The sequence below is a fragment of the Nonomuraea sp. NPDC050383 genome, from assembly GCF_044459125.1.
Lineage (GTDB): Bacteria > Actinomycetota > Actinomycetes > Streptosporangiales > Streptosporangiaceae > Nonomuraea.
In genome coordinates this window covers 170,074-227,744 of sequence record NZ_JBITIP010000015.1, presented here as the reverse complement: position 1 = coordinate 227,744, position 57,671 = coordinate 170,074, and the positions used below count along the sequence as shown (strand labels likewise).

The following is a 57,671-nucleotide window of genomic DNA, read 5'->3' as shown; positions in this document are numbered from 1 at the left end:
CGGCACGGAGGAGAACACCGGCGGCGGGACCACCGGGATTCCGCGCTCCGAGACCGGGGAGGACCGTGACCCCGACAAGGAGGCGCAGAAGGTCCTTCAGGACCTGAACAAGCGCATCGTCGATCTGTGGGCGATGTACATCCCCCAGCACGTGTTCTACGAGGTGCCCGAGGTGGACATCCCCTCGGACACCGGGGGGCCGAAGCAGGGCCCTGATCTGACCATCACGCCGTTCGGCGCGGGCCTCGGCGGATCGTCAGGGGGCGGCGGCTCGTACAGCGGAGGCGGATTCGACGGCGGCGGGACCTCGGCCGGGCACGACGGCTCCGGCGGCCCCGGCGCCACGGTCGGCGGTTCGCCGGACGCCCGCGACCCGGGCGGCTCCGCCGACGCCCGCGACCCGCAGAACCCCGGAACCGGGCAGGACGGGCAGAACCCCGGGAACGGCCAGGACAGCCCGAACGGGCAGGACGGCTCGCAGCCGGGCGACCGCGGCGACGGCACGGACGGCACGCCCGGAACGGACACGCCGGGCACCGGCCAGGACCAGCAGTCCTCCGGCCGGGACGGGCAGGGTGACGCGCGAGGGGACAGGGAGACCACTCCCGCCGTGATCGGCAAGGATCCGGACCCGCGCAGCACGGACTCCGCCTCGTACTTCCCGCAGCACCAGCCGCTCACGGCCATCAGCACCCCCATCACCACCCCGATCACCACGCCCACCACCCAGTACTCGCCCAACCTCCTCGTGGGCGGGCAGCCGCAGGCGCTGCAGCCCGGATACGGCGTGCCGTCCGTGCTCGGCGGTCCCCAGTACGGCGCGGCGGCGTCCGCCTCCTCGGCCGTCCCGCGCGGGACGGGCAGCGGCATGGGCATGATCCCGCCGGTGCTGGGCGGAGGGGGCGCCGACGGCGGCGGTGAGGAGTACACCACGGACCTGCGCGAGGACCGCAACCCGTTCGCGGTCCAGCTCGACGTGACCACGCCGACGGTGGGGGAGAGGGCCTAGATGGCGACCGACCCGTCGCAGCAGCTCAGCCAGCAGCTCAGCCAGCAGCTCCTGCGGCAGGGCATGCCGCAGCCGTCCTCCATGGTGTCGTTCACCGAGGACGAGATCGCCAAGAGCGGGGGCAGGATCGAAGGCGACCGCGAGCACATGTCCGGTCTCCTGCATCGCACCGGCACCATCACGCTCGGGTTCACCGGCGCCAGCGGCTACGGCCTCAACAATTCGCACGACACGATGCGCGACCAGAAGACCGACACCTACAACGTCGCCCGCCAGGTGCTGAAGTCCTGGTACGACGCGTTCCAGGTCGCCGATGCCCGGTACGTGGCGGCCGAGGACGAGAGCAAGAAGGCCGCCGGCGGGCTGGACAGCGACATTTCGCAGATGGGCGCTCCTGATCTGGGCGGGCTCGGCGCGGGCGGGCTCGGTGCGGGCGGGCTCGGCGCGGGCGGTATGCCGGGGATCGACACGGCGGGTCTGAAGACGCCGGACCTGAACACCTCCGGCCTCAACCAGCCGGATCTGAAGACCCCGAATCTGCAGCAGTCCGATCTCAACCGGCCGGACCTGAACAACCCCGACCTCAAGCAGCCGGATCTGAAGACCCCGGATCTGCAGCAGCCCGATCTCAACCAGCCGGACCTGAACAACCCCGGCCTCAACCAGCCGGATCTGAAGACCCCGGATCTCCAGCAGCCGGACCTCGACCAGCCGGACCTGAAGAATCCTGAGCTCACCACCCCGGGCCTCGACCAGAACGGGCTGGACCCGAGCAAGACCTCGCTCGCGGACTACCAGCCGTCCGTACCGTCGATCCCCTCGACACAGACGCCCGGTGGCGGGGTGACCGACCCCGGCAGGGCCACCGTCGGATACGGCACACCGGGCGGCGGATACACCGGCACCGGGTCCGCCGGCGTCGGAGCGGGCGCCGCCGGGGTGAACAACGTCGCCCGGGCCCTCGCGGGGTCCGGTGCCGGCGGCATGCCGATGATGCCCATGATGCCGGGCGGCATGGCGGGCGGCCGGGCGGACGAGAAGGAGAAGTCCGACTCCACGGCGCTGCGCGCGGACGAGGCCGTGTGGGAGGGCGACGAGGACATCGCGCCCGCCGTGCTGAGCCACGAGGACGTGTGACATGGCGGAAGAGGAGAGCACCGGAGCCAAGGAGCGGTACATCACCGCCGCGACCGTCGCGGCTGGCGCCTCGTTGATCATTCGCCGCCCGCTGGCCTTCTCGATCGCCGCGATGCTCGCCGCGATGATCTGCGACCCGGACGACTTCGCGAAGGCCGTCAACGCGTGGAAGACGAGGGTGGCCGGTGGCGTCACGGACGAGCTGGACAAGGTCAAGGAGGACATCCCCAAGCTGCTCGACTACCTCAAGAAAGAGGTCAAGTGGGAGGGCGAAACCTTCCAGATGGTCGAGAAGGTCATGGCCGACTTCGTGACGGAGTGCGAGAACGACGCCAAGCAGCGTGACGGCGTCGGCGACGGATGCCGTTCCGCCAAGGACCTCTACAACGCGCTGTCCTACGTCGCCGCGGCCGTGGGTGGTCTCATGGTGGCCTGGGCGGCCTTCATGGCGGTGGCCACCGTGTCGTTGTGGGGCCGAGCCGCCGCCGAGGTGGCGGTGACACCGGCGCTGGGCCAGACGGCCAACACCACCCGCGGCGCCATGACCAAGGCGCTGATGTTCGCGGGCGCGCTCAGCATGCTGTTCATGGGCGTCACGCAGCTCAGCGCCAAACAGCAGGCCAAGCTCCAGCAGCTTCAGGCGTCGGCGGACTTCTCGCAGCTGGGCCTGGGCAACGACAAGGCGACCGGCATGCTGACGCCCAAGGTCATCATGGGTGACCAGATGAAGAAGATGATGGGCGGCAGCGGGACCGGGACCGGCGCAGGCGCCGGCATGGCCACCTGAGCCCGGTCCTCACACGGCGCGCAGCTCCTCGACCGCGTGACGGGCGGTGGCGGCGTCCACCTCGGGACAGCTGTAGCCCTGGGCGATGACATGCGCGCACAGCTCCTCGTCGGGGCGGATCTGGTGCTCCTCGAGGTAGTAGGTGACGGTGTCGGTCCAGATCCAGGTGCCGTCGGTGCGGAAGCTGAGCGGCACCACCTGGCCTCGCGAGGGGTCGATCCGGTCGATGTCCGTGCCGGTGGTCGACAGGACCGGGGTGCCCGCCCGTAGGTAGGCGGCCAGGCGCGGATCGACCACCCGCGGGTGGTCGGGCAGGAAGTACGGCACCCCGTCACGTGCGCCGTCGAACACCCTGGCCACCGACATCGCGGGCATGATCTGCAGGTAGCCGTTGCTCCACCCGCGCACCCCGTCGAACGCTTCCTCCAACGTCCAGCCGCGGGCGGAGGCCCTCCTCTCCAGCATCGACCGGATCTCTGCCGAGCTGAACTCCAGCTCCCCGTCAGGATGCCGGCTGATCGTGCCGAGCACCTCGCCCGACCTGACTTCCCGTACCTTCAGCGTGCTCATCTTCCCGTGCGCTCCCGTCACCCGACGACCGATCCCGCGCCGAAGTGATGACGGACGCCCGCCACCGGGCCGGACTCCGTGGCGATCAGGGATGTCTCGCCCTTCGCGTGCAGCCCCACGTGGTACAGCCGTTCCATCATGAACGAGAACTCCCTCTGCAAACCGTGACGATCGAACTCGGGCTGCAAGGCGTGCAGGCGTTCGGTGATCAGCTCGACGTCCTGCCTGGTGAGCGGGTTCGCGGCGAGCCAGCCGAACGAGCCGTCAGGCAGGCGCCCGACGAAGGCGGACGTGAACGGCTGCATCCGATGGACCTTGAGCCGGTCGTGGTTGAACACACGGGCGTGGTCGATGCCGAAGAGCCTGCCGTCCTCGGTCTTCAGGAGGTTGCCGAAGTGCCGGTCGACGTTCCCGGTCAGTAGGTCGAGCAACCCGATGAGGATCGCATCCCGCCTGCCGCGGTGGCCGCGCAGCACGGAATCGTCGTCCGGCATGGCGGAGCCCTCGATGTACTCCATGATCACGGTGCCGGGGTCGTCCGGGTCCAGGACCGCCCGGGGCACGTTGGCCTCGATCGCCTGCCCCACCAGGGAGGCCACGACCTCCAGCGGCGCGGCGCGCCGCGCGAACCGGTGCATCGTCTTCCTGACGCCCCGCGGCCGGCCGTCCACCCTGATGAGGTCCACCACACCGTCCTCGCCGCCGCCGAGCTCGACGAAGGTGACGTTCTCCGCGCCGAACAGCGACCGCAGCGTCTCGGGAACGGGCGCCGGTTCATGCCGGGGCGCGCTGACCTCGGCGGCGACCGTCGGTGGTGTCACCCTGGCCTCGGGGACGGCGATGCGCCAGGCGCTGTCGCCGCGGCCGGGGAACATGGGCCGGCCGTCGTCCGAGTAGCGCTGTGACGTGGTCGCGTGCACCTGCAGGTAGTCGCCGACGAAGACGTGCCCCTCACTGCCGATGATCTCACGGCCGGTCGTGTCGGCGAGCTCCTGCAGCAGTGCCGGGTTCGCGCCGATCCCGCCACTCAGCACCCTGAGGGCCGCGTCCGGGGCCGCGATGAGCCGGGGGTCGTGCACGAGCATGACGCCCAGGTCCCTGGCGGTGAGCCGGTGGGTTCCGATGAGGAAGTGGGCGCCGTCGCTCGCGATCGCCACGTCGAGGATGCCGGTCGTGGGCCGCAGCAGCCGCGCGTCGGCGGTGGGCATCACCGCGGAGTCCGCGTCGCGATACCACACGCCGGCCGCGACCTCCTGCCTGAACTGCCGGATGAGCTCCTGGTGCCGGGGTTCGAGGGCGGGTGCCTGCCGTACCGCCAGGGGCTCGGCGGGGAGCTCCACCGTGTAGAGCCTGTCCCCTCCTACGCCGTTCGGGGCGGTGTAGGCGCCCTGGTGGACGCCCAGGATCTTGAACCTGGTGCCGGGCGCGTGACTGACCCGGCCGTCGCCGAGGTCGGTGCCCGTCCTCGAGTACATGACGACTTCCATGGGCGCGACATGGAAGGGGAAGTACTCGTGCATGCTGAGCATCGTGTCGGGCGCCTCGGACTCGCTGCCCGGCCGGGTCCGCTTCGCCGGGGCGTCCAGCTCCCGGTAGACGGTGCCCGTGACCGGGGTTCCGGGGCCGAAGTGGTGCTGGGCGGCGACGGCCGGATCCGGGGCCGAGGCGATGAGCGGGGTGTCGCCCTTCGCGTGCAGGCCCACGTGGTAGAGCCGGTCCATCATCACGTCGTACTCGGCCAGCATGCCACGCCGTGCGAACTCGGGGCGAAGGGCGTACAGGCGCTCCGTGAGAAGGTCGACGTCAGTCCTGGTCAGAGGGTTGTCGACCCAGCCGAACCGGCCGTCCGATCCATAGTCCAGGAAGTTACCGCCGAGAGGTTCACCCTGGTAGGCGAGGTCGAGGCGCGTCATGTCGAACGCGCGCGCTTGGTCGATCGCGTAGAGGTCGTCGCCGTCCTCCAGCAGGTTCTCCAGCCTGTCGTGGTTGATGACGAGGATGTCGAGCAGCTCGATCAGCAGCGCTCCGCGCTTGGACTGGGCGTCCGCCCCTAGGATCAGCCGCCCCGGCAGGTGCTCCATCAGAACGGCGTCGGGCATGGTCGGGTGGGGCCGGGCGTGCGCGACGTTCGCCCCGAGCCGCTCGCCCACCAGCGCCGCGAGCAGCTCGGCGTGGAGGGGGCGGGCGTGTCCCGCCCACATGACCTTCCTGACCACGCTGGTCTCCTCGTCCAGCACGAGCAGGTCGACCCTGCCGTCCTCGCCTTCGCCGATGGTGGTCCAGCTGCTCTCGGCCGCGGCCGTGGCCGCGGCGATGACCTCGGCCGTCAGCCCGCGTCTCGGCTCCGGCCAGGCGACGGGAACCTGGGCCGGGCCTTCGGGCGGTGCGACGCGTGCCCTCGGCACGGCACGGTGCCAGCCGCCGTCGTCACTCGCCGGGAAGACCGGCCGGCCGTCGGCGGTGTACTCCTGGACGGACGCGGTGTGCGCCTGGCGGTCCGCGCCGATGTAGATCAGCCGGTCACCGGCGACCACCTCGTGCCCCGTCATGTCGGCGAGTGCCTGCAGCAGGGCACGGTTCTGGGCGAAAGCGCACCCCAGCACGCGCAGGACGGCATCCGGGGCGGCGATCACGAGGGGGTCGTGGGCGAGCATGGTGGCCAGGTCGGCGACGGTGAGCCGATGATCGCCGATGCGGAAGTGGGTGCCGTCGGCCGTGATGCCGATGTCGATGACGCCGGCGGTGGGCCGCAGGAGCCGCGGGTCGGCCGTCGGCAGGACGGGCACGGACGGGTCCCGGTACCACACGCCCGCCGGCACCTGGTGCCTGAACTTCAGGATCAGCTCCCGATGCCTGGCTGTCAGCTCGGGCGCCAGCTGCGCCAGAGGAGTGGCCGCCAGATCGGCGTGGCCCGCCGCGGAGTCGACGATCGACCCGGCGCCCCCGGTGGCGTGCGCGGCGATGCCCGCCCAGCGCTCCATCAGCGCCGCGTACCAGTCCTGCCTGCCTCTGGCCGCGAAGTTCTGCTCCAGGTCCTGCAGCCTGGAGGTGATCCGCGCCACGTCGGCGGCGGTCAGCGGGTTGCCGTCCGTCCAGTGGTGGGCGAACGACGAGGTGTCGCCCTCGCCGAGCACCTCCGTCCGGTCGATGAAGGGCGACGCCCACAGGGAAGCGCCTCTCGGTACGAGCTTGTCGTGCGGCTCGGCGAAGCAGAACTCGTGGTCGATTCCCGCGACCCGGCCGTCCTGCGCCGCCATGAAGTTGGGCCCCCACCTGTCGGTGTTCAGCACCAGAGCGTCACCGAGGCCGATCAGCAGCACGTCCCGCTGGTTGTTCAGCCTTTTCGGCTGCGCGAACCCGTCGAGGTGCTCGATGAGCAGACGAGTGGGGCCCATCCGGTAGACGCGGGGGACCCGCGCGCCGACGACCTCGTAGACCAGTGAGGCGAGTTCCTCCGAGTCGGCGCGCCGCCGAGCGAGCCACGCCTCGCCACTGAAGGACCTGATCTCCGCCAGATCCTTGAGGACCGCGGCCGTGCCGTCGTGGAAGGCGAGCTTCCACACGTTCCCCTCGTTCATCCGGCCGCCGCTGAGTCGCGCGCTCTCCTTCACGCCGGACAGCAGGCCGAGGACCAGTTCGCCGGGGAAGGTCCAGTGGCCGATCCGCGTCGGCTCACGGAAGCCGTCCTGCGCGTGCCAGGGCCGCGGGGCCGGCGCCGACCGGCCGGTGGCGCCGGGGTCGGACCGCTCCTGGCTCGGCCGGCCACGATCCTCCGCTGCTTGCTCGGCCTCGAGGTTCGGGGCAGCGGGCCTGTTGATCAGGTCATCCACGCTGCGGCCGGGACGGGACGCGTTCTTGACCAGCTCGGCCTGCTCCAGAGCGGTGGCGAGTTGGCCGGGGGTGGCCGCCGCGACGACCGGCTGGAAGCCGTCACGGACGGCATCGACGTACAGGTCGAGCAGCGCTGCCGGCCCCCGCGCGGCGACCAGCGCCGTCAGGGCGGTCTGCCCGGTGGGAGCCAGCCGGCCGCCGAACATCTCGGGCCCGGCGAGTTCCACCAGCCGGCCGAGATCCGCCCAGGTCTCCTGCGGGTGGCGGCCGATGTGGCTGACCGCCTCGCCCAGCCACTGGAGGCGCTCGTCCCCGGTCAGGCTCACATACTGCCGGAGGTGCCGTCCCGGGGCGTCGGCCAGGTCGACGGAGGTGTAGGCGCCCTTGCGTTCCAGATCGAGGAACGCTCTGAGCGTCGCGTCGAGTCCGCGCTCCCGGACCAGGTCGCGCATGTGCGCGTCGGCCGTCGCCCCCTCCGGCTGGAAATCGACCCACAGGTGCAGGCGGCCGATGGCGCGCAGCTCCTGCCCGGTCAGCCCGTCCATGCCGGCCGTCGCCGCGACGGCGCGGCCTTCGTGAAGGTGCAGGTCGGTCGTGGTGGCGAAGTCCACCAGCGCGGCGGTCAACGCGTCGGCGTCGCGCTGGGACAGGGCCTCCGCGACCCCGGCGTGTCCGGCCTCCAGCGCGCGCAGCGCCGTGCCGTACACGCCTCTGCGGCCACCGAGCTCATGGGCGGCCCGTTCCGCGGCGGGGGCTGCGGTCTCCGAGCCGCCGAAGACCTCCGCGATCGTGGCCAGCTGCCGTAGCCTGCCGTCCGTCAGGCCGCGCAGGCCAACGTCGCCCGCGATCTCGGAGCCCCGCTGCACCTCCGGGTGCCAGGACTGCATGCTTCGGGGGTCGGACTGATCAGGGTGGTGGAAGCTCACCGCTCCGTCCGGCAGCCCGCTGAACCCGGGCTGCCCCGCGGCGGCGCGGACGGGTGTCCCGGTGAGCGGGTCGATCGGGTTCTCCGGGGCGAACGCGGTGGTGCCCGGACGCCACCACCGGCGGGGCTTACCGGTGTCGGCCGCGGCTGCCGTCCGCGTGGTGTCGCCGGTCTCGGCGGGCTGGGTGGCAGGCACGTCCTGCTCGGTCTCGTCGGATTCGGCGGCCTGGAGGGCCGGGACGTCCTGCTCGGTCTCGTCGTTCTCCTCGCGGCTGAAGAAACCGTCGAGCTCGTCGCCCACGAAGACGGCCAGCATCTCACCGCCGGACCAGGCGTACCGCAGAACGCGCACGTCACCGTCGTCGTGGACCGGGTGGAAGCCCGACTCCTCCAGCTGCTCCCGCAGCGGTTGCTCCCAGCGCCCGTACGGGTAACGGCGACGTTCCCCCACCGACCTGCCGGGCATCCGCACGTCGCCCATGGGCAAGGCGTGCATGTCGTCCTCGCTGAAGCCGACCAGCAGCGCGGGGCCGCCTTCAGCGGTGGCGTCCACGTCGACGATGCGCACGCCGCGGTAGTGCCGGGGCTCCCTCTTCAGGTACAGGACGGGGTCGCCGGTGCCGGTGCGCTGGACGAGCCGCGAGACGCCTCTCCAGTACGGGCTGGTGCCGAGCCAGCCGCCTCCGCCGGGGTGGCGCGGCGCGGCAGCCGTGGTCGTGCCGGGCAGCAGCCCGGAGATCCCCGCGTCCGCCGACAGCACCGACGAGAAGAAGACCTTGATGTCCTGCGGGTCTACGCGCGGCATGTGGATGTTGTCACCGTAGAAGCCGTGCGCGGCGATCAGCTCGCCCGCCCGGCCCGGGAAGCGCAGCTCCTTCCGGGACGCCTTGTGCACGACCACGTAGTCGGGGCTGTAGCCGAGCATGTCGCCGAAGGGTGAGCGGACGGGGAACAGCGGCATCTCCCGCCGGACCTCGAACTCCTGGCCGCCGATGGTGATCCGGTCGAAGCCGGGCAACTGGTCGTCCAGCATCCTGATGAGGCGCAGCGGCATGGCGAGATCCGTGTGCCCCGTCCCCTCGATCTGCGCGAGGTGGTCGTCGTGCCTGACCACCCCGGCGACGTCACCCTGCCAGCCCTCCGTGACCTGGTGCGGGAGCTGCTTCTCCAGAGCCCGCACGTCGTCGAGCCGGCCGGGCGACGCGGCGTCCAGCATGGCGTGGATCGTGGCGGTGTCGGCGTGGACGAGCACGTGGCGGACGTGGGCGTCGTCCGGCCGGACCGTCCACTCCAGCCACGTGTCGCTCACCCGCACGCCCTCGGCGGAACCGCCGAGCAGGTGCGCGCCCCGCGGGGCGGCGATCCGGTACAGGGTCTCGGCCTGCCCGTCCGTCGTGATCGCCAGGGTGGTGGCCTGGTCGTCCGACCTGATCCGCATGCCGGCGCCGTCGTCGTGGACCACGTGGAGTTCTTCCGGCTGGGCGGTGGCGTCGGTGACCTGCCGGTACAGGACGACACTCGAGTCGGCCGACTGGTGGAGCACGAACGGCCCGCCCCGCCAGAACGGCGTGGCGCCAAGCTGCCCGAACCCCGACAGGTCGGCGGGCGAGGCGGTCAACCGGCGGAGCGACTGCGCGATCTGCGCCGCTTCATGGGGCACCTGGCTGCGGGTTGCCTCGGACGAGGCCGGCGGCAGCTCGACGAACACCGCGCCGCCGTACGACGACGACCAGTCGGTGTTGCAGAGCTCGGTCGTGAACGGCACGCCGGGCCCGGAGTAGTGGTCTTGCTTCAGTCTGACCGCGAAGCTCAGCCCGTTGACCTCCAGCACGGATTCGTTGTTCCTGGTGTCGGCCCGGAGCGTCGCCACGTCGACCAGCCGCTGCTGGGCAGGGCTGAAGGGGACGCTCCAGTACAGGCTGGTGAGCCGCCGCTTGCCGTCCAGCACGGCGATGACGGTCGTGGCGCCGTGCGTGAACCGCATGATCCGCTGCCGGCCGTCCTCGGCCACCAGCGTGAAACCGAACTGGAGCAGCTGCTTCTCGGTCGGCCGGGCGGCCACGTGCTTCGCGTAGGGGTCCGTGGGCAGGCTCGCCGTTCCGCGCGTGCCGACGGACCACCGCGCCACGTGCCGCGTGTAGTCCTCCACGGTGATGTGGACCTCGTCCGCGGCCCGAACGTCGACACCGACGCGGGCGATGCCGCCGTTGTCCAGCCGGGCGTAGTAGCGGATCCCGCTGTCGCCGGACTCGACCAGTACGTCGTCGTTACCGGCGAACCTGCCGGCCATGGGGGTCAGTCCCGCGGGCGGGGCGGCGACCGCCTCGGGCAGGGCCGGGAGCTCCGGCGCGCGGGTGCCCGGCACCGTGTGCACCGCGACGACGGCGACCTCGCCGGCGGGACGCTCCAGGTCCCTGTCGGCGTAGCCGGTGAGCTCCTCCAGCCGGCCGTCGGGCATGCGTTCGTTCAGGTGCGTGAAAACGCCGACGATCTGTTCCGGCGAGACGCGGGCCGGGGACCTCCTGCCGCCGTAGAAGCCGTGCGAGGCGGCCGTCTCGGCGATCGCCGCGTCGAAGATCATCCGCTCGCCGGTCGCCACGTTGACCACCTCGATCGAGGTGGCCGGCGCGGCGCCGCCGAACGGGTTGCCCGCCAGGCCGGACCGGCTCAACACCCGTACGTCGTACTCGTGGCCGCCGAGCCTGATCCGGGCCTGGTCGACGTGGCGCAGCACATGGGAGACGAGGCGGAGCGGCTGGGCCACGTCGTGGTGCGTCAGCCCCCCGGCCTGCACCCAGGTGTTGTCCCTGACCAGCGCGTCCCGCACGTCCTCGGTGCGGCCGAGCAGCCCGGCCTCACGCAGCCGCTGCTCGATCTCGGTCCTCGGCACGCCGCCGAACTCCTGGAGCCGTGCGATGGTCACCTCGTCGTTGGTCCCCCCGACGGTGAACCCGGTCGTCTCGCTGATGACCCGCGTGCGCTCCAGCCCCACGAGTTCCGGCGTCATGTCCACGGCCCGGACCTCGGCGTCCACGACGGACCCGTCCCCCAGAACCGTGAACTCCATCCAGCCGTTGTCGACCCTGACGCCGCCGCGTCCGGTAGCCGCATGGGTGCTGGTGCCCATGGCGGTGGCCGACGTCAGCAGCCTCGCCAGAGGCTCTCCGCTCACCGGGATGTGCACGTCGAGGATGCGTCCCACGTACATGGTGACGATGATGTCGGCGGCGCCATGGCGCAGGCTGACCTGCCCCGGCTCCTCGCGTATCGTCTGGTTGAAGTTGTCCAGGATTGCGAGATACCTGGACGGGTTGGCCCGCAGTCGCGCCGCCTTGTCGGCCATCTCCGTGGTGAGGTCCGCCTGTTCGAGTCGGCGCAGCCGGGGGCCGTGCTCGACCCGATACCATCCATCGCCCTGGAGCACGTGCAGGACGCCGTCGACGATGTGCAGGTCGTGGACGGTTCTGGTGGCCAACCGGTGGTAGAGCTCGAGCGTGTCGCCGTACGGCTCCCTGTACGCCACCCAGTTCTCGCCTGCCTCCCACCTCCCATCCCCGATCCGCGAAGAAGTGGAGAAGGGGGTGACGGCGGGCGCGGCGGGGAGACCGTCCGCAGAAGGGGCGGAGGCCGGCGGCGGTGCGGCGGGCGTCAGACCGGAGGGGGGCGCGGCGGGGCCGTCGGACAGGACGACTCGCCGTTCCTCGGCGACGTAGGTGACGCGCAGCCTCGTGCCCGGCGCCGCCAGCACCTGGCGGGTGCCCGCCTGGTGGGTGATGGGCCCGAGTTCGCGTGCCCCCGCCACGTCGAAGTCGAACCGGACGCGCACCTTGCCCTCGGGCACGGCGCTCGCGGGAGGCGCCGTCTCCGGGGTCACGAGGGTGAACTCCGACAGCACGAGCTCCGCCGTCGCGACTTGCGCGCGGAGCTCCTGCGGGGTCAGGTCCGCCCAGTACGAGACCGGGGCGGCGAGGGCCGGCAGGTCCTGCCACGCGGCCCACATCTCCGCGACCGCGCCGCCCAGCGGCTCGGAGCGGAGCCCCTGCCGGATCGCCTCGTTGATCTCCGCGTCGTGTCCGGCGGTGAAGGCGCGCAGCATGACGACGCCCTCGGGCCGGGTGTCGAAGCCGGCCGCGTGCCGCCGGATCAGCTCGGGGTCCGCGGCCTGGATGTCCTGCAGTTCGCGCCGGAGCTTGTCGTACTCGGTGATGGACAGCCACTCGTGCACGTCCTGTCGCGTGCTCGCGCTGGCGGCCGGCAGCTCCCCGTCCACCCAGGCGTGGCCGGTCTCGAACGGGGAACGCTCGCTCACGACGACGTCGGCGCTCTCGGCGGTCTGGGCGGTCTCGGCGGTCTGTGCCGTCCGGGCGGTGTCCGTGCTCTCCGGCTGCTCCACGTTCTCCGCGAGGAGACCCAGGCCCCCTTCGAGCTCGTCCCGTGACGGGCGGGACGGGATGAGCCCCAGCCGGTGCCCGTCGGCGATCACGTCGAGAATCTGGCGCGAGACGTTCGGCGGATAGTACAGACCGGCGGTGTCGGCGAGGTCGAACAGCTGCCGGGACAGTTCCTCCATGGTCTGGAATCCGCCGCCGTACGCCTGCTGCACCCATGCCAGGGCGCGGGCCTGGGCGGGTTCGAGGCCGTGGAGGTCGAGCCCGAGTGCGAGGGCTTCGCCCAGCCAGCGGTCCGGGTCCTGCGCTATGACACCCTTCAGCAGGTCACGCGCGACTTCCTTGGTGAACCTGTCGGACTGCCCCGGCTCGGGCTCCCAGACGAGCTGCCCCTGTTCGTGCGCCTCCCAGAGCAACGGCTCGATGAGGTCGTGGGCCAGTGACAGCTCGCTGACCAGCCAGCCGGTCACGCGGTAGCCCTCGGTCAGGAGCGTCTCGATGTCGTACGCGCTCGCGCTCCGGGGCGCCGTCGCGACCTGCGCCACCGGCTCGCCGGTCCTCTCCTCGGGGCGGGCGACATCGGCCGTCTTCTCGGAGCGGGCGACGGCGGGTGCCTCGTGGCGCCTTTCGGCCTGCTCCAGCGCGGCGGCGAGCTGGTCGGGAGTGGTCGCGTCGACGACCGGCCGGAAGCCGTCCTGGACCGCCTCCAGGTACAGCTCGATCAGCTGCAGACGTCCCTTGGCGGCGGCCAGGGCGGAGAGCGGGGTGGTCTCCTCGGGGGCGAGCCGGCCGCCGAGCAGTTCGGCCCCGGCGACCTCGGTCAGGCGGCCGAGCTCCGCCCAGCTGCGGTCGTGGAGGAAAACGGCGCGGCTCACCGTTTCGCCCAGCCAGAGACGGCGATCCTCTCCGGTCCGGTCCATGTACCCCTTGAGCCGCGATCCCGGCTCGTAGGTCCGGTCGACGGAGGTGTACGAGCCCTTGCGCTCCAGGTCCAGGTACGCCTCAAGCGTCGACCGGAGGCCGTGCTCCCGGACCAGCCCGTCCATGGCGGGCTCGGTGGCGCCCTCCTGACCGAACTCGACCCACATGTGCAGCCGGCCGACGGCCCGCAGCTCCTGGTCGGTCAGGCCGTACATCCCCGCGCGGGCGGTGAGGCTCCGCCCGGCGTCCAGGTGGAGGTCGACGTCTTCCACGTACTGCACCAGCTCGGCGGTCAGCGTGTCGGGGTCGCCTCCGTCCAGCGCCTCCTGGACCGCCTCATCGCCCTGGCCCAACGCGCGCAGCGCGGTCGCGTAGACGCCCCGTTCACTGCCGAGGCTGTATCCGGCCCGCTCCCAGGCCAACCGCGCACGATGGCCCTCCGCGGTCATGGCCGTGCCGGTCGTGTGGTAGATCTCCGCCATCTCGGCCAGGCGGCGCGCCGAGCTCTCCGCCAGCCCTCGCCATCCCAGCCGGTCCGCGATCTCCCTGCCTCGTGCGGTCGTCGCGTCCCCCCGCTCGTCCGCCTGCTGCAGCGCGATGGCGAGCTCGTCAGGGGTGGCCGCGTCGATGACCGGACGGAAGCCGTCGCGGACCGCGGCGAGGTACAGGTCGACCAACGGCTTGAGCCCTCTGTCGGTGACCAGGCGGGCGAGCGGGGTGGCCCCTTCGGGAGCGAGCCGGCCGCCGAACAGCTCCGGCCCGCCGACCTCAGCCAGCCGGCCCAGGTCCGGCCAGACCCCGCTCGGGTACTCGGCGAGGCGGCTCACGGCCTGCCCCACCCACCGGAGCCGATCGTCTCCGGTCAGGTCCATGTACTGCCTGAGCCGGTCCGCGGACTGGTGGACCATGTCCATGGCGGCGTACGCGCCCTTGCGTTCCAGATCGAGGAACGCTTCGAGCGTGGCCCGCAGCCCTCGCTGCTGGACCAGCTGATGAACGATCGGGTCGGCCGCCGAGCGCCACGTCCGCAGTCCGGACCGCATGGCGAGAAGCCCGACCGAGCGCAGCTCCTGCACGGACAGCTCGGCCATCCCCGCCTGGGAGGCCAGCGCCGACCCCTCCCTGGCGTGGAGCTCCGCAGCGGTGGCGTAGTTCACCAGCGCGGCGGTCACCACGTCGACGTCGCCCGTGGCCAAGGCCGCTCTGAGCGACGGGTCACCCGTGTTCAGCGCCTCCAGCGCGATCTCCCACACGCCGCGACTGCCGCCGAGCCGGGACTGGGCGCTCTGCTCGGCCCGGAAACCCTCGCGGGAGGCTTCGAACAGGCCGTCGATCTGGCCCACCTGCCGCAGCCGCAGATCCGGCAGCCCGCTCCAGCCCATGTCGGCGGCGACCCGACGGCCCCGCCGCAACCCCTCGTCGCCGGCCTCCCACCCGCGCGGGTTGGGCGCGTCCGGGGCGTTGTGGAACGTCACCCCTCCGTCCGGCAGCCCGGCGATTCCGGCCCGACCCGCGGCGCCGCGCACGCGCGTCCCGGTGAGCGGGTCGATCGGGGTCTCAGGCGCGAACGCGGTGGTGTCCGGGCCCGGCCGGGCCCGGCCGGCCGGCCGGGTGGTGGCATCCTCCGAGCCGGTACGGCCCGCGGCCGGCTCCTGTCCACGCGTGTCACCGTCGGTGTCGGCGGCCGCGAGCGCCTTCTCCACCGCCTGTGCGAGGTCGTAGCCCGAGACGAACTCCCCGGGCGCCCGTCCGGCGAGCACCTCCGCGATCTTCTCCGCCACCTCGGCGAACCGGTCGCCCACGTGCCCCAGCGCGATGTTCTCCGAGTTCTCGGCCGCGGCCGAGAACAGCGCCGCCACCTCGACCACGACCCTGGTGGTCCGCACGTCGCCGAACAGCTCCGCTGCGGCGCGCCGCAGCACGTGCACGCCCTGCTCGCCGGGGAAGCGCTGGCCGCCGGTGAAGCGGTACCACTCCACGAACCGCGCGAGCCCGTCCACGTCTCCGACGGTGAGACGGTCACGGCCCATGGCCTGCGCCAACTGGCGGAGGAAGGCGTGCGGACGGGGAACGGCACCGTCCTGGTCGGCGACGAGCTCGACCAGGGCACGGACTCGTCTGAGGTCGGCCCCCCTGAACGGGAACTCGGGCGAGGTCCTGTACATGGCGGCCGCGGTGGAGATCAGAGCGTCGGTGTAGTCCAGGTGACGCCGGGTCAGGTCCGGGATCGGGACCTCCCGGTGCGTGGCCGCCATGCGATCGAGTCGCAGCACGTGGTCGAAGAACTCCCGGCCATGAACAGGGAACTTCGCCAGGAGTTCGCGGACGTGCTCGGGCAGCCGGGTGTTGTCCGCCGTGGGCATGGTCAGGCGCATCGTCTCGAACGGCACAGCGGGCTCCGCCGGGCCCACGGCGATCGGCAGGTGACGCGGTCGCCTCTCCGTCCGCGTGGGGAAGACATCCAGGGCACCCGGCCGCATCCCGCCGGGACGCCGGCGGGCGGTGACCTCCATGGTCTCGGCCAGGTCGGACAGCTTCATGAGGTGACGGTGGCGCAGGCCGACACGCGCCGGGAACGGGCTCCCGCGCAGATCTGAGACGCCGTCTTCAGCCCACCAGAGCCTCTCCGTGCCCATGAAGGTCGGGTCCCGCATCACCAGGATCCCGGCGAGCGTGCGCCGGCCCGGCTTCGCCGCTTCCATGTAGTCGTCGTTGTAGCCCAGATGGTGACCCATCTCATGGGCGACGAGGGCGACTCCCCAGCCCGCGTAGAGGCTCTCGGCGTTAGGACGGGAGTTCGGGGTCCTGGGGTGGAAGGTGACCCTGGGCTCGTCTTTCTCCGCCTCCACGAAGCGGAGCCGGACATGCAGTTGGGAGCCGTCGCGCAGCCGGTGCTGGTGGTTGTAGTAGGCGTCCACCGCGTCCAGCAGGTTCGACTGCTCCGTGAGCAGTTCCGCCTCGCTCATTCCGGGATGCGCCGCGAATCGCAGTATGAGGGTGAACTCGGTGACAGGGTGCGTCACGCCGGCCTCGTCGACGACGCGCAGCGAGCGCACCTCCAAGCGGGACCTGCTTCTTTCCCACGGGTGCCGCTCCTTGACCTCCTCGCCCGGGAACTGACGCAGTCGCGCCCACTGCGACGCCTTGATCGCCTCGCGGGGGTCCAGGGAGTAGGCGTTGCGGTCCCGGAGTACGGCCAGGGTCCGGTCGTCATGCACCAGCCGCAGCGGTGGTCGCGTGTCGGGATTGAGATCGGTGCTGCGCGGCCGTGCCGGTTCCTCCACGACCGGTGCGGGGGTGGCCGGAGAAGGAGTGGTGGGCTGCTCGGCCAGTGCACGGAGCCTGTCCAGCCGGTGCCCGCCGGCTTCCGGGGAGACGCCCTCGGCGAAGCCGGCGAGGATGCCGTCGAGCTGGGCGCGGAGGGTGGCCCGGGCTTCGGAGGTCTCCGCGGAGCGGAACTCGCGCGACAGCAGGCGGAAGATGTTCTGACGGGCGTTGTGGGAGGCGTCCCGTCCGTCGGGGTGCCCGGTCAGCGCGGCGAGCGTGGTGCTGGGGGCCGTCGACGCCTGGAGGGCGTCGGAGGCGACGGCCAGGACGGCGATGGCGGCCTGGCCGGGGGCGATCCCGGGGGCCAGGCGTGCCATGTGGGGGTCTTGGGCGGTGCCGGAGCCCAGCCGGGTGAGGGCGGCCGCGTCGCCGTCGACGGGGCCTACCTCGAAGCCGATGTGCTGACCGCCGATGAGCAGGGTGGAGTCGTCGACCCAGCGCCAGTCGGTGGAGCGGCTGCCGAAGTCGCTCGGCCTGACCCGGGCGTCGAAGTCGGCGCGCGCCTCGGCGACCGTGAGGTCGTCCATCCCGGCCCGCCGCCCGTCGGGGGTCAACACGTCGCCGACCGGCCGCACGGCGAGCTCCCGCGCAGGCCGCGCCGACACGTCCTGAGCCTGCCACCCGCCCTGATCCGTCGAACGATCGGGGGCGCTCTGATGCAGGCCACTGGGGCGCGAGATCTCGAACGCGTGCTCCACCTCGCGGGCGAGATCGTGACTCAGCATCGAGCTCCCGCGGGACCGCCAGACGAGCACCTCTGCGATCTTTCTCGCCACGAAGTCCCACTTGGTGCCTCCGTGCCCGAGGGCGATCTGCTCCGAACCCCGAGCCGCCTCGGCGAACAGCTGTGCTGCCTGCACCACGGCTCTGGTGCCCTCCACGTCGCCGAACAGCTCGGCGGCGGCCCGCCGGAGGGCAGGCACCCCCTGCTCGCCGGGGAAGCGCTGGCTTTGCGTGGCGCGTCGCCACTCCACGAACCGTGCCAGCCCGTCCACATCGCGCACGGAGAAGTCGTGATCGCCCATCGCCTCCGCCACCTGACGGAGGAAGACATGCGGGCTGGGCACTCCGCCGTCCAGACCGGCGACCGACTCGACCAGGTCACGGACCCGCCTGAGGTCGACGTCGGAGAACGGGTACTCGGGCGACGTCGCGTACATGGCGGCTGCGGTGGAGACCAGCGCGTCGGTGTAGTCCAGGTGGTGACGGGTCAGGTCCGAGATCGGCATGGGCCGGTGCAGCCCGGCCATGCGGTCGAGGCGGAGCGCGTGCTGGAAGAACTCCGGCCCGCTGACGGGGAACGTCTTCAGCAGCTCCCGCACGTGGTCGGGCAGTCGCGTGTTGTCCGCCGTGGGCACGGCCCGGCGGTAAACCTCGAACTGCACGGCGGGCCCCGCCGGGCCACTGGTGATCGGGAGGTGCGGCGCCCGGCTCTCCACCAGGTCGGACAGCTCCATGAGATGGCGGTCACGCAGGCCCGTCGGGGCGAGGAAAGGCAGTCCCTGCAGGTCCCGTACGTCACCGGCCGTGGCCCAGATGAGCCTTTCCAGCGCCATGAGGCTGTACGGGTCCCGCACGACCAGCATGTCGGCGAGCGTGCGCCGAAGCTCCCGCGCCGCCTCGACGTACTCGTCGGCGAAGCTTTGGTGATGGCCGAACTCGTGGGCATAGAGGGAGACCCCCCAGCCCGCGTAGATGTTCTCGGCATCGGGCCGTCCCGGCATCCGCGGGTGGAACGTGACCGCGAGCTCGTTCTTCTTGGCTTCCACGAATTCCAGGCGGACGTGCAGCTGGGAGCCGTCGCGGAGGCGGTGCTGGTGGTTGAAGTAGATGTCCGCTGCGTCGAGGGCGTTCGACAACTCAACGAGCATGCCCGCCTTGGTCAGGGCAGGGTGGCGGCGGTACCGCACCTGGACCGTGAGCTCGGTGATCCGGTGCGTCGTGCCCGCCTCGTCGACCACGTGCAGCGACCGCACCTCGATCGTGGATCCGTTGCGCTTCCGGATCTCCACTCCCGCGTCCGGCGTGCGCAGGTGAGCCCACTGCGATGCTCTGATCGCCTCCCGGGAGGCTTCTATGGAGTGGGCGTTCCTGCCGCGCAGCGCGGTCAGGGTCTTGTCGTCGTGCACGGGCCGAAGCGGTGGCCGGGTGTCGGGATTGAGGTCGGTGCTGCGTGCCCGTTCCGGCTCGCCCGGGACCGGCGCCTGAGACTTGGACTTCTTGCCGCGGATGCCGAGCTGTTGTGTCGCTTGTTCGCCTGCCTGGTGGGGGGTGCCGTAGCCGAGGGCGTTCAGGATGGTGTCGAGCTGGGTGCGTAGGGCGGGGTCCTGGGTGGAGCGGAACTCGCGGGACAGCAGGCGGAAGACGGTCTCGTCTGAGACGTTGGGGTGTCCGGTGGGTGGTTGGACGGCGTCGGAGGCGGCGGCCAGGACGGCGAGGGCGGCCTGGTCGGGGGCGATGCGGGGGGCCAGCGTCACGTGGTGGGGGTTCTGGGCGGTGCCTGCGCCGAGGCGGGTCAGTGCGGGCGCGCCGCCGTCGACGGGCCCGACTGTGTAGCGGACGTGCTGGCCGTCGATGAGCAGGGTGGTGTCGTCGGTCCAGCTCCAGGTGACGGGGCGGTTGCCGAAGTCGCTCGGCCTGACCCGGGCGTTGAAGGCGTCGCGGGCCTCGGTGACGGTGAGGTCGTCCAGGGCGGCCTGCCGGCCGCCGGCGGGCAGCGCGTCCCCGAGCAGCCTGACCGGGATCTCCCGTCCGCCCGGCGCAGGCGTGTGCTGAGATCGCGGGCCGGCGGGGCGGGCGGGCGCGGACCCGGCGGCGCGCTCGCTGCTCTTCCCCGTGTCGACGGCGCTCGCGGCCGTCAACGCGTCCTCCACGGCCTTGACCAGATCCCGGCTCCCGCGCGTTCCCGACGCGAGCGCCTCTGCGATCTTCTCCGCCACGAAGGTCCACCGCTCACCCGCGGGCCCGAGCGCGATGTGCTCGGAATTGTGCGCCGCGCTCGCGAACAGCAGGGCGACCCTGGCCACGGCCTCGGTGCTCTCCACGTCGCCGAACAGGGTGGCGGCCGCGCGCTGGAGCGCGGGCACGCCCTGCTCGCCGGGGAAGCGCCGGCCTTGTGTCGCCTGGTACCACTCCACGAACCGGGCCAGCCCCTCCACATCGGTCAGCTCGGGGTGCTGGTCCATGGCTTCCGCCACCTGGCGGAGGAAGGCATGCGGGGTGGGGAGACGGCCGTCCTGGCCGGCGAGCAGGTCGACCAGGGACTTGATCCGTCTGAGATCGGCTCCGGTGAAGGGGTAGTCGGGCGACGCGCTGTAGACGGTGGCCACGGTGGAGACCAGCGCGTCGGTGTAATCCAGATGACGCCGGGTCAGACGCGAGACCGGGGTGCCCTTGTACACGGCGGTCATGCGGTCGAGGCGCAGCGCGTGCTGGAAGAACTCCGGCCCGCTGACGGGGAACCTCTTCAGCAGCTTGCGCACGTGCTCGGGCAGTCGCGTGTTGTCCGCCGTGGGCATGACCGGGCGGTAGATGTCGGACGGAACGGCGGGTGCCGCCGAACCTATGGCGGTCGAGAGGAGACGTGGCCGCCACTGCTCCTGGTCCACCCGTGCCTGGGGGTTCGGGTCGTCGGGCCGCCCGGGGATGACGACGAGCTTTCTCTCCGCCAGGTCGGACAGCTGCATGAGGTGACGGTCGCGCGTGCCGACCCGGGCGGGGAAAGGACGTCCCTGAAGGTCCCGGACGGTCCCATCGGTCCACAGGAGATCATCCATCGCCATGATGCTGTCGTCCCGTTGCACCAGGGCGTCGGCGAGAGTGCGCCGACCATCCCTCGCCTCTTCGACGTACTCGTCAGCGATGCCCAGATGGTGGCCCAGCTCGTGGGCCCAGACGGAGAATCCCTCGCTCGCGTATTTGTTCGTGGCGGAGGACCGCCCCGGCATGAGCGGGCTGAGCATGACCGCGGGCTCGTTCTTCTTGGCTTCCACGACCTCCAGGCGGACGTGCAGCTGGGAGCCGTCGCGGAGGCGGTGCTGGTGGTTGTAGAAAATGTCCACCGCGTCGAAGGCGTCCGACAACTCAGCGAGCAGGCGCGACTCGCTGAGATCGGGATGGCGGCGGTACCGCACCCGCAACGTGAACTCGGTGATGCGGTGGTTCGTGCCGTTCTCGTCGACCCACAGCGAGCGCACCTCGAGCGTGGAGTGGTTCTTGTTCCAGAGGGTTCGCGTGTCGACCATGTCCTCTGGAAGCCCGTTGCGCAGTTTTGCCCACTGTGATGCCTTGGCTGCCTTTTGCGGGTCGATGTCGTAGGCGTTGCCGTCGCGCAGTGCGGCCAGGATGTGGCTGTCGTACTTCGGCAGCAGCGGCGGCCGGGTGTCGGGGTTGAAGTCGATGCTGCGTGGCCGCCGCTCGGCGTCGGGGGAGGCGTCGGCGAGCGCGGTCCACATGGCGTCGAGTTGGGTGCGCAGGACGGGGTCCCGCGTGGCGAGGTACTCCCGGGCCAGCAGGCGGAAGACGTCCTGGTGGGCGGTGGTGGGGCGGCCGCCGGAGGGCCAGAGGGTGTCGGAGACGGCGGCCAGCATGACAAGGGCGGCCTGGTCCGGGGCGAGGTGGGGGGACAGGCGTACCACGTGCGGATCATGCGGTTTGCCCGTGCCGAACAGGGTCACGCCGGGTGCGTCGCCGTCGATCGGGCCCACCTCGAAGCGGACCCATTGGCGCTGGATGAGCAGGGTGTCGTCGCCGCTCCAGTGCCGCGCCGCGGACCACCTGCCGACGTCGGTCCAGCGCGTGTGCCAGCTGCCGAAGTCGCTCGGCTTGACCCGCGACTGGAAGGCGGCGCGTGCCGCGGCGACCGTGAGGTCGTCCTGCCCGGTCCGCCGCCCCTCGGTGGCCAGCACGTCGCCGAGCGCCCTGACCGGGACCTGATCGCCGGGCAGAGGGCGGCCGTGGGGGCGGAGTTCGGCTACCACCAGGTCGATCTCGCCCTGGAGGTCGGCGCGGCGCGCGTCTGTGTCGGCCTTGGCGAGCTGGCGCCTGAGGAGGCTCAGCTCGGCGTGGCGGGACTGCGCGCAGTAATCGTGACCGTCTTCCTGGTGGGAGAGCAGGCGGCGCCGGGTCTGAACGCCGTTCTTGCGGGCCTCCTGGACCTGGAGCGTGTCGGTGACGTCGTGGACGACGACGCGGGCGAGCTGGTCGTGCGCGACGTTCTTGTTGGGGCGCAGCAGGTGGGGGTCTTCGGCGGTGCCGGCGCGCACCTTGGTGCGGGCCAGCGGGCGGAACAGGCGCAGACCGTGGCGGCGCACCATCAGCCGGCCCGGCTTCTCCACGCGGAAGTGGACGTCGCCGTGCGCGAGGGTGAACAGCACGATGGTGTCACCCGGCGTCTGTCTCCACCCCGTCAGGCCGGGCATGTCGAGGGTGTCCGCGTTGTCGAAGAACGCCTTGGTGACCTCGTTCGGGGTCATCTTGGGCGTGCCCGGAGGGCGCCGCTTGACCACGAACTGCGACCGCTGACCCCGCGACCCGCGCACGGGCCGGGCGGTCACCGTGACGGGCTGCACGCTGTGCACCGATTCGTCGCCCGCGTCGGGGATGCTCTTGACCGGCCAGGCGGGGGCGGGCGGCGTGAGCTCGGGGATGCCGCGCCTGCGCAGCTCCGACCGGATGTGGTCGGCCAGCGTGCCGTCCCGGCCGGCCGTCCGATCGTGCAGCGCGTGCAGGTCGAGCCCCTGCTGGTCGGCGACCAGGATCAGCTCGGACGGCAGGGCGGCGAACCGGGGGGCGAACGTGTCGCCGTGCAGCGCGCCGCCCGGCTCGGCGACGTAGGTGTGCCTGGTCCCGTCCGGTGCCGTGACGTCGATCGTGACGTCGGCGCCGATCTCCCGGGCGAGCAGCCGAGCCTGCTGGAGCTGCCCGTACGGCCGCGTCGGGTCGGCGTCGGCGACCAGGCGAACCGGACGCCCGGCGTCGAGCGTCCGCGCTGCCGCCACGTACGGCCGGGCCGGGTCGAAGCCGGCTTGCCGGGCGGCCTGGTCGAGCAGCCGCTCCAGCGACATCGGGGCGGGAGAGTTGAGCAGCCGCTCCAGCGACATCGGGGCGGCGGCGGGAGCCGGTGCCGGCCGCGCCGCCGCCTGCTCGCGTTCCGCCTCGGCCCGGTTGTCGGCCAGCGACTGGCTGAACAGCATGATGCGGGCGCTGCCCGTCGCGGCGTACGGCATCTCCACCGTGCGCTCGGTCTCGCCATGCCTGACGTTCCGGACCTCCAGCCGCACACCGGCGTCGAGCCGGAAGTCGACCAACGAGGCGACGCCCTTCTCGAAGACGCTGTTCTCCTTGCGGCGTCCGCCGCTGACGGAGGCGTTGTCGACGGACTGCTGGTGCAGCGCCACGTTGACGGCGGCCCCGGATGCCTTGTGATCCTCGCTGAGGGAGACGCCCACCGGCACGAGATGTCCCCGGGTGGCCGAGACCTCCCACTTCTCCCGCCGCCGGTCCACGGTCCTGATCTCGGTGTCGTCCAGGTCGCCGACCACGACGTCCTGGTCCGTCAGAGTGGCCTGCACCCAGACGTCCACCACCCGGTCCGCCCGGTTCGGGTCGAGTTGGAGGCTGAAGGCGAAATGCCCCCGCGAGCCGGCCATCGCCTCCAGGCTGTCCCTGACGGCTACGCGACCGAGCATCTTGCGCACCTTGGCCTTCTCGGCGAAGGTCAGCTCTCTGCCGAAGACGTCCTTCTGCTGCGCCCGCGCGATGACGGCCTCGGCCAGCCCGTCGACCCGCGCCCACTCGACGTGCATGCCGCCGGACAGGGACGGCAGGGACACCGGCCGTGGGTCGGGCAGCGCCGGCGCCCGGGAAGGCGCGTTCTCCTCGCGGGTGGCCAGACCGGACAGCAGGACACGCTCCATCGTGCCCTGCAACGCCACCTTCGCCACCGGGCCGGGCTTGCCGTCGATGATGGGCTGGACCTCGATGACGAACGTCGGGTGCTCCAGGACGCTGGGCTCCGCGCCCTTGAAGCGGGCCGCGCCGTTGATGCGGGTGGTCTGGTTGTTCCGGCTGGCGGAGCCGGAATGGTCCCGGTCGGTCGACAGCGCCATGCTGCCGTCGTCGGCGCCCTTGACGTTCCCGCCGGCGCTCCAGCTCACGGACGTGGACTCGTTGAGCTCCCCGTAGAGGTATCTCTGCTTGATGGAGCCCTTGTCGTAGACCTCCCCGTGGTCGGCGGTCTCACCGAAGCTCGCGCGTATGGTGACGGCGAGCTGCTGGGCGCGGCCCCCGACGCTGACCGCAATGATCTCGGGCGGCGGCTCCGGGGCGAGCATGTCGTCCAGGCCGCCCTTCCAGCGCTCGCCGGCGTACCTGGCGAACAGCTCCCGGTACAGGCCGATGTCCCCCTCCACAACGCCGGGGAGGACCTTGTCGATGGCCGTCGTGACGCCTTCGAGCAGCTCGATCTCCTGCTCGGGTGCTCCGGGGGCGTGCAGCCGCGTGCGGCCGAGGAGGCTCATGCCGATGGCGTCGTCGTAGCCGTCGGGCTTCACCACGCGCTCCGCCCGCCGCTCCAGCAGACGCGCGTCCGACAGCATCTCGCGCAGCCTGCGGTGCGGCTTCGCCTTGCGCGAGCCGCTCGGCTGCTCGCCGGGCGGGGTCAGCTCCGCGGTGGCCTTCTTGTCGATCAGCTCCTCGATGCGCTCGGCGAAGCGCCGCTTGGTGTGCTCACTGGTCAGCGGGACGTGCGGCACGCCGACAGAGCTCATGAGCCGCTCGCGGACGCTCAGCTCGCCGCGGGCCTGCTTCAGGTCCTTGAGGTAGCGGCGCACGAACGGGAGCGCGACGCGGCGGTTCAGCTCGAGGGTGCCGTTCAGCAGCCGCTCGGCCGCGTCGGCCGCATGGTGCAGGGAGAGCGGCATCTCGCCCTGGCTGTAGAGCTCCAGGGCGTCGCGCTCGGCGTTGCGGCGGACGGCCGTGCCGCCGCCGGTCAGCTCGCGTGCCGCACTGAGGGAGGACGCGCCGATGCGGATGTGGGCGACGACGTCCGTCTCCGACAGGTACTGCACGCCGGTGTCGATGTCCAGGTCCTCGCCCGCGAGGATGACCGTCTGCTCCCGTCCCTGCGAGACGGTGCGCGACCCCGACAGGCCGGCTTCGCCGCTCGGCGTGCCCGGGAGCTGCAGACCGGTCGAGCCGTCGACGTTGGACGTGGTCGACGCGGAGGACGACGTACCCGAGACGATCATCGACATGAGGATGTTGCCGCCGACCCACTTGCCGGCCGAGAAGACCCGGGACTTGCCGGCCTCCAGCCGGAGCGACACCGGGACGCGCACGTTCCCGTGCCCGGGCAGGTCGACGATCACCTCGACCCGCAGGTCGCTGAAGAACGCCTCCGGATGGGCCAGCATGCCCGGCTCGCTGAACAGCTCGTCCACCTGGTCCAGGGACACGGCCTCCCTGGGCACCTTCAGCTCCGCTGCCACGATGCCCGCTATGTCGCCCAGGTCCAGGGCGACGGTCCTGCCGCGCTTGATCGCCTCCACCGACGTCCGGTGCTCCGGCCCGTCCGGGCGGTCGTCGGCGTAGGGCAGCTCGGCGACGGGTATGAGCACGCGGGCGCTGACCTCGTCCTCAGCGAGCCGCTCACCGTCGAGGGTGGTGCGCAGCCTGCCCCCGATCAGGAACGCCGCGGAGTCGGTCTCGTCCAGGCCCACCTCGTTGATCTGGACGCCCTGCTTCACGCTCAGGTCGTGGCTGGAGGCGCGCTTGAACCCCGCCCCGCCACCGCTGGTGTCGACGCCATCGTCGTCCGGAGCCGCGAGACCCGCCCCGACGGAGCCGTCCCAGGACTTGCCCGTGCTCTCCGTCCGCGAGGCGCCGAGCGAGCCGATGGGCAGTTTCACCCCCGGCTGGGCCCGGACCACGCCCTCGGGCGTCACGTCGTTCATGTCCTGGTCCACATGGACGCGCAGCCGGAAGTGCTCGGTGGCCATGCCGGTCCGCTGCAGCGTGAGGCGGATGCCGTAGCCCTGCTGGGAGGCCCGGTTGTAGCCCTCCTTCAGCCGGTGAGTGGTGAGCTGCTGCTCGATGAGGGTCTCGTTGCGGCGCTGGCTGGCCTCCGTACGCGCGTCGCGGGAGTACACGCGGACGCCGTTCACGAGTCTGGGCAGCAGCCCCTTGTCGCGGAGCTCCTCGATGGTCTGCTGCCACACCCGGTCGGCGCCCGCGACGCCGTCGATCCGGGCATGGCCGGCGCCGCGGACCCTGCCGGTCTTCATATGGTCGGGCAGTTCGAGCTTGCGGCCGGGCGGCGGCTCGGGCGAGGGGTCGTCGCGCAGGATGGGGGTGCCGTCGGGCCGCCGCCCCACGATCGCCGCCGCGTCCACCGGCAGGTTGTAGTGGTACGCCTGCGACTCCGGGAGCAGGAACAGTGCCCTGCTCTCACCGGAGAAGCCCTTCCGGGGCGCGTCCTGCAGCTCCAGGACGGCCGTGTACACCACCCGCAAGCGGTACGACTGCACCTGGCCCGCCCAGCGCGGAACGTTGGGCATGACGGCGGTGCCGCCCACGTTCGTCGATTCGGAGTGCGACCGGGCCCGCGAGAACCCGAGCGTCAGCCTGGGGACCCACTTCCACAGCGGGAGCTTCCCCCCGACTGTGACGTTGAAGTGCCCGGACGTGCCCGCCGAGCGGCCCTGCCAGGCCGAGCTGAAACCGATCGGCAGGTCCTGCTCAAGGTGCAGCTTGTTGCTGGGCGGGCCCACCACCTCTTCCAGGACCACCCGGCCGTGGACCCGGAGGGTGCCCTCCCGGCGGCCGTCGGAGAAGTGACGTGCGAAGCCGTTCGCGCCGGTGACCTCCGACCAGTGCACCGGGACCTGCCCGGTCATGATGGTGCGCACGTGGTCCTGGGCCGCCCGCCCGTAGCCGGCGTCCACCAGGTGGGCGACCATGTCGTCCGCCGTTTCGGCGAGGCCGGTCGAGCCGATCGCGACGTGCCCCGGCAAGGCGCCGTCCAGACCCGCGTTCTCGTCCAGCCGTACGAGGTTGTCCGGAGCGGGCTCCGTCAGGGGGGCGGGTACCCAGAAGTCCTGCAGCTCGTCGCCCGTCACCCGGGTGGGAGGCGCCCAGTCGCCTGTGGCCGTCCGGTGGCTCACCTCCAGGACCAAGGCGCCCTGGTACCTGGTCGACGGGCCCCGGTTGTCCATCACGGAGCCCCGCTGGGCGTAGTTGCCGGCCGAGGCCCGCTGGCTGTCGCTGGTGCCCCGCCCGTAGGAGCCTTCGGCCACGACGAATTCGGCCACCGCCTGGGCGCGCTCCCACGGCGACTGCTTGGCCGCGGCCGCGGCGTCCCATTTCGGCGTGACGTCTTCGGAGCCGCGCGCCGTGGCCGAGACCGACGCGCCGTCCTCCGCGAAGTTGCCGACCATGAGCTCCGAGGCCTCCGTGTGGCCCCCGGGGATCTCCGCCAGCCGGCCCACACGTCCCCGGACCAGGATCTCCCGGCCGTTGTCCAGCTTCAGTACGACCCCGTCCGGGGAGAGCACGTCGCCGAAGTCGCGGCGCAGCAACTGTGCGGCGTCCTCCGGGCTGAAGTCGGCATCCCCTTCGCGGTTGAGGGCGGCGGCCAGCCTGTCCTGATTGGCGATCGGGCCGTTCACCGGCAGCCAGGCGGACATCCCCGCCCGCGGCGGAAGCGCGGTCTCCTCCGCCTTCAGATAGTCCTCGTAGGCCTTGTTGGCGTCCGCGACGCCACGGGAGAGCTCCGGCGACAGCGGCCCCGCGGAGGTCGCCTCGTTCAGCAGGGTCAGCAGCGTCGTCTGGGCCAGCGCGGCGGCCCGCGCCGCCTCGGCGGCCGCCTGGTAGCGCTGGGCGATCCGGAACTGCCGGCGGGCGACCTCGGCCTGAGCCTCGGCCTCGGCCTCGGCGTCGGCACGCCGTCCGGCGGCCCCGTCGTCGCGCTGCTCGACCGCCTTCTCGGCCTCCGCGTAGGCCTTCTGCATGTCCTGGGTGGCCTGCGCGCCCCGCTGCACGTACAGGGTGCCGAGCCGGCCGAGCCGCTCGGCCTCCTGGGTGAGCGTGGCGATCTGCTCCCGCACCGCGGCCCGGCGCTCGGCCAGCTCGCCGAACTCCCTGACGGCCGGCTGCTCCGGTGCTGCGGCGAGAGTCTGCGGCGACGGAAGCGCGTCGACCGCGTCCTGGTAACGCCGGTGCTCCTCCTCCGCCTCCCGCATGCGCTCGGCGAGCACGCCGACGTCGAGCGTGCCCTCGTCCCTGACGTACGGCAGGACGTCGGCGGCGGCCTGATAGGCCCTGCGCGCCCGGTCAGCCAGCCGGCGGGCCTCGTCATGGGCCTCGGCGGCCTGCTGCAGCTCGGTGCCGGCCGTCTGCCACGGCAGGGCTTCGGAGAGCTCCTGCCGGGCGATCGCGTCGCGGGCCCGGCCGAAGGCCGCCAGCGACTCGTCCGTCCAGCGGCCGGACTCCTCCTGCATGTCGGCGGCGGCCAGGTCGAGCGCGGTGACGTGCCGCCCGAGTGTCTGCCGCAGCTCCGCGATCGCCCTGGTCCGGCTCTCCAGCGCGGCGCGCAGGTCGGCCAGCGATGCCGCGGGGTCCGGCGTGGTGGCGGTCAGGTCGACCGTCATCAGGGCGAACCGCTCAAGGGTCTGACCGAGCTGGAGCGCCTGGGCGATCTCGGAGTTGGAGACCCCCAACCGGTTGAGCAGCGACTGGTACACCGCGCGGGCCCGGTAAGCCGAGGCCGCGGCGTCGCCGTATGCCGTCGCCGCCTGACGGAACCGCATCCCGGACGCGTGCGCTGCCTCCGCGGCGGCGGTGTCGCCGGCGGTGCGGGCGGTCCGCTCCTGCTCGAAGGCGCGGTCCGCCGCGTCGGAGTTCTCCCTGGCGGCCGTGTACAGGTCGATCGCGGGCACGGTCAGCGTGGCGGCTCGCGTGGCCACGGCCGACCGCAGGTTCCCGGAGGCGACGTCCAGCAACGGTGCCGAGAACGGCAACGAGTCCTGCAGTGCCTGCCGGTAGCCGGCGTACGCCTGCTGGGCCTTGCTGACGGCGTCGGCGAGGTCCACGCTGCGGAGCGGGCGGGTGGTCATCAGGTCTGCCGCCGCCCGGTGCGCGGCCCGGGCAGTCGCCGCGGCGGCCCGCGCCGCCTGGTAGGCGTCGGCGGTCCCGTGTCGCTGCCGCGCGGCGGCGATCAGGGCGTTGGCCGTGCTGAGGTCGCCGTTCCTGAAGGCTGCCGTGGCCTGCTCGGACAGCTGGATGGACGCCTCGTAATGGCGGATGCCGATCCTGTTCAGGTCGATGTCGGCTTGGTCCAGAGCGGACGCCCGGTCCGTCATCGACTGCATGAGCTCGGACAAGGCCGTGGTGACGGCCGCCTGCTGCCCCTCCAGATGGGACCGCAGCTCTGCGAGCGCGGCCCCGGGCTCCGGCTGTGATGCGCGCGGGGACGTGATGGCGCCCCGGTCCTGCCCGTCATCGGGCAGGGGGTGGCCGTGGTCGCGGAGCTCGGCCACTAGAAGGTCGATCTCCCGCTGGATCTCGGCGCGGCGGGCGTCGCCGGTGGCCTCGGCGAGCTGCCGGCTGAGGAGCCTGTACTCGCTGTGGCGGGTGTCGAGGCAGAAGTCGTGGCCCCCGGTACGCGGGGCGAGCAGGCGGCGCTGGGTGAGGGCGCCGGCCTGGCGGGCCTGCTGGGCCTGGAGGCTGTCGGAGATCTCGTGGACGACCAGCCGGGCGAGCTGGTCGGAGGCGACGTTCCGGTTGGGGCGCAGCGCGTGGGGCTGCTCGGCGGTGCCGGCGAGGACCCTGGTGCGGGCCAGCGGCCGGAACAGGCGCATGCCGTGGCGGCGGACCATGAGCCGGCCGGGCCGCTCGACGCGGAAGTGGATGTCGCCGAGGGTGGTGTGGTGGACGACGAGGTGGCTGTCGTCGGAGCTCCACGTCCATCCGCGCACGCCGGTGATGTCGGAGGGGTCCGCGTTGGTGAGGAACTGGGCGCGGACCTCGCCCGTGGTCATCCTCGGCGTGCCGGCGGGCCGCCGCCTGACCACGAACCGCGACCGCTCCTCCTGCGACCGGCGCACGGGCCTGGCCGTCACCAGGGTGTAGTCGGTACGCCGTCCGGACTCGGCCCGGATCGGCGCGATCGGGCCCGTCGCGGTGAGCCCGCCGGGGGCGGCCTGGGCGGGCGCGCCGTTGGGCGTCGCGGAGTCCGCGGGAGCCGTGGCGGCGGTGACGGCGGCGGTGGCCGCGGCACGGGCGTCCGGCGTGACCTGCCCGTTCTGCACGGCTTGGATGTGCGCGGCGGGAGTGGTGACGGTGTCCGCCTGCGCGGCGGCCTGGCCCTGAACGTGCCCGTTCGGCGTCTGGGCGGCCTGAACCTGCGGCTGCGTCTGGGCGTTCTGCGGCTGGGCGGTCTGGGCCTGCGGCTGCGTCTGCGGCTGGGTCTGCGTCTGCGGCTGGGCGTTCTGGTCCTGGGCGTTCTGCGGCTGCGCCGCCTGTGCCGGGCTCTGCGTGTCCCGCGCCTGGGTGGGCCCCTGCTGCGTGTCCTGCGCCTGGCTCGGCTGCTGCGTGGCCTGCGGCTGAGCCTGCGCGTGCGGCTGCGCGGCCTGAGCCTGGGGCGCCGCCTGACGCTGGTCGTGCGCGTCCGCGGGATCGGGAACCTGCGTCTGGTCGGGGTTCCGCTGGCCGTTGGTCCGCTGGTCGTTGGTCCGCTGGTCCGGGGCGCTCGACTGCTGCGCGGCGGACGGCGTGGCGCGGTCCGGCGCCGCGTGCGATCCCGGCGTCGTGCCGCTCCGGTCGGCCTGCGCCGTGACGGCGGGCTGGTCGGGCGCGGTCTGTCGGCGCGCCCCCGGCTGGTCGCCTGCCGGTGCCCGCTGCTGGTCGCCCGTGGGCGTGCGCTGCTGGTCGCCTGTGGGCGTGCGCTGCTGGCTCGCGTCAGCGCGGGTGCTCGTCGCCGGCGGGGCCGAAACGTCGGAGGTCGCCCGCTGGTGCGGGATGACGGGCTGCGGCGCAGGCTGCTGCGCGGATGTGGAGTCGGGGCCGGTCGGTCCGGGCCCGCCGGTGGACGGCCGGTCGCCGGCCGTGGTCGGGCCGGATCCGTTGGGGCCGCCGCCCGTGGTGGGGCTGGTGGTCGAGGCGATGGTGGTGGTCCTGGCGCCCGCCAGGTGGCTCCCCACGCTCTGGGCGTAGTTCGACAGCGTGGTGATCGGGCGCACCGCCGCCGCGCCCAGATGGTCCACGTTGAACGGGCTGATCGTGTTCGTCCTGGCGGCGCCGGCAGCGAAGCCGCCCACCATCGACTGCAGGGTGAAGTCACCCCACTGGCCGTACACCACTTTGTTGGCGATGACGCTGCCGAGGGGCGAGGCGAACATGTTCGGCAGGCCGGTCATCATCATGCGCCCCGGATAACGCTGGAACGCGGCGAGCACTCCGGTGCGGTCGCCCGCCATCCGGTTCAGCGAGCGGATGCCCGGCATGTCGTCGACGATCTTGCCCATGTGCTTGCCGAGCCAGACACCGCCCACGGTGCCGACGACGGTGCCGACGAGGATGGCCTTGGTCTTCTGCCAGTCCCACTTGTCCTTCAGGCCCTCTTTGATCTGGTCGTACTGGGCCTTCTCGCTGGCCAGCTCTTCCAGGATCTCCTCGGGCAGCTCCGTCATGAGCTGCCAGTGGAGGTAGCGGGTGGCGGCGTTGGCCGCCAGCTCGGTCTTCCGGGCGTTGTTGACGACCGGCCCCATGCGGGTGGCCGCGAGCATGAGCCGCTGCATCAGCAGGTGGGCCCGGGCGTTGCCCATCTTGGCCGCGAGACGGATGACCAGCGCGGCGAACGGGGCGCTGACCGCCACGACGCCGATCGCGGCCGCGATGACCGACACCCAGAAGGCGATGTTGATCGACCGCTTGGTGTAGTCGTCCTCCACCGAGAAGTAGCCGAAGCGCTCGGCGAACTGCGCGGCGAGGTTCGCCTTGGCGACCACGCCGGTCTGGTCGCCGAACTGCTGGGCGATGTGGGTGAACGCCGGCGGCTTGGCTGGAGTGGTGTATCCGGCGTCGATGGTGCTGATGGCCGAGCCCGCCCGTTCCACCGCCCCGCCCATGCTGGCCACGATGGAGTCGAGGATGAGGGCCGCCTGGCCCGTCTCCACCGATTTGGAGTCGGGCCACGGCTCGCCCGCCATGAACAGCGGGATGAACGTGTAGTTCACCCAGCCAGGCAACGCCGAGCTCTCCCATGCGGGACGGACCTCGGTCGTGGGCACCCGCCTGACCGAGGTGCCCTCGCCGGGCACGTAGTTGGGATTTACCGGCCTTTTGCCAGCCATCTGCCGCAGTTCCCGTCAGTCGCGGCCGAGAAGGGTATGGGCAAGCTGCCGCGCCACCGCCTCGTTGGTGCTCAGGGAATGGGTGATCGCCTTGCGGAACTTCTGCGGCGTCTTGCCGATCTCCCGCACGAGCTCCTTGGTGTCGTCCAGCAGCCGTTCCGGGCCGCCGAACACCTGCAGGGCCTGGAAGAAAGCGGTGCCGGCCGGCCCGGTGCCCCAGACTCGCGACGCCAGCAGCCCGCGCAGCGTCGCCTCGTCCGACTGGAAGTTGCTGTCCAGGTCGCCGGCCAGGGTTTCGAGCTGCCCGATGCCGGTCGAGATGGGTTCGGCGATCTCGACGCCCTCCTCGTCCCTCACCGGCGCTCGTCCCCTTCGACCATCTGCCCGGCCAGCTGCTTCATCACGGTCTCGATGTCACCGTCGAGGTGAGCGCGCATCTGGTCGGCCGGAACCACGGACTCGAAGATCTCCACCACTTTGTCCTGGGCCTTCGCCGCGGCCCGGTGGATGGTGTCCGTGATCGTGTCGGCCAGCCCTCGGGCGTCGGGGTCGCGGAACACACGAGGGTCGAGGTCGAGCCTGATCAGTTCGCCGCCGGCCCCCACGGTGGCGGAGACGAGGCCGTTGGCGGACTTCTCCGTGACCTCGACCGCGCGGGTCCGTTCGTGCAGATCCAGTGCTTCGCTCTGCAGTGCCATGAATCGGGCCTGGAGCTCGTCGGCGTAAGCCTGCAGGCCAGCTGCGTCAACGTCCATCGACACATCCCCCAAGAGCGTCTTTCGGTGAACGTACCAAGAACACCAGTCCACACAAAAGGGGCAGATTTAACATTGGTGTTACTTGTTATCAATCTCCACAGCAAGCTCCTGCAGCTCCGAGACCTCGGCCCGGCGCACCCACAGCCGGTGGACCCCGCGGTCGATCCGGTCCAGGTCAAGCTCCCTCGCCACGGTGACATGCGCACCGACGTACTCGACGAGCAACTCGTCCTCCCGCTCCGCGCACACCAGGAAGGGCGCTCCCCGCCACATGCAGACGGTGATGACGTGGCGCACCCACGCGCACTCCGCCGCCGGGACGGCGTGGACGTACAGGTCGTCCTCCAGCCGCTCGAACCCGTCGGCGGGCGACGTGCTCCTCAGCCGCATCCACAGGCCGCCCTCGCCGAGCTGCGGCGCCGCCTCGAACACGGCTCCCGCCCAGCACGCCAGGTAGGTCACGCGGGATCCTCTTCGTGCACGAGCCACTTGCCGCGATCGGCGTCGAACTGGGCGCGCAGCCGCTCCTCGCCGTCCGCGCCCAGCTCCACGATCTCCGCCCCGTACGGGAGCAGGATGCCGTCGATCTTGTACTCCCGGATCATCTCGTGCGCGTTGGGCACGAGCCCCATCCCACCGAACGGCGGCTCCTCGACGACCCAACCGGCGACGGCCTTCATGCTCTCCTCGTCCGTCCCGCCGTACGGGGTGCGATACAGCGAAAGCCCCACGGCCGGCCAGCGCAGGATGTTCACCGTGCCGTCGCGCGTCAGCGCCTCATCCCTGAACAGCGCCTCTGTCAGCGCCGCGGGAGTCGTGAGGTGCGCCACGTCCGCCGCGATGTGGCAGTAACCGGACACCCTCGGCTTTCCCGTGGTGAGCAGTTCGAGGACGTCGAACGGCCGGAGCAGCTTCTGCATGACCGGCACCCGGGACGCCCGCCCCAGGGCCACGTCCTCCAGCAGAGACGGCACGGCGAGTCGCGCCATGGTGCCGGGCTCCAGGTAGAAGCAGACCGGCCGGCCCGGATTGACGGCCAGCCCCCAGGACGGGTCCGGCCAGCCGGCCACCAGCTCCAGCAGGGTCACGACGAAGAAACGTCCGGCCGACTCACCCATCGCCTCCGGTGAGGTGAAGGCGACCACCCACGTGCGCTCGGCGTCACTGAACGTGGGCCAGGGCACCGGCGTCTCGCCCGCCGCCGCCTCATCGCTGACCGGACAGGCGAAGGCGGTCGTGCGCAGCAGGGACAAGCAGGTGGCCAGGTCGCCGCGGGCGTGTGCCCGGCCGAGTTCCTCCTCGAACGAGCTCGCGACGTGCATGGCGTCACCCTAGTAGGTTGATCCATGTGACTTTGCCAGTGGCGCGCACCCGGGACGAGGCCCTGCTCCACCTCGACCTCACCCCGTGCGCATGCGGATCGGTGGAGACCCCCTGGGAGAGCGGCGTGGTCGGGGTCGCGGAGGAGCTCGCCGTCGCCTACGCGGGCATCTGCGCCGACTGCGGCGCCGAGCGGGAGTACGTGTTCGGGCTGCCGGAGCAGGAGACGGCGCCCCACGGCTGGCCCACGTTCGGCGGGGCGGAGCCGTCCCAGCTCATCGACGCCGGTGAGTGGCTGTGGGTCGCCGATCAGGTGGGGAGCAGCGTGCCGCCCGACCCGGAGGAGGGCGCTCGGGCGCTGGCGATGGCGCGCGCCGCGGTCGAGGAGGTGCTCAAGTTCGTTTCCGAAGGCCGGGACAGGGTCCCCGAGCAGGCGTTCTGGACCGACCGTGGGCTCCGGGTGCACGCCGCCGAGCCCGGCAGGTTCCGGGTCGAGCGGCTGCTCGTGGTGAGGGACACCTACCGCGATGCGTAGGGCCAGGACGCTGACGGAGGCCGCGCTCTTCGTCAACCTCTCCGCCGGCGACGTGGAGCCGGAGCTGACGGAGGGCGCCGAGGCGTGGACGATGACCGCGGGCGAGATCGAGGTCGAGATCCCGTACGCCGGCGAGGCGGAGGCCCGCCGGACCGGTGAGCGATTCGGGTTCGGCCTGTCCGAGCTGATCGACGCCGGGCAGTGGTACCTCATCGCCCTCGAGTACGCGCGCCGGGCCGTGCACGACGACCTCGGGGTCGCCGCCGGCGAGGATGACCTGGCCGACGACGCCAGGCTCAACTGGGAGTACGCCAGGGACGCCACCATGGAGGTGGTCAAGTTCCTGCCGCCGGGAGCCGGTGAGGTCCCGGCGGGGGCGTTCTGGACCAGCGAGGGCAGGCAGGCGTGGCAGGAGGACCCGGCGCGGTTCACGGGGGAGCGGCTGGCGGACGACGTCGCCTTCTACCAGGAGAACCTGGACGAACTCAGCGCATGACCTTGAGCGGGGCCAGGGCCGCCTGTGGATCGAGCATGGGGCCGTCCGGGATCAGGTGCACCAGGTTCGCCGGCAGCGGGGCGATCACCGACGAGTCGTACCCCAGCTTCTCGATCAGGTCGGCCGACTTGAGCTCGAACTTCCGCCCCTGATCGGTGACCAGGTAATACGTGCCGATCGCCGCCATCTGCCCCTCCCCGGGCAGCAACCCCGCCAGCACCGCACTGCCGGGCGGCAGCAGTACCTGGTCGAAGCTGTCCTGCCCGCCACTCGTCCTGGGCGTCTGGATGGCGATCGTCGCGCCCACCGTCAGCCTGGCCCGCGTCGATCCCTTCGCCGTGTCGGCGTAGACGGCGCACACCGGTGCCCCGACGGGCATCGGCACCACCTTCGGCAGGTTCTCCGGCAGGTTGCCACCCATCATCTGTGCCTTCGACGGCGACGCGTTCACCGTCGCCGCGTCCGTCTGGATGGGGTCGGCCCGGCGCCTGCCGTACGCCTTCTTGGTCTCCGGGTCGCTCAGCAGCAGCGTCGCCTGTGTGCTGGTGATCTGCGCGTACCCGTCCGCGACGAGCACGTACCACCTGGGCTGGCCGCCCGCGACCGCGGAGGTGGTGAACACCTGGCCGATCCTGCCGCCGCTCACCGCCCGGCCCCTGTTCTCGATCGTGGGTGCGCGGAAGTCCACGGGAGCCTGCGGTATCGCGTTGAGCCAGGGCGCCGGCACCTTGCGCGGCGTGCCCGCGCCCAACGCCCGCAGCCCCTCGGCGGAGATCCGCATGCGCCGGTCCGCCCAGATGATCCAGGCGCGCATCTGCTCGTCGAGGACGGCCATGGCGTCGCTGCCGAGCGGTCGCCCGCCGACGTCCGCGCCGCCCACGAGTGTGACGTACGGCTTGGATCCGCCGGCGGCGTCCTTGCCCTCGGTCACGCAGGCCGCCCACGGCCCGTGGACCATCTTGTCCTTGACCGGCAGGGAGTTGGGCGCTCCCGGGATGCCCACGAGGGGGGCCCGCTGGAAGTCGGCCAGCGAGGCGGCCGACACGTTGCGCACCTTCACGTCGGCGACGTCGAGCAGAAGCCTGCCCGAGACGTAGTTGGCGACCGGCAGGAGCTTGCGCTCCTTCTGGCTGTAGACATAAGCGGCCCCGGTCTCGTCCTCCACGAGCAACTGCCCCGGGTCCGTCAGCTTGGTCGCACCGCCGCTCTTGAGCATCCCCCAGATGCCGAAACCGGCCAGCAGCAGCACCGCGATGAGCACACCCGCGAACGTGGCCACGTTCTGCCTGCGCATCGGGGATTCGGGCACGTCCGGTTGAGCCTGTAGCAGCGCCATGCCGAGACGTTGGGTCATCAGCCGATGCGCCTGATACAGATCCTTCCTGGTCTGCATGCCACCCCCGTTGCTCCGGCGTCCCGCCGCGTTTCGCCCGCGATCAGGACAGCATAGAAGCAGCCCCAGATGTGTCCACTTCTCCCCTGAACCTCACCTTTTCCGGTAAGTTGCAGGCTTAGTGGATCTTATGGGAGGTGCACGATGGCTTACCCACCGGGCGAGGGGCCCCAGAGGCCGTGGCCGGGCTTGGAGCCCAAGCCAGACGAGGTCAAATTTGAGGCCAAGGTGCTCGAGGGCATCGCGAAAGACCTGGAAGCCGACCTGAAGCGACTGCTCGGCACGGGCGCCGGGACGCCGACGGATTTCGCGAAGCACGCCCTCCCGATGACCTTGATGGTTGATTCCGACTACGCGCCCGGCGCGGCGTTCATCGAGACGCTCCAGAACGGCCAGCAGTATTTCGGTCTCGTTTACCAAGAGATCATCGAGAAGTACGCGACGGCCATCGAGCTGATCTACGCCGGCGCGGGCGTGCAGAAGGATGTCGAGACCAGCAACACCGGGCTTACGGCGAGCATCTGATGGAGTACGACGAGAAGAGCTTCCCGATCCGGGCCAAGGCGGACTTCTACGTGCACGGCACCCAGGCCGCCGACAAGGTGGAGCGGATCTCCAAAGCCATGCGCGACGCCGCCCCCGACATCGAGAAGGCGGGCAACACCTACGTCAACGCGGGCTCGATGCTCGCCACATCCCTGCAGGGGATCGAGGACGCGGCCGTACGGATGTCGCAGGTCTGGGGTGACAAGGCATCGGTCGAAGCGCAGCTGGCCCTGAAGGCCCTTCACGAGACGATCGAGAAGGTGTCGGGCCGCTTCAACCACATGGGTCGTCCACTGGAGACGCTGGGGAGCACCGTCCTCCCGAAGTACGGGAACACCGGCGGTGCGGACGGATGGGGTGTCTTCGGGAGCTGGGACGACAGCATTCCCCTTCTCGTGGGGGGCGACAAGGGCACGGGCGGGGGGACATCCTGGTTCGACTCCCCCAATGACGTCGCGACTGAGCATCTCCAGAGGCTCAACCACGACCTCGAGACGTGGTACAACCTGCTCCCCCCGGATGTCAGCAGGACACTGCCGAAGATCGACGCCAGCACGGCCGGCGACCTCGGCCTCCTGAAGCCGGATCTCCCCAAGGGGCTCGGCGGCCCGAACGGCGGCACCCACCCTGCCGGCTTCGACCCGACCGCCGGAGGGGGCAGCCCTAACGGCGCCGGGGTCGGCCCCGTCCCTGGCGGGCTCTCTCCGTCCGACGTCGGAGGGCCCACTGCCGGCAGCCCCACGGTGCCCGGCTCCGGCCAGGACGGCGGCCCGGGCGGCGTCGGCGCCGGCGGTCCCGGCGGGGCGGGCGTCCAGGACCCGGGCGCGGTCACCCCGTCCCCGTCCACCCCACCTCAGACCACGCCCAACAGTCCCGTCGGGAGCACCCCTGACGCGAACCAACCGAACCTGCCGCAGCAGCCGCAGGTGCCCGACCCCAACGCCGATGCCGGCAAGGACCCGGGCTCGACCACCCCGGGCTCGCGCGACACCTCGCTCGCGGACTTCCAGCAGCCCAAGTTCGACACGCCCACCAACCCGAACGCCACCCCGTACACCACGGCCCACCCCCAGTCCCCGGCGGAGATCCGCACCCTCGCAACCCCGACCGTGGTGCCAGGAGCATCGACGGGAGCGGGCGACGGCCGCTACGCCGGCCTTGTCTCACCCGGCGTCAGGGCCGGCGACGCCGCCGGATCGGGCATGCCGATGTACCCGCCTATGCATGGGAACGGACACCATCCCGAGGAGAGCAACGACGGGACGGGGACCTGGCTGCACGAGGTCGACGACGTATGGGGAGGTCCTGCCGACGACACCACCGGCCACACCATCAGCCACGAACAGGCATGACTGTCCGCCGTCCAGCGGCGGTTTGCTCCAGCGACGACCGCGGGAGAGGTGTGCCGGGGGTGGTACGTCCGCGGGGGTGGTCTGCCGGGGCGTTACGTCCGTAGCGGTGGTGTGCCGGGGCGCTACGTCGCTGGGTATGACCGCGGCGTGGTGTGCGGGGGCGGTACGTCCGCGGGGTGGTGTGCCGAGGGCGGTACGACCGCGGGGTGGTGCGCTCCGGGTGGTAGGTGCGCGGGGTGGTGCGCCCTGGGGTGGTACGTCCGTGGGGTGGTGTGCCGAGGGCGGTACGACCGCGGGGGTGGTGTACTCCGGGGTGGTAGGTCCGCGGGGTGGTGTACTCCGGGGTGGTAGGTCCGCGGGGTGGTGTGCCGAGGGCGGTACGACCGCGGGGTGGTGTGCCCCGGGGTGGTAGGTGTGCCGGGGGTGGCCCTGTGACCACGCGGCCGTCAACGGGCGCTCCTACGCGGGTGCCTTGCCTTACACCTCCCCGTCCGGGAGGGCTGCCTGGATGGGGGTCATGGTCCCCATCGTGACGAGAAGCCCTCGCCCTGGCGGCCCTCCTACGGCACCACGCGGCAGGCGTACCGACAGCAGGTCCCCATCCGCCGGACTCTGCACCGACAACAACACCCCGGTCCGCGACTTGCGTGTCTCCGCCACGAACCCCCGGTAAGCCTGTGTCAGATCACCGGTGGACCCCGCGATGATCAGCCCGTGATCCCCGTCACGCCCGGACCGCAACACCTCCTCCAGCGCCATGCCCAGCGGCCCGTCCGGGCTGATCAGCTCCGCGTCGTCCACGAGGACCACGTACTCCTCGTGCTCGGCCAGCAGCTCCTGGAGATCGGTGGCGTTGCCGTCCAGCACCGCCACGGCGCCGCGCAGGTCGCGCAACGGGCTGCGTCTGGGCGCGATCGCGACCACCGGTGTGCCGTACGCGATGAGCGAGTGAGCGGCGGTTACCAGCACCGAGGAACGGCCCGAGCGGGAGGGGCCGGCGATCACCGCGCCCGGGCCCTGCGCGTACAGGTCGATGCCGAGCGGCGCCAGCGCGTCGCCGCCCGCACCGACGAGGGCCCACAGCGGAGACGGGGGGCTGAAGCCGGGATCGAGGGCTTCGGCCTCGCCGGCGGTGATGCGCATGGGGAGCGCGTCGACCCGTAGCGGCGGCTCTCCCTCCCACAGCCACGCACCTCGGGCGAACGCGGCCTGCCCGGCGTTCCTCAGGCGGCGTCTGCCTCCGCCGTCCGACGGCTCGACCGTCCCGGACAACCCGTCAACGCTCCCAGGCTGACCGTGTCCCGCCCCCGGTTGGCCAGGTCCCCCCGGTTGGCCAGGTCCCGCCGCTTGGCCAGGTCCCGCCGGCCGATCAGGGAAACCTGGCTGACCGGGGAGACCTGGCCGAACGGGAGCAGGTCCCGCCAGCCGCAGGTCGTGGGGTGTCATCGCTTCCGGCGATTCTTGAACACCGGCCGACACCGCTCGCGCGAGATCCTGCAGGGCTCCCACCTGAGCCGGGCCCGAGGCGTCGGCCGTCAGGAGAGCGATCTGGCTTTCGACGATGCCGTGCTCGCCGATCGACAGGGTCCGTCCGGGCGGCATGGACGACGGCAACCCCTTGAGCGGCAGCCCGGCCAGCCCGTAGTCGGCCGGATCGGCGAGCCGCAGGATCAGGCGGTCGTCGAACACCGTGGACACCTGCCCCATGAGGCACGACCGGTCACCCGTCACGACCGCTCGCAGGCCGACCGCCGACCCTTCCCGCAGCAGCTGCAGGACCGCGTCGATCAGCCGCCCGTAGTCATAGCTCTCGAACGCGGCGACGAACCCCTCCCAGCGATCCAGCATGAACACCAGCCACGGAAGACGATGACCCGCCAGCCGGAACTCCGCCAGGGAGGCATGTCCGGCCTCCGCGAGCAACTGCTGGCGGCGGCCCACCTCGGCGCGGAGGCGGCCGAGAAGACGTTCGACGCGGTCGAGCTGGTCGCGTGTCACCACCGCACCGCAATGCGGCATCGCCATCAAGGGCAGCAGCGCGCCGGAGCCGCAGTCGATCGCGTGCACGTGGACGTCGGACGGAGACGCCTGGGCGGCAATGGCACCCGCGATCGTCCGGAGCGCGGTGGAGCGGCCGGTGCGCGGCGAGCCCGCGATGAGCAGATGGCCGCCCTGACGCAGGTCGAGCGCGAGGGCCCGGCGGTCCTGCGCCCACGGCCGGTCCACCACACCGAACGGGATCGGCTCCACCTCCGTCACCCCGGACCGATACGAACCGGCTTCCGCATCCGCACGGCCGGTCAGAGGTCTCCGTCCTGCGTGCGTCTGCGGGGGGCCGGTCAGGGGTCTCTGTCCTGTGTGCGTCTCCGGAGAGCCGGGCAGAGGACTCAGACCGGTGTACGGCGCCGCACGGCCGGTCATGGGGTGGACCTGGTCGAGGACCAGGTGTGTCGGCAGGGGCTCCAGCCACGGGCTGGGCTGCCGACGGACCCCGGTCAGCCGGGTGGCCTCCACAACGGCGTCGGCCAGGATGGACAGGTCGGTGACGGTCGACTCCTCCGGAGGCTCCGGAGGCGCGGGCAACGGTTTGCCCAGCGACCGCCAGTCCACGTTGACGACCCGTATGCTCCCTCGGCCATCGTCGGCAGCCCCGAACCCGCCGCCACCGCCATCGACCACTGACCCGCCGCCCGTGCCATCGACCAGGGACCCACCGCCCGGGCCATCGACCACAGACCTACCGCCCGTGCCATCGGGCCCGAAGCCGTCGCCGCCACTCGCCGGTCCTCCCCGGTCGGCGGGGCCGAGAATGTTCAAGATCTCATGGAGTCCGTCCCGCCCGAGACCTTCACCGGGGAGGCGGCCGGCCACTCCAGCCGAGGCGGGGTCGCCTGATGACACCAGCTCTCCCGGGAAGCCGTCGTCGGGCGCAAGCGGGTCGCGAGGCGAAAGCAGGGGCATGTCGTCCCCGGAACGGCCGTCGTGCGGGAAGGCGGAACCGCCGTCGTAGGGGAAAACAGGGGCGCCGAGGTAGTCGGGGTCCTGAGGGGGAGATGTCCGCCCAGGCGCGGATGTCAGTGGCGGGGAACCGGGGATGCCGCTGCCGCTCCGGTCTGGTGGCGAGCTGTCGGTTCTGGGCGGGCGGCCTCCCGAAGCGGGTGCCTTTCCACGGCGCACGGACAAGCCGTCGGTACGGGGCAGCGAGGCCAGGCCCGGGAACCGGTCACCCGGCGAGGGGCCGCCCGACCCGCTTGCACCGCGATACGCATCGCCGGGTCCCGTCAGGCCGTGAGATGCGCCGCCGTGTCCTGTCAGGCCGTGAGATGCGCCGCCGGGTGCTGTTGGGTTGTGAGAAGCGCTGCCTGAGGCGGGCGTGCTGGTCGGAGCACCGCCTGCGCCGGGTGTGCCGGTCGGAGTGCTGTCTGCTCGGCTTGTGCCGGGGGCCGCGCCGCCTGTGTGGCTGGGGCCGGGCAGAGCCGTGTGAGCGTGCGGATCTGCCGGAGCACCGGCGGCCGACGAGCCCTTCGGCATGCCGCCTCCGAAGTCGTCCGGCAGGGGGCGTGGTCCGCTGCCGTAGCCGTCAGTGGTCGGCACGGCGTCTGCGCCGGTGGGGCGACCGTCTGGGCTCTGTGAGGTGTGGGGGGCATGGCGGCGGTCGTCTGGAGTGCTGGTGGTGTGGCGGGGATGGTGGCGGTCGTCTGGGGTGCGGGTGGTGTAGGGGGCGTGGTGGCGGCCGTCGGTGTGCGGTCTGGCCGGTGGGGGGTTGGTGGGGGTGGCGCTCGTCGGTGAGCCGGTGGCGTCGTAGGGGTGGCCGTCGGGTCGCGGGTGGGGGGAGCGGGTGGTCGGTTGTCCACCGGCGTCCGGGCTGGCGTGAGAGGGCTGCGAGCTCGTGGTGCCTGCCGAGTGGGGGGCGGAGGCGGGGCCTCGCCGGGTGTGGGGGGCGTGGGGCTCGGCCCGCGTCCCGTTCTCCGGCTGGACACCGGGGATTGGGTGATCGTCATCCGGTGTCGGGGCCGGGAGAAGGCCGGGTGACGGGGCCGAGAGGAGGTGGCGGGGCCGGCGAGTGCGGGGCAGGGGACTCCGGCCGCCCACTCTGGCCGTCTGCACGGCCGTCGCCGCGCTCGCGCCCGACTTGACGTAGCAGCGCCCGGGAGTCGTCTTCGAGATGTGTGCCGCGTCCGGCATGTCGATGACGTCCGACGACTCCATCGGCTCCGTGACCCGGAGTGCGATGCGAAGGGAGGTGTTGGCCTGGATGTCGGCCGTCACCACGCCGGCGGGGCGCTGGGTGGCGAGGATCAGATGGATGCCCAGCGAGCGGCCCCTGCGCGCGATGTCGACCAGGCCGGTGACGAAGTCGGGCAGCTCCGCCACCAGCGCCGCGAACTCGTCGATGATCAGTACCAGCCGCGGCAGCGGATCGCCGGTGTAGTCCTCGATGTCCTTGGCCCCGGCGGCCAGGAGCAGGCGCTCGCGCCGCCTGAGCTCCGCCGCCAGCGAGTCGAGCGCCCGCTGCGTCAGGTGGCCGTCGAGGTCGCTGACCATGCCGACGGTGTGCGGCAGCCGTACGCACTCCTTGAACGCGGCCCCGCCCTTGTAGTCGATGAGCACGAACGTCAGCTGGTCGGGGCGGTTGACCACGGCGAGCGAGCAGATCAGGGTCTGCAGCAGCTCCGACTTGCCCGCACCTGTGGTGCCGGCGATGAGCCCGTGGGGACCGTCGAGGGCGAGGTCGACCGCGAACGGCCCGTCCGGCCCGATGCCGATCATCGCCTTGGTGGAGCCGCGCCCGCGCCATCGGGCGGCCACCGTCTGGCCGGTGGGCTTGGCGAGGCCGAGCAGATCGAGCAGGCGCGCCGCGCTGGGCAGGTTGCCCGACGGGTCGTCCCTGCTCACGTCGCGGATGGGGGACAGGGCTCGGGCGAGCCGGTCGCACCAGGTCGGCGACACGAGGTCGGCCAGAACCGGCCCGATGACGTCGAGGCCGCCACCTCGCAGCCGCACGTACCCGTCGGTGCCGCACGCGGCCGCCGTCGCGCACTCCTCGGGGAGCAGCCGCTGGTCCTCGTCGATGGCCAGGGTGTAGACGCCGGCCCGCGGGCCCTGGCGCAGGACCTGCGGCATGCCGGGCAGGCCGCGCAGGGCCTGGGCGCCGTCGAGCAGGACCAGGACGTCGTACGGACGCTCGTCGTAGGTGGAGAAGACCGGCTTCTCCGAGCCGCCGGCGTCGCCCCAGCCGGTGGGGACCTTGCCCAGCTCGGGGGCCGTGGCGTTCTGCCGCTCGTCGATGAGGGTGGCCAGCTCGGTGACGCGCCGGGCGGCGGACTCCGGGTCGGTGCCGACCAGGGCCACGCAGTCCTCGCCGCCGCGGGGCGCGCAGTGGGGGAGCCAGCGCACCCACCCCCAGCGGCGCTCGCCGTCGGCCCGGGCGGACAGCACCACGATCGCCAGGTCACGCGGACTGTGCAGGGTCGCGGCCTGGCCGACCAGCCATCCGGCCAGGCCCGTCGCCGCGTCGCGGGGTCCGGTGATGCCGGCGACGCCGAGCCGGCGCATGGCCAGCGCCACGGGCACGGCGCGGCAGATCGGCGGGTCGATCGGGCCGCCCTGCTCCTCGGTGAGGTCGAGGTCGGCGGGCAGGTCGGCCAGGCCGATCCGCAGACGGAGCGCGTCGGGGTCGTGGACGCGCCGCTCCCACAGCCGCCGGCGCGGGCCCGTCGCCGTGAGCAGAACCTCGGCCGGGTCGGGCGCGTCGGACCTGCGCGTCACCTCGTCGCGGGCCCGGGCCCGCTCCACGACCTCTTCGTACTCCCTTAGCCGCTGCTGGAACTCCTTGAGCGCCTTGCGATGCTGTTTGCGGCCGTGCCGCCGGTCGCTCCACCACTGGCCGATCATGATGACGGGGGTCATCAGGGCCATGAGCAGGAAGTACCACTGGTGCAGGACGTACGCCAGCGTGCAGCCGAGGACGGCAGGCAGGAACGCGGCGAGCAGTTGCAGCCGCATGCCCTCCGCCCGGCTCGGCTCCGCGGGCCGCTCGAACGCGCGCTCGCCGTCGGTGCGGCGCAGCCGTGGCGGCCGGTTGTAGGCGACGCCGCCCTCGGGCCGGGGATCCAGATGCGCGTCCTGAGGCTCGATCGCCGTCAGCGCGAACACCGAGGACCCGCACGTCAGCACCGCGTGCTCAGGCCAGTCGGCCGGGCCGGCCAGGGGGTGGCCGTCGAGCTCGGGCGGCTGCCACGACCCGGGATCAGCCGCCGCGGCCTCCCGCTCCGCCACCCGCGCGGTCATCTCGGCGACCTCGTCGGCCCATCGGCCCTTGAGCTTGGGCCGGGGCGCCTGGCCGGGGGCGGTGCGACGGATCGGCTCGGCCGTGATCGCGCCGGGCGTGACGCGCAGGACGACGGCCTCGGGCGCGAGCGCCGGGTCTGCCACGGCGAGCGCGCACATGGGATCGGAGCCGATGACGTGGACGCCCAGGCCCAGCCGGTGCACGGCACCGGCGGCCGGTCCGCCCACCACGCGGACCTCGGCCACCCCGCCGGGCTCCTCGATGATCGTCAGCCGCGCCAGGCGCGGATCGAGCGTCACCTTGTCGCCGTCGCGCAGCACGGCCCTGGCGGGAGCCCGGGGGTCCAGGGCACGCCCGTTGCGCCACATCGTGCCGCCGGGCTCGGCCGGATGCCCCTGCCCCCATGACGGGCGGGACGCTTCCTGAGGCTCCGCGCCCGGGAGGCCGTACGGGGCCCGCGAGCGGGGCAGACGGACGACCTGGGCGAGCGGCTGCCGCCCGTCGAGCGCCTCGCTCACCGCGCCGACAGTGGCCCCGTCGTCGCCTTCCAGAACGATGTCACGGTCGCCCCGTTCGCCGAGCACGGTGAGCATGATCCGCATGTGCCGTCTCCTCGGTCGGATCTCGGCGCCAAGGTAGCGCCCGCAGCGAGATTAGGCTTCCGGGTTGACGCCAATGGCATGGAAGCGGCCGGCTGTGGACAACGCGCGGTTCGGAAAATTGCCTGTGGACGACACGCCGGATTTTCGGTTCTGAAGGATTCGGGGTATGTCCTATTGGGGATTTTCGGGCGGTTATCGGGCTTGCCGGATGATGCGTCTTTTTCGCCGGGGCCATGCCCGCGTGCGCCGCTCGATCATGCCACGAGCGGTGGCCGAGAGGCGATCCGCCCAGCGACCGACCACACCGGTGACAGGCCGCCCACCGCCCGGACTGCTGAAAAGTGGCATAAAGGCTCGTGCATAACGGGACCCGTGTGACAGTCGTGACACATAGCTCCAAAAAGGCAATGCCGTCAACTCGGTAGAAACAATGAGTATCGAATACGTCGAGTTGACAGCTTCCCACCTGCGAAACGAGCATGGTTCCTCGCATTCCCGCCCCACCCCGAGGCCGGGCTGCACATAATGGCGTGAATTCCACAATTCCACTTAATGGGAGCCCCCCACCCATGAGGACCAGCGAAAAGCCCGCCGTCAACACGGCGGGGTTGTCCGGCCCGGCCTCGCGCAAGCTGCCCGTCCCTCCACGCGAGCGGAAGCCTGCGCTGGCCGCCCTCGCGGTGCTCCTGATCCTGGGCGGGGCGCTCGCGACGACGCTGCTCGTCATGCGTAGCGGCGACCGGATCTCCGCCATCCGCGTCACCCAGCAGATCGGCGCGGGCCAGCAGTTCACGGCGGAGGCGCTCGAAGAGGTGCAGATCGCCGACAGCGGCCTCGACTACGTGAGCTGGTCACAGCGGCAGCAGGTCCTCGACAGCTTCGCCGCGGTGACGATCCTGCCCGGCACGCTGCTCACCAACGGCATGGGCGTCAGGGCCAGCTCGGAGCTGGTCCCGGGCAAGGCCAAGGTGGGTCTCGCGCTCAAGTCCGGCCAGGCGCCGGCCGGGCTGCAGAAGGGCGACCGGGTGCAGGTCGTCCACGTCCCGGCCCGGACCAGCCAGACGGAGAGCCAGGTGCTCGCCGAGAAGGCGCTCGTCTTCAGCGTCGGCGCCCCCGGCAGGACCGGCGGGACCGGTTTGATCACCGTCATCGTCGACGCCACGGCCTCGCCGGAGATCCTCCGTTACGCCTCCAGCGGCGAGATCGCGGTGGCCGAGCTGCCGGGAGCGCGCTGACGTGGCGCTCATCGTGCTGGCCGCCGACAAGGGCGCGCCCGGAGTCACCACCGCCTCGACGGCCCTGGCCGCCGTCTGGCCCAGGCCCGTACTGCTGGCCGAGTGCGACCCGGCGGGCGGCGACATCGCCTACCGGCTCCCCGCGTCCGACGGCGGCGTGCTCAACCCCGGCAAGGGCCTGCTCACCCTCGCCGCCGGCGCGCGGCGCGGCCTGGAGCCCGCGCAGATCCACCAGCACACCCAGAAGATCGTCGGCGGCCTGGACGTCCTGGCCGGGCTCACCCACGGCGAGCAGGCCGCCGGCCTCACCTGGCTCTGGGGACCGCTGGGCCGGGCGCTGGCCGCCATACCCGAGGCCGACGTGATCGCCGACTGCGGCCGCCTGGGGGCCCATCCCCAGCTCGGGGACCTGCTCGCCGAGGCGGAGACCGTGCTGCTGCTCACCAGGGCCACCCTCGACCACGTCGCCCACCTGCGCGAACGCCTGACCGTCACCAAGGCCCACGGCGTGGTCGTGATCGCCGACCCGCGCAACTACCGATCCTCGATCGAGGACGTGCGCCGCATCGTCGGCCCGAGCGTGGCGTTCGTGCACGGCCTCGCCCACGACCCCAAGGGCGCCGAGCTGCTGCGCGGCCAGTGGGGCGGCCGCCTCGACCGCTCCCTGCTCATCCGTACGGCACGCGACCTCGCGGGACGGCTGGTGAGCCGGCCGTGATCGACCACACCCTCGTCAAGCGGTTCCGGCAGGACGTCGGCGACCGGCTGGCCCACCAACGCCGGCTCGACCAGGCCAACGGCCTGACCCCGATGACCGGCGAGGACGAGCGCCAGTTCGCCCGCGCACTCATCTCCCAGGTGCTGGAGGAGCACGCCCGCAGCGAGATCGGCCTCGGCCGCACCCCGCCCACCGTCGAGGAGGAGGAGGCCCTGGCGGCGGGCATCCACGCCGCGCTGTTCGGCGTCGGCCGCCTCCAGCCGCTGCTCGACGACCCCGACGTCGAGAACATCGACATCAACGGCTGCGACCGCGTCTTCGTCAGCTACGCCGACGGCCAGGAGCTCATGCAGGAGCCGGTCGCCGAGTCCGACGACGAGCTCATCGAGCTGATCCAGATCCTGGCCGCCTACTCCGGCCTGTCGAGCAGGCCGTTCGACACCGCGAACCCCCAGCTCGACCTGCGCCTGCCCGACGGCTCCCGGTTGAGCGCGGTCATGGACGTCACACTCAGGCCGGCCGTGTCGATCCGCCGCGCCCGCCTGGGCAAGGTGTTCCTCAGCGACCTGGTGGGCAACGGCACCATCAGCCCGGAGATCGGCAGGTTCCTCACGGCCGCCGTCACCGCCCGCAAGAACATCATGATCGCCGGCTCCACCAACGCCGGCAAGACGACCCTGCTGCGCGCCCTGGCCAACGAGATCCCGCCCACGGAGCGCCTCATCACCGTCGAACGCGCCCTGGAGCTCGGCCTCGACCAGTTCCCCGAGCTGCACCCCAACGTGGTGGCCTTCGAGCAGCGGCTGCCCAACTCCGAGGGCCAGGGCGAGATCACCATGGCCGAGCTCGTCCGCCGCTCTCTGCGCATGAACCCCAGCCGCGTGATCGTCGGCGAGGTCCTCGGCGACGAGATCGTCACCATGCTCAACGCGATGACCCAGGGCAACGACGGCTCCCTGTCCACCATCCACGCCAACTCCAGCATGGAGGTGTTCAACCGCATCGCCACCTACGCCCTCCAGGCCGGGGAGCGCCTGCCCATCGACGCCACCCACATGCTCATCGCCGGAGCCATCGACTTCGTGGTGTTCGTGGAGAAACGCAACGACTACCAGCGGGGCGGCACCCTGCGCCGCTACGTCTCCAGCATCCGCGAGGTCAACGGCTGCGACGGGCGCGTGCTGTCCAGCGAGGTGTTCGTGCCCGGTCCGGACGGCGCCGCCCTGCCGCACGCCCCCGTCTCCTGCCTGCAGGAGCTCATCGCCCACGGCTACACCCCGGGGGTGTGGTGATGACCGGCCTCGACCCGCTCGCCCTGCTTCCGGGCGCCGCCGCCGGCGGCGGCCTCTACCTGCTCTTCCTCTCCCTGTACGGCATGCGCCCCCGCCCGGCCCGGCCGAAGCGCGAGCTCGTCAGGATGCTGACCACCCGCACCGCGATCGCCGCCGTGGCCGCGGCCGTCGTGCTCGCGGTGACCCGCTGGCCGGTGTTCGCCGCGGGCGCGGTGCTGCTGGTGTTCTCCTGGCGCGGCCTGTCCGGCGGCGCCGCCGAGGAGCGCGCCGCGATGCATCGCCTCGAAGGGCTGGCCGCCTGGACCGAGTCGCTGCGCGACACCATCGCCGGCGCGGCCGGTCTCGAACAGGCCATCCCGGCCTCCATCAGGGCCGCGGCGCCCACGCTCAGACCGCACCTGCGTGCCCTCATCGACCGCCTGCACACCAGGATGGCCTTGCCGGAGGCGCTCGCCCTCTTCGCCGACGAGCTCGACGACCCCTCCGCCGACCTGGTCGTGGCGGCGCTCATCCTCAACTCCCGGCTGCGCGGCCCCGGCCTGCGCGACGTGCTGGGCGCCCTGGCCGTGTCGGCCCGCGAGGAGCTCGACATGCGCCGACGCGTGGAGGCCGAACGCCGATCCACCCGCCGCAGCGTGCAGATCGTGGTGATCACGGCGCTGGTGTTCGCGGGGCTGCTGGTCGTCTTCAACCCGTCGTACGTCAGCGAGTACGGCAGCCTGCTCGGCCAGGCGGTGCTGGTGGTCGTGGCCGGGCTGTTCGGCGCCGGCTTCGCCTGGATGCGGCGGCTGGCGCGTTTCGACAAACCCACGCGACTGCTCGTCGGAGGTGGCCATGGCTGACGGCCTGACCACGACGGTCCAGGCGCCCGGCGTCCGGGGAGGCGGCCGTGGTTGAGGGAGTGCTCGCGGGCGGCGTGCTCGGCCTCGGGCTGTTCCTGCTGGTACGGGCGCTGATCCCGGCCCGGCCCGGCCTGGTGGCGCGGCTGCTCGCGATCGAGGCCGTGCGGGAGGACGCGGGCGCGCCGCGCATCCAGCTCGTGACGTCCGAGGAGGAGGTCAGCGCCTTCCGGCGCGGTCTCGGCGTCCGGCTCGCACAGGTGTACGGCGCGCGCGGCTGGGAGGTCCGCTCCACCAAGGCCGACCTGGCGCTGGTGGGGCGGTCGTTCGAGGGCTACCTGGCCACCAAGGCGTTGCTCGCCGCGGCGGGGCTGCTCGCGTTTCCCGTACTGCTCGCGTGGTTGTTCCTCATGGGCTGGGGCGCGTCACTGACGATCCCGTTCTGGGCGGCTCTGGCGATGGCCGCGGTGTTCTTCTTCCTGCCCGACCTCCAGGTCAAGCGGGACGCGGCGGCCAAACGGCGCGACTTCCGGCACGTCGTGGGCGCGTTCCTCGACCTCGTCTCGATGAACCTCGCGGGCGGGCGCGGCGTGCCCGAGGCGCTCATGATGGCGGTCAGCATCAGCGGCGACCAGCCCAACTGGGCCATGTCACGCATCCGCGACGCGCTGAGCGGCGCCCGGATCGTCGGCATCACCCCGTGGCAGGCGCTCGGCCAGCTCGGCGAGGAGATCAACGTCGACGAGCTGCGTGACCTGTCCGCCGCGCTGGGACTCGTCGCCGACGACGGGGCCAAGGTACGCGCCTCGCTGACGGCCCGGGCCGCCACGCTGCGCCGCCGCGAGCTGGCCGAGATCGAGGGCCGGGCGGGCGAGCGCTCCCAGTCGATGCTCGTGGCGCAGCTCCTGCTCTGCGCCGGGTTCGTGATCTTTCTCAGTTTTCCGGCCGCTATGAAGATGTTGGGGTCCTGATGAACCATCCCTGGATCGTCTACCTGCGAGCGTACCTCGGCGTGCGCATCCACCGCGCCCGCACCGCGCCCAGCCGCGGCGCCTCGGCCGTCGAATGGGTGATCATCACCGCGATCATCGCCGGCGTCGCGCTCGGCCTGGCCACGCTCATCAAGACGCTCGTGGAGCAGAAGCAGAACGACATCCAGACCAGCTTCGGCGGCGGGGACAGCGGCAACCAATGATCGCCGCCTCCCCCCGGCTCCTTCCTCGCCCGCGTTCCCGGGAACGACCCCGGGGTGAGCGTGGCGCCACCGTGATCGAGCTGGCGCTGCTGATGCCGGTCGTGCTCGCCGTCGTCCTGCTCATCGTGCAGGTGGCGCTCTGGTTCCACGGCCGGCAGGTGGCAGAGGCGGCGGCTCGCGAGGGCGCCCGGGTGGCGCGCTCGGCGCCGTTCGACTCGGGCGGCTGGGAGACGGCGGCCACGGCGAAGGCCACGGACGTGGTGCGCGCCATCGGGCCGCGCCTGCTGGCCGGCGCCACGGCCACGACCTCCGAACGCGAACCCGACCAGCGGTGGGTCACCGTGACGGGCAGCGCCGTACAGGTCATACCGCTGCTGCCGCAGCTCACGTTCACGATCACCGCCACGTCGGGCGGTCCGGTGGAGTGCTTCCGGCCCGACAACGGGGGCGACGACTGCCAATGACCACGAACCGGGTGAGCGCGCACGGGCGCGGCAGGCGTGGGCGGGGAGAGCATGGGTCGATGGCGGTGGAGACCGTCATGCTCGCGCCGGTCTTCCTGCTTTTCCTCATGTTCCTGGCCGGGGCCGGGCGGGTGGTGGAGGCGCAGGGCGAGGTCAACGGCGCCGCCCGCGACGCGGCCCGCGCCGCCTCCGTCCAGCGCGATCTCGACGCGGCGGGACAGGCTGCCGAGCAGGCCACCACCGCCGCGCTCCAGGGCAGCTGCGGGAAGCCGTCGGTCTCTCTCGACAAGTCTGATTTCCGGGCTGGGGGACAGGCCACGGCCGAGGTCACGTGCGAGCTCGACCTCGGATTCCTCGGCTTCGGAGCGACCCACGACATGACGGGGACCGCGGTGGTCCCGCTGGAGCAGCTCAGGAGAGTGGAGTGAGCGCGCGTCACCCCGGCCGGGGGCCGCGCGTCCGCCACGGCACCGCCGCCGCGGCGCTTCGCCACGAGTGGCCGCAGGGGATGACACGGCGCCGGGAACGCGGGTCCATGTCGGTGTTCACCGTGCTGTTCTCCGTGGTGGTGTTCATGCTGGCGGGGCTGCTGGTCGACGGCGGCGCGGCCATCAACGCGCGGCTCCGGGCCGCCGACATCGCCGAGCAGGCCGCCCGCGCCGGCGCCGACAAGATCGACATCGACCATCTGCGCGAGACCGGCGAGACCAGGCTGCTCGACCAGGGTGAGGTCTGCGCCCGCGCCCAGGAGCTGATCACCGCGCAGGGGGGCGACGGGGTGGGCGCCGCCTCCTGTGAGGTGGGCGGGGACCAGACCGTGGTGACGGTCGGCGTCAACGTCGCCTGGCAGGCGTTCTTCCTCGGCGCGCTCGGGTTTCAGGGCGGCGAGATGCGAGGGGAGGCGTCGGCCGGCCCAGAGGCGAGATGAGCCAGACCGATTCCCGTCAGTCGATGGATGTGGGGGCGATGAGCACCCACGCTTGATGTGAGAAAGGAGAGGCGATGCCGACGCCAGAGCCACCGCCAAGGCGCGAGCCCTCCGGCGACCGGCCACGCCTCCCCGGCCGGCCGGTCCCCCCGGTTCCGCCTGGTTCGCCGGTTCCGCCTGCGAGTGGTCGGCCGGCGGCCGGGCCGTGGCAGGCTCCCCGGCCGTCTGTGTTCTCGGGTGACTGGCGTGCCGGGAGCCAGGGGGACGCACGATCAGGAAAGGACCGTTCCGAACAGGAGCTCTCAGGGCGTGACCGGTCCGACGCGGGCGGGCCGGGGCCTAAGGAACCGGCTGCGCGGCAGGACCGAGGGGCCGACGACGACGGGGTGCCGCGGCGGCCCGGGGCGCGGCCGGCGACCGAGGAGGAACGGCTGCCCCGGTACGGGCGCGAGCGGGGCCGCGGATCCGTGCGGGAACCGATGCGGGAGTCCGCGCAGGAGCGGGTCCGGGGGGCGTGGCAGAGTCGCGGGCGCGAACGGTCCGACGAACGCCGGGGTCGTGAATCCGGGCGCGACGGCGGTCGCGGAGGCGCGTGGGAGTCCGGGCGTGACGCTGGGCAGGGACGCGACGCTGGGCAGGGACGCGACGCTGGGCAGGGACGCGACGCTGGGCAGGGACGTGATGCTGGTCGCGCGAGTGCGTGGGACTCACAGCATGAGGCTGGACGGGGACGTGACGGCGGCCGTGGAGGTGCCTGGGATTCCCGGCGTGAAGACAGGGGTCGGGGCGATTCCTGGGATTCCGGGGCTGGACGGGAGTCCGGGGCCGGGCGGGAGGGGACGCGGGCGGCCGGTCGGCCGATCGCTCGGGAAGCCGGGCAGAGGCGTGCGGCCGGAGCAGGGCCTGGGCATGCGCGGGTCGTGGCGCGGCGGGGGCCCGGTGACGTGGTCGCCGGGCTGGGCGCGCTCGTCGTCCTGGTCGGGCTCGTCGGCGGTGTGCCGTACGCGCTGCTGAGGTTCGCCGGACCGCCCATCGCGCCCGAGCTGCTCGACCTCGACCTTCTCACCAGCAGCGTCGGGCCGTCCACGATCGTCGCCGTGCTCCTCCTGCTGGTGTGGCTCGCCTGGTTGCAGCTCGTGGCGTGCGTCATGGTGGAGGTGTACGCGGGGGTGCGCAGGGTCGGCATGCCCGCCCGCGTCCCGTTCTCCGGCGGCACCCAGGCGCTGGCCAACCGGCTCGTCTCGGCGGTGCTGCTGCTGTTCACCGCCGGGGCCGTGGCCGTGCCGATCGCGCGCCTCGGCATGACTCCGCCCGCCGCGCCGGTGGTGGCGGCCGTCGCGTTCACCGCGCCCGTCGCCGAGCAGCCGGCCGAGACGCCGCACACGGTCCAGCACCGGGCGAAGAAGGTGTACGTGGTGCAGCCGCCGCACGGCCGCCACCACGAGAGCCTGTGGGAGATCGCCGAGAAGTGCCTCGGCGACGGCCGTCGCTATCCCGAGATCTTCGAGCTGAACCAGCACAAGGAGCAGCCCGACGGCGCCCGCCTGCGCATGGCCGACCTGATCAGGCCCGGCTGGGTCCTCGACATGCCCGACGACGCCCGCCACGCCCACGTCGTCCCCGCCGAGCAGGCGCGGGCGCAGACTCTGCGCGAGCACCCCGGCCGGGCGACCGTCACGCCGGGCCGCGTCGCCGACGAGGTCCGCCAGGAGGCCAGGCACCAGAGCCCCAAGAACCACAGCCCCGAGCAGCGAGCCCCGCATCAGCAGGGCACCGAGCGGCAGGAAAAGCAGGGACAGGGGCAGGGGCAGGAGCAGGGACAGGGGCAGGGGCTGGATCTCGTCGACTACCTGGCCGGGGCCTCGCTGGCCGCCGCGGGCCTGCTGGCGCTGCTCGGCCGGCGGCGGCGCGAGCAGCTGTGGCGGCGCGCGTTCGGCCGCCGGATCGCGCGCCCGCGTGGCGACGCCGCCAGCGCCGAGGTGGCGCTGCGGATCGGCGCCGACGCCCCCGGCACGCGCCTGCTCGACATCGGCCTGCGGGTGCTGGGCGCCGAGCTCGCCGCGCAGGGCCGCACGCCGCCGACCGTGTACGCGGCGCACCTGTCCGCGCGCACCCTCGACCTGTGGATCCACCCGCCGGACGGCGACGCGCCCGCACCCTGGACCGTGCAGGACGGCGGCCAGGTGTGGCGGCTGCCGGCCCACGAGGGCCGCCTGCTGGCCGAGCGCTGGGACGCCGGTGCGGGCGGAGGCCCCGGCGGAGCGCCGTACCCGGGGCTGGTGTCGCTCGGCACCGACGCGGGCGGCCGGGTACTCGTGGACCTGGAGGCCGCCCAGGGCCTGATCAACATCCGTGGCCCGCAGACCACCGCCGCGCTCGCCGCGCTGGCCGTCGAGCTGGCCACCAACCGCTGGTCCGACCGCATGAGCATCACGCTGGTCGGGTTCGGCCAGGAGCTGACCGCCATCGCCCCCGAACGCGTGCGGGCGGTGGGCAGCCTGGCCGAGGTGCTGCCGGAGCTGGAGGCGGCCGCCGCGCCGCGCCAGGAGGTGCTGACCGGGCGGATCACGGGCCGCCCGCGCGACGCCCACTACCTGCTGTCGGCCGTCACCCCCACCCAGGAGGAGGCCCGCCGGCTGGCGCTGCTGGCCCGCAACGACACCGCCGGCTACGTGGTGACCGGCGACGTCCCGCATGCCACCTGGACCCTGGAGATCACCTCCGAGGGCAAGGCGCGGATCGCCGAGCTGGGCTTCGAGGTGACCGCCCAGCTCCTGCCGCGCCGCCACTACCAGGCGCTCGTCGAGCTGTTCCGTACGGCCGGCCGGTACGACGGCGAGCCGATCGCCGAGGCCGAGCCGCTGGAGGACCTCCGGCCCGCCGAGGTGGAGGTCAGGATGCTCGGCCCGATCGAGATCGTCGGCCTCGACCCGCTGGAGGAGGGCCGGATGGCGCTGGCCGCGGAGATGCTGGTGTACCTGGCCACGCATCCCGGCGGTGTTCACCCGGTCGTCCTCGGGGGTGTGCTGTGGCCGCGCGGGGTGCAGGGCATGGTGCGCGACGCCACGATCGCCCGGGTCGCCGGCTGGCTCGGCGAGGAGCACCTGCGGGTGGACGAGGCGGGCCGGCTGAGTCTCGGTCCGGGCGTGCGCACGGACTGGGCGCTGTTCCGGGAGCTGGTGCGCCGGTCGCACCGGGATCCGGCGGCGCGGGCCGTGCTGCTCGAACGGGCGCTGGGGCTGGTTCGCGGACCGCTGCTGAGCGGGCGGCCGTCGGGCCGGTACGCGTGGCTAGCGGCCGACGACCTGGAGTATGACGTCACGGCGGCGGTGGCGGACGCGGCCCACCGGCTGTGCGAGCTGCGACTCGCGCACGGCGAGCCGGAGTCCGCGGTGGCGGCCGTACGGGCGGCGCTGCTGCTCGCGGCCGACGACGAGGGGCTGTGGCGCGACCTGCTGCGCGCGACGCACGCGACCCGCGACTTCGTCCGGCTGCGCGCGGTGGTCGACGCGCTGACCAGGAGATCGGGGGCGCACTCCTACACGGGCGGGCTGGCGCCGGAGACCGAGGCGCTGATCGACGAGCTGCTGCCCGCCTGGCGCATCCACGTGGTGAGGGAGTCGACGGCATGAGATCAACGCGATGGGTTCGGCGGCCTGCGGGAGCCGAAGGTACGCGGGGCTCCGGAAGAGGCCGGTGGGGTGCGGGAATCGGCGGGATAGGCCGTATGAGGCGGGTCGGCCCGGTTGTGGTGCTGGTGGTGGCCGGGAGCGTGGCGGCGGCCGGGTGTGGTGGGGAGAGTGCGCGGCCGTACACGCCGGGTGGCGCCCCGGCGCCCGCCACGAGCGCGCCGCCGACCGCCGTGAGCGCGCCGCCGAGCGGGACCGCGTCCTCGGACGCCACCACGCCATCCGTCCCGGACGGGAGCACGGGGCGGCCGGCGACGGCGAAGTCGGCGATCCCCGAAGGCACCCAGACCGTGCGGATCGGTGACGCGCTGCGGGTCCGCATCGAGTGGCCGCCCGACGCCGACCCGCTGGTGCGGCTGGTCGCCGACTACTACGTGGACACCCGGCGGGCCGTGGTCACCGGCGACGACGGCTACCTCGACAACCTGGAGTACGACGCCGTGGGCGTGGCCGGCCGGTGGGTGGACGCGTTCGCCGACCGGGAGCGGAGCCTGCGTGGCGTCGCCCGCGTGTACAACCTGCGGGTCCAGTCCGTCATGGGCAAGGGCGCGCAGGTCAACGCGTGCTTCGACGAGACGGGGGTGCGGCTGGTGTCCACGCGCACCGGCAAGGCGGTCGCCGAGCAGCCCGCCTGGACGCGCGCCCCGTACGTGCAGGGCGTGGCCGCGCACCGCTACGACGACGGTACGTGGCGCATCCGGACGTTCGTCGAGGGCGAGAAAGGGTGTGACCGATGAAGCCGCTGATCCCTCTGCTGGTGGCGAGCCTGATGGTGACCGCCGCGGGCGTCCAGAACGCGGGTGTCCAGGGCAAGCCGCCGAAGGACCTGGGCGGAGTCTCCGCCGAGGCGACCCAGAACAACAACACCAGCGTCCTGACCCTCAAGGGCTCGCGCATCATCATCAGCGGCAACGGCGTCAAGGGCGGCAAGCGTGACGGCTACCGCCTGACCAGCCCCTGCTGGTACGAGCCGGGCCCCACGCCGGAGGAGATGCTGAAGCAGCAGGAGAGCTCGCCGGACCACTTCGCCCGGATCAAGGCCGACGAGGAGAGCTTCCTGCGTTTCCTTGAGCAGTTCAAGGACAAGGTCGGCAAGCCGGGCCGCTGGTGGACGCCCGCCTACAGCGAGAGCGATCCGCGGGGCATCTCGTGCTGGACCGGGCTGGAGATGTTCGTCTTCGTGCCGCCGAACACCACGCCGCCCCAGGGCATCACGATCCGCGAGCTGACCGACATCGCCCGGGCCGCGCTGACCGTGCCCGAGCCCAGGATCCGGCTGAACCCCGACGCCAAGAGCTTCGTGAACCTGCCGACCTGGGTCTGGCTGGACGACGCCGGCGAGACGAGGCGGACGGCCACGGCGACGCTGCCCGGCATCATGAGCGCGACCGTGGTGGCCACGCTGAAGAGCATCGACATCGACCCGGGCACCGGCGACGACCGGGCGAAGGTGTCGGCCGACTGCGGTCCGGCCGGCAAGCCGTACACGAAGGGCGGCACGTACACCTGCGGGGTGAGCTACCTGCGCGCGTCGATCGACCAGCCGCGCGAGGTGTACCAGCTGACGGTGACGACGGTGTGGCCGGTGGAGGTGGCCGACCCGGGGGTGCAGGTGCAGTACCAGCCCGTCCGGATGAGCGCCACCCGGGATGTGCCGGTCGGCGAGGTGCAGAGCAGCGTACGCGACGACGGCACGGAGTGAACGCCCCAGCAGGACGACGGCACGGAGTGACCGCCCCAGCAGCACGACGGCAGGGGATGAAGCCTCGGGA

At 72.3% G+C, this 57,671-nt stretch carries 27 protein-coding genes (1 of these 27 running past the window's edge); 19 read left to right on the top strand and 8 right to left on the bottom strand.

Going from position 1 to position 57,671, the window contains the following annotated elements; genetic code table 11:
• The 3 genes in view from ACIBG4_RS31865 to ACIBG4_RS31855 are tightly spaced (at most 1 nt apart) and all read left to right on the top strand, a layout consistent with a single transcriptional unit that may run on beyond the window.
• Window positions 1–1,009, top strand: the 3' portion of a protein-coding gene (locus ACIBG4_RS31865; protein WP_397204935.1) for a hypothetical protein. The gene continues 386 nt to the left of window position 1, outside the view; 1,009 of the gene's 1,395 nt are visible here — the last part of the coding sequence; the start codon falls outside the window, past its left edge; the stop codon is at window positions 1,007–1,009.
• Window positions 1,010–2,146 carry a hypothetical protein gene (locus ACIBG4_RS31860; protein ID WP_397204934.1) on the top strand — a complete coding sequence of 379 codons (1,137 nt, stop codon included), beginning with the start codon at window positions 1,010–1,012 and terminating at the stop codon, window positions 2,144–2,146.
• A 1-nt stretch (window position 2,147) separates the two neighbouring features.
• Window positions 2,148–2,933: a hypothetical protein gene (locus tag ACIBG4_RS31855; RefSeq protein ID WP_397204933.1), complete on the top strand. Its 786-nt coding sequence runs from the start codon at window positions 2,148–2,150 to the stop codon at window positions 2,931–2,933.
• A 9-nt stretch (window positions 2,934–2,942) separates the two neighbouring features.
• Here ACIBG4_RS31855 and ACIBG4_RS31850 read toward each other — a convergent pair whose 3' ends face one another.
• The 6 genes from ACIBG4_RS31850 to ACIBG4_RS31825 all read right to left on the bottom strand — a co-directional run bounded on the left by ACIBG4_RS31850 (window position 2,943) and on the right by ACIBG4_RS31825 (window position 34,325).
• The gene (locus ACIBG4_RS31850; protein ID WP_355440319.1) at window positions 2,943–3,503 is read right to left on the bottom strand and encodes a hypothetical protein; all 561 of its coding nucleotides are present in this window, start codon (window positions 3,501–3,503) and stop codon (window positions 2,943–2,945) included.
• A gap of 17 nt (window positions 3,504–3,520) precedes the next feature.
• The gene (locus ACIBG4_RS31845; protein ID WP_397204932.1) at window positions 3,521–32,245 is read right to left on the bottom strand and encodes a hypothetical protein; all 28,725 of its coding nucleotides are present in this window, start codon (window positions 32,243–32,245) and stop codon (window positions 3,521–3,523) included.
• 15 nt (window positions 32,246–32,260) lie between these two features.
• The gene (locus ACIBG4_RS31840; RefSeq protein WP_397204931.1) at window positions 32,261–32,602 is read right to left on the bottom strand and encodes a hypothetical protein; all 342 of its coding nucleotides are present in this window, start codon (window positions 32,600–32,602) and stop codon (window positions 32,261–32,263) included.
• On the bottom strand, window positions 32,599–33,000 hold the full coding sequence (locus ACIBG4_RS31835; RefSeq protein ID WP_310708275.1) for a YbaB/EbfC family nucleoid-associated protein: 402 nt from the start codon (window positions 32,998–33,000) through the stop codon (window positions 32,599–32,601). The genes ACIBG4_RS31840 and ACIBG4_RS31835 overlap by 4 nt, the downstream gene beginning before the upstream one ends.
• Before the next feature lie 81 nt (window positions 33,001–33,081).
• Entirely contained in the window at window positions 33,082–33,465 is a 384-nt protein-coding gene (locus ACIBG4_RS31830) for a hypothetical protein (RefSeq protein ID WP_310708274.1), read from the bottom strand.
• Window positions 33,462–34,325, bottom strand: coding sequence for an SseB family protein (locus ACIBG4_RS31825; RefSeq protein ID WP_397204930.1), 864 nt, complete (start codon window positions 34,323–34,325; stop codon window positions 33,462–33,464). Before ACIBG4_RS31825 ends, ACIBG4_RS31830 begins: the two co-directional genes overlap by 4 nt.
• A 26-nt stretch (window positions 34,326–34,351) precedes the next feature.
• Here ACIBG4_RS31825 and ACIBG4_RS31820 point away from each other — a divergent pair, with 26 nt between their 5' ends.
• Both ACIBG4_RS31820 and ACIBG4_RS31815 read left to right on the top strand, forming a co-directional pair.
• Entirely contained in the window at window positions 34,352–34,858 is a 507-nt protein-coding gene (locus ACIBG4_RS31820) for a hypothetical protein (RefSeq protein ID WP_397204929.1), read from the top strand.
• Window positions 34,851–35,354, top strand: coding sequence for a hypothetical protein (locus ACIBG4_RS31815; RefSeq protein WP_397204928.1), 504 nt, complete (start codon window positions 34,851–34,853; stop codon window positions 35,352–35,354). The genes ACIBG4_RS31820 and ACIBG4_RS31815 overlap by 8 nt, the downstream gene beginning before the upstream one ends.
• Here ACIBG4_RS31815 and eccB read toward each other — a convergent pair.
• Window positions 35,344–36,747, bottom strand: a complete 1,404-nt coding sequence (gene eccB, locus ACIBG4_RS31810) for a type VII secretion protein EccB (RefSeq protein ID WP_397204927.1) — start codon at window positions 36,745–36,747, stop codon at window positions 35,344–35,346. The genes ACIBG4_RS31815 and eccB overlap by 11 nt on opposite strands.
• A 144-nt stretch (window positions 36,748–36,891) precedes the next feature.
• Between eccB and ACIBG4_RS31805 the strand changes: the two genes are divergently transcribed.
• Both ACIBG4_RS31805 and ACIBG4_RS31800 read left to right on the top strand, forming a co-directional pair.
• Window positions 36,892–37,272 (top strand): hypothetical protein, encoded by a 381-nt coding sequence (locus ACIBG4_RS31805; protein ID WP_397204926.1) that lies wholly within the window; start codon window positions 36,892–36,894, stop codon window positions 37,270–37,272.
• The gene (locus tag ACIBG4_RS31800) at window positions 37,272–38,645 is read left to right on the top strand and encodes a hypothetical protein (protein WP_397204925.1); all 1,374 of its coding nucleotides are present in this window, start codon (window positions 37,272–37,274) and stop codon (window positions 38,643–38,645) included. The genes ACIBG4_RS31805 and ACIBG4_RS31800 overlap by 1 nt, the downstream gene beginning before the upstream one ends.
• A gap of 477 nt (window positions 38,646–39,122) precedes the next feature.
• On the opposite strand, the gene ACIBG4_RS31795 is transcribed toward ACIBG4_RS31800, so the two are convergent.
• Window positions 39,123–45,539, bottom strand: coding sequence for an FtsK/SpoIIIE domain-containing protein (locus tag ACIBG4_RS31795; protein WP_397204924.1), 6,417 nt, complete (start codon window positions 45,537–45,539; stop codon window positions 39,123–39,125).
• A 569-nt stretch (window positions 45,540–46,108) separates the two neighbouring features.
• Here ACIBG4_RS31795 and ACIBG4_RS31790 point away from each other — a divergent pair.
• From ACIBG4_RS31790 to ACIBG4_RS31735, 12 genes are all read left to right on the top strand, one after another.
• Entirely contained in the window at window positions 46,109–46,774 is a 666-nt protein-coding gene (locus ACIBG4_RS31790) for a hypothetical protein (protein ID WP_397204923.1), read from the top strand.
• Window position 46,775: 1 nt separating this feature from the next.
• Window positions 46,776–47,492 carry a hypothetical protein gene (locus ACIBG4_RS31785; protein WP_355440353.1) on the top strand — a complete coding sequence of 239 codons (717 nt, stop codon included), beginning with the start codon at window positions 46,776–46,778 and terminating at the stop codon, window positions 47,490–47,492.
• The gene (locus ACIBG4_RS31780) at window positions 47,489–48,784 is read left to right on the top strand and encodes an ATPase, T2SS/T4P/T4SS family (RefSeq protein ID WP_310708264.1); all 1,296 of its coding nucleotides are present in this window, start codon (window positions 47,489–47,491) and stop codon (window positions 48,782–48,784) included. The genes ACIBG4_RS31785 and ACIBG4_RS31780 overlap by 4 nt, the downstream gene beginning before the upstream one ends.
• Window positions 48,784–49,626 (top strand): type II secretion system F family protein, encoded by an 843-nt coding sequence (locus ACIBG4_RS31775; RefSeq protein WP_310708263.1) that lies wholly within the window; start codon window positions 48,784–48,786, stop codon window positions 49,624–49,626. The genes ACIBG4_RS31780 and ACIBG4_RS31775 overlap by 1 nt, the downstream gene beginning before the upstream one ends.
• A 47-nt stretch (window positions 49,627–49,673) precedes the next feature.
• On the top strand, window positions 49,674–50,594 hold the full coding sequence (locus ACIBG4_RS31770) for a type II secretion system F family protein (protein ID WP_397204922.1): 921 nt from the start codon (window positions 49,674–49,676) through the stop codon (window positions 50,592–50,594).
• Window positions 50,594–50,818, top strand: a complete 225-nt coding sequence (locus ACIBG4_RS31765) for a hypothetical protein (protein WP_310708261.1) — start codon at window positions 50,594–50,596, stop codon at window positions 50,816–50,818. The genes ACIBG4_RS31770 and ACIBG4_RS31765 overlap by 1 nt, the downstream gene beginning before the upstream one ends.
• 71 nt (window positions 50,819–50,889) lie before the next feature.
• Window positions 50,890–51,282 carry a TadE/TadG family type IV pilus assembly protein gene (locus ACIBG4_RS31760; protein WP_397204921.1) on the top strand — a complete coding sequence of 131 codons (393 nt, stop codon included), beginning with the start codon at window positions 50,890–50,892 and terminating at the stop codon, window positions 51,280–51,282.
• A 59-nt stretch (window positions 51,283–51,341) separates the two neighbouring features.
• Window positions 51,342–51,710, top strand: a complete 369-nt coding sequence (locus tag ACIBG4_RS31755; RefSeq protein WP_310708259.1) for a TadE/TadG family type IV pilus assembly protein — start codon at window positions 51,342–51,344, stop codon at window positions 51,708–51,710.
• Complete coding sequence (locus ACIBG4_RS31750; protein WP_397204920.1) at window positions 51,707–52,210, top strand: flp pilus-assembly TadE/G-like family protein; 504 nt, start codon at window positions 51,707–51,709, stop codon at window positions 52,208–52,210. The genes ACIBG4_RS31755 and ACIBG4_RS31750 overlap by 4 nt, the downstream gene beginning before the upstream one ends.
• Before the next feature lie 920 nt (window positions 52,211–53,130).
• Entirely contained in the window at window positions 53,131–55,842 is a 2,712-nt protein-coding gene (locus ACIBG4_RS31745) for a BTAD domain-containing putative transcriptional regulator (protein WP_397204919.1), read from the top strand.
• A 95-nt stretch (window positions 55,843–55,937) separates the two neighbouring features.
• Window positions 55,938–56,636: a hypothetical protein gene (locus ACIBG4_RS31740; protein WP_397204918.1), complete on the top strand. Its 699-nt coding sequence runs from the start codon at window positions 55,938–55,940 to the stop codon at window positions 56,634–56,636.
• Entirely contained in the window at window positions 56,633–57,601 is a 969-nt protein-coding gene (locus ACIBG4_RS31735; RefSeq protein WP_397204917.1) for a hypothetical protein, read from the top strand. Before ACIBG4_RS31740 ends, ACIBG4_RS31735 begins: the two co-directional genes overlap by 4 nt.
• Window positions 57,602–57,671: the final 70 nt, after the last annotated feature.

What these genes read in the sequence shown, in the direction of transcription:
- ACIBG4_RS31740 (WP_397204918.1), top strand. Translation starts at nt 55,938, where the DNA reads ATGAGGCGGGTCGGCCCGGTTGTGGTGCTGGTGGTGGCCGGGAGCGTG.
- ACIBG4_RS31855 (WP_397204933.1), top strand. Translation starts at nt 2,148, where the DNA reads ATGGCGGAAGAGGAGAGCACCGGAGCCAAGGAGCGGTACATCACCGCC.
- ACIBG4_RS31860 (WP_397204934.1), top strand. Translation starts at nt 1,010, where the DNA reads ATGGCGACCGACCCGTCGCAGCAGCTCAGCCAGCAGCTCAGCCAGCAG.
- eccB (WP_397204927.1), bottom strand. Translation starts at nt 36,747, where the DNA reads ATGCAGACCAGGAAGGATCTGTATCAGGCGCATCGGCTGATGACCCAA.
- ACIBG4_RS31850 (WP_355440319.1), bottom strand. Translation starts at nt 3,503, where the DNA reads ATGAGCACGCTGAAGGTACGGGAAGTCAGGTCGGGCGAGGTGCTCGGC.
- ACIBG4_RS31735 (WP_397204917.1), top strand. Translation starts at nt 56,633, where the DNA reads ATGAAGCCGCTGATCCCTCTGCTGGTGGCGAGCCTGATGGTGACCGCC.
- ACIBG4_RS31775 (WP_310708263.1), top strand. Translation starts at nt 48,784, where the DNA reads ATGACCGGCCTCGACCCGCTCGCCCTGCTTCCGGGCGCCGCCGCCGGC.
- ACIBG4_RS31835 (WP_310708275.1), bottom strand. Translation starts at nt 33,000, where the DNA reads ATGGACGTTGACGCAGCTGGCCTGCAGGCTTACGCCGACGAGCTCCAG.
- ACIBG4_RS31790 (WP_397204923.1), top strand. Translation starts at nt 46,109, where the DNA reads ATGAGGACCAGCGAAAAGCCCGCCGTCAACACGGCGGGGTTGTCCGGC.
- ACIBG4_RS31845 (WP_397204932.1), bottom strand. Translation starts at nt 32,245, where the DNA reads ATGGCTGGCAAAAGGCCGGTAAATCCCAACTACGTGCCCGGCGAGGGC.
- ACIBG4_RS31795 (WP_397204924.1), bottom strand. Translation starts at nt 45,539, where the DNA reads ATGCGGATCATGCTCACCGTGCTCGGCGAACGGGGCGACCGTGACATC.
- ACIBG4_RS31800 (WP_397204925.1), top strand. Translation starts at nt 37,272, where the DNA reads ATGGAGTACGACGAGAAGAGCTTCCCGATCCGGGCCAAGGCGGACTTC.
- ACIBG4_RS31815 (WP_397204928.1), top strand. Translation starts at nt 34,851, where the DNA reads ATGCGTAGGGCCAGGACGCTGACGGAGGCCGCGCTCTTCGTCAACCTC.
- ACIBG4_RS31805 (WP_397204926.1), top strand. Translation starts at nt 36,892, where the DNA reads ATGGCTTACCCACCGGGCGAGGGGCCCCAGAGGCCGTGGCCGGGCTTG.
- ACIBG4_RS31755 (WP_310708259.1), top strand. Translation starts at nt 51,342, where the DNA reads ATGGCGGTGGAGACCGTCATGCTCGCGCCGGTCTTCCTGCTTTTCCTC.
- ACIBG4_RS31825 (WP_397204930.1), bottom strand. Translation starts at nt 34,325, where the DNA reads ATGCACGTCGCGAGCTCGTTCGAGGAGGAACTCGGCCGGGCACACGCC.
- ACIBG4_RS31765 (WP_310708261.1), top strand. Translation starts at nt 50,594, where the DNA reads ATGAACCATCCCTGGATCGTCTACCTGCGAGCGTACCTCGGCGTGCGC.